The sequence below is a fragment of the Legionella anisa genome, assembly GCF_001467525.1.
Taxonomy (GTDB): Bacteria; Pseudomonadota; Gammaproteobacteria; order Legionellales; family Legionellaceae; genus Legionella; species Legionella anisa.
Map to the genome: position 1 here is coordinate 362,672 of NZ_LNXS01000019.1, position 57,671 is coordinate 420,342.

The following is a 57,671-nucleotide window of genomic DNA, read 5'->3' on the forward strand; positions in this document are numbered from 1 at the left end:
CTGCCCCTGAATTGATCGATACCCTGGGCTCGGGTGAAACACTTGATGAAATTAGGGTCATTCAAAACCGCACGTGCGCACTGACAGTGATCGCAACTGAAGCCACCGTTGTATTACAAACCTCTATAAGTAGATTACATGCATTGGAAAATCATCAATGTCATGATGCTATTGTCGAATCAGTAATTAAAATAATAAGCGACCGCTTGTTTCACAGCAACGAAACCATTCTAAATAAAATACATGAAAAAAAGAGGAAAAATAAACAATTTATTTGTATCCTCTTTGGTATGCTCGTCCTTGTCGTTTTCTTATGTGAAGTGGGTTTAGGGCTTTATTACACGTTGAACCCCACTGATTTTTGCAACAATTTGACTTCACTTCCCGCAGAAAATACTAAAGTCGCACTCTAAGGAAGTTATTTTATATCCAGAAACCCGGGTTACGGCTTCGCCTAACCCAGGCTACGAAATTGCCTTCTAGCTCGCATCAATCATTAAACTTTTAGAAACTACTTCGGCCAAATCACGCGATAACTCCAGCTTGGCTAATTGCTCTAATTGGTTTCGCATCAAAACTTGTCTGGATTTGTCATAACGTTTCCAGCGAGTAAATGGACTCGCTAAACGAGCAGCAATTTGTGGATTTATTTTATCCAGACTTACTAACATTTCAGTTAAAAATTGATAACCACTTCCATCTAGAGCATGAAAATTGCGTGGATTTCCCATACAAAATGCACCGATCAGTGCACGGACCTTATTGGGGTTTTTAATACTAAAAGCAGAATGTTTTAATAATACTTTTACATGAGTCAAAGTGTCCGGTAATTCACTGGTCGCTTGAATTGCAAACCATTTATCTAAAACCAAATCATCTTTAGACCATTGTTTATAAAAATCATCAATCGCTTGCTCTCGCAATCCCTGATTCGTGCAATTGACCAATAAAGAAAAACTGGCGATTTGATCTGTCATGGTCTGTGCCGCTATAAACTGTTGTTCACATACACCTAAAGCAGTTACTTCTTTAGCTTTCATCATAAGCCAGAGACAAACATTACGTAATTTTCTACGACCGTAAGCGGGTCCATTCATACGGTGATCTTCGATTTGCCATAGCTTTTGATAAAGTGACTGGGCCGCCTCATACAAGTGCCATCCTAATTGCTGGTGGAAAAAATCCCGAGCGTTTTCTACAGCGCTTACGTCCACAATATCCAGCCTTGTAGCAATATCCTCAAAACCTGGGGGAGTCAGTAATTCTGCACGCAAATCGGCATCGAGTGAATCATCAAGCAGTACATGCTTCAAAGCAAAAATTAAAGCAGAAGGAATTTGCCATGCGCTGGATGGTTGATTTAAGCATTCTTTAATGCAATTCAGAACAAGATTTTGCGCTGCATCCCATTTGGCATAACCATCCGCCTCATGCCGCAATAAAAAAAGCAACTCCTCTTGAGTCAAATCATATTTTAATTTAATCGGAGCAGAAAACTCACGTAATAATGAAACAACAGGTTTTTCACTCAAACCGGTAAAAGTAAAACTCTGCTCTGTTTCTTTTAACTCCAAAATGTCCTGATCAATCGACATCTGATGTCCATGCGTATCAAATAATGCGACACGAATAGGTATATGAAATGGCTTTTTATCCTGACATTCAGGGGTTGGTGGACACTTTTGCTGCATTTTTAAGGTCAGCTTACCCTGCGCATACTCACTGGTAACTGTTACCTCTGGAGTACCTGCTTGGCTGTACCATCGCTTAAATTGCGTGAGATCAACATGATTGGCATCTTCCATCGCAGCAACGAAATCATCAATAGTGACTGCCTGACCATCGTGTCGTTTAAAATATAAATCCATACCTCGTCTAAAACCCGCTTTACCTAAGAGCGTATGTTGCATGCGGATTACTTCAGCTCCCTTATTATACACTGTAGCTGTATAAAAATTATTTATTTCCTGATAAGACTCTGGCCTCACGGGATGGGCCATTGCTCCAGCATCCTCAGGAAATTGAGCACTTCGCAATACCCTGACATCCATAATTCGGTTTACATCTCGCGAATTCATATCACGGGAAAACTCCTGATCGCGAAAAACAGTTAAGCCTTCTTTCAAACTTAACTGGAACCAATCACGGCAAGTAATTCGATTACCAGTCCAATTGTGAAAATATTCATGGCCAACCACACCTTCGACATCGGCAAAATCTTGATCCGTTGCTGTATCAGGACGTGCAAGAATGTATTTGGAGTTAAAAATATTTAATCCTTTATTCTCCATAGCCCCCATATTGAAGTCGCTCACTGCTACAATCATGAAAATATCCAGATCATATTCCCTGCCATAGACTTCTTCGTCCCAGCGCATGGATTTTTTCAAAGACTCCATCGCATGGGCACACTTATCTTCATTTCCTGGTTCAACATAAATACGTAGATCAATTGTACGACCAGAACAGGTAACAAACTTATCGTGAATGCACGCTAAATCTCCAGCAACTAATGCGAATAAATACGAGGGCTTTTTAAACGGATCATTCCAAACGACCCAATGACGTCCATCATCAGTCGCGCCTGATTCGAGCAAATTTCCATTGGATAATAAAATAGGGTATTGCTTTTTATCCGCTGAGATTCGTGTAGTATAAGTGGCTAAAACATCAGGCCGGTCTAGAAAATAAGTAATGCGTCGAAAACCCTCTGCCTCACATTGGGTACAAAACAGATGATTTGAGCGATAAAGCCCAGATAATTGCGTATTATCTTGCGGATAAATGCGCGTTACTACATTGAGTGTAAGTTCATCGGGACAATTTTCGATAACAAGCGCATCCGCTTGCAAGGTATAGGCGGATGGTTCCAGTTTTTGCCCGTTCATGTGAACACTAACCAATTCCAACTCATCACCATACAAATGTAAAGGACCTTCATGTTGACGGATTAATTTCAGCTCACTCAGTACCAAAGCATGATCATCATAGAGGTCAAAATTTAAATTCACAGTCTCTACTGTAAAAAAAGGAGGCTGGTAGTTTTTTAAATAAACGGTTGTGTCAGGCATGATCATTACATCCTATGAAAAATGCGATTAAGTTTATTGAGTTATATAAAAATTTTCTTAGTTTAGCCTATAATGATTATAAAGGGGTAACTTCTTAGGTCAATCTTTATCAGTATTACGAAGTTAGCTGAAAATTCATTTATTGCTTTTACCAATAAAATGCAATAAATGTAAAGAAACACAATATATCCTTCACAAGGATAAAGGGGATGGCATATGAATACTCAAGATTTTTTAACCAGCTATACCAAACGCTTTGTAGACAACAAAGAAGAAGAGATAAGTTTGGAAGAATACCTGGAATTGTGTAAAAATGACCCTTCAGCTTATGCCAATCCAGCGGAGCGCTTGTTAATGGCCATAGGCGAGCCTGAAATGATCGATACGCGTCATGATCCTGTTTTATCAAGGATTTTTTCCAATAAAATCATCCCAAGATATACTGTATTTCAAGATTTTTATGGCATGGAAGAGCCAATTGAGCAAATCGTTGGTTTTCTAAAACATGCAGCCCAAGGCTTGGAAGAAACCAAACAAGTCCTTTATCTCTTAGGACCTGTAGGAGGTGGTAAATCTTCTATTGCTGAGAAATTAAAAGATTTAATGGAAAAAATACCCTTTTACGCCATTAAAGGCTCACCAGTATTTGAATCCCCTTTATCCTTGTTTAATCCAATTGAAGATGCTGAGTTACTCCGAGAGCGTTTCGGGATCCCATCTCGATACCTACGTTATTTGATGTCCCCATGGGCAGTTAAACGTCTGCATGAATATAATGGGGATATTAGTCAATTTAGAGTAGTTAAAGTCAGACCTTCACGTTTAAAACAAATTGCCATTGCCAAAACAGAGCCAGGCGATGAAAACAATCAGGATATTTCTTCATTGGTAGGTAAAGTAGATATTCGTAAATTAGAAGAACATTCTCAAGATGATCCTGATGCATACAGTTATTCTGGCGGGTTATGCCGAGCAAACCGCGGTCTTTTAGAGTTTGTCGAAATGTTTAAAGCACCAATTAAGGTATTACATCCCTTGTTAACAGCCACCCAAGAAGGTAATTACAATGCGACTGAAGGTTTATCCTCCATTCCATTTGAGGGAATTATTTTAGCGCATTCGAATGAATCCGAATGGCAATCATTCAGAAATAATAAAAACAATGAAGCATTTATAGACCGTATTAACATAGTCAAAGTGCCTTATTGTCTGCGTGTTTCCGAAGAAATTAAAATTTACCAAAAACTCATTGATAACAGCTCATTGACGCATGCTCAATGTGCCCCGGGTACTTTGGATATGTTAGCGCAATTTTCAGTCTTAACTCGTTTAAAAGAACCGCAAAACTCCAGTATTTATTCCAAAATGCGGGTATATAATGGAGAAAGTTTAAAAGACACTGATCCCAAAGCAAAATCATATCAGGAGTACCGCGACTTTGCCGGTGTCGATGAAGGAATGAGCGGTGTATCAACGCGCTTTGCTTTCAAAATCCTTTCTAAAGTCTTTAATTTTGATCATAGTGAAGTAGCTGCAAACCCCGTACATTTAATGTATGTGTTGGAGCGTCAAATTGAACAAGAACAATTCCCACAAGAGGTGCAGGAATCCTATTTGGGCTTTATCAAAGAATATCTCGCACCCAAGTATGTTGAATTTATTGGCAAAGAAATTCAAACAGCCTATTTGGAATCGTATTCTGAGTATGGCCAAAATATCTTTGACCGCTACATCACCTATGCCGACTTCTGGATTCAAGATCAGGATTATCGTGATCCAGATACCGGTGAGATTTTTGACCGTGCCTTATTAAACCAAGAGCTTGAAAAAATAGAAAAACCGGCAGGTATATCGAATCCAAAAGATTTTCGTAATGAGGTGGTGAATTTTGTTTTACGTGCTCGTGCGAATAATCGCGGCAAAAATCCAGTGTGGAATAGTTATGAAAAATTAAGATCAGTAATTGAGAAAAAGATGTTCACTAATACTGAAGACTTGTTACCCGTTATCTCCTTCAATGCCAAAGCATCTGAAGATGATAAGAAAAAACACGAAGAGTTTATTTCGCGAATGGTTGATAAAGGATATACACGCAAACAAGTACGCTTGCTTTGTGAATGGTATTTGCGAGTGCGTAAGTCACAATAATAAAAATCTTTCTCTTGCACCTATGAGAGAAAGTTAAAATACTGGCTATTTTGTAGTTTGGGCAAATGCGCAATTCATAGCCCGGAAGCTACGATAAATACTTCCTGAGTTAAGGTTTTTTTAGCTCAAACTACAAATAGGTGCGGAATAAAAGTTTTTATGTGGGGCTAAATTATGTCGCAATTGATTGATAGACGACAAAACGCAGGGAAAAAAAGCACGGTTAATCGTCAACGTTTTCTTCGTCGTTACAAAAATCAGATCAAACGTGCTGTCTCCGATGCTGTTGGAAAGCGAAGTATTACCGAAATTGACCAAGGCGAACAAATCACAATTCCCGCCAAAGACATTTCTGAACCGATGTTTCATCGAGGACAAGGTGGACATATAGAACGTGTATTACCAGGAAATGATAATTTTATTGCTGGCGATAGAATAAGAAGGCCCAGTGGAGGCTCGGGTGGCGGAGGGGATGGCTCAGAGGCCAGCGATAGCGGCGAAGGTGAAGATAATTTTGTTTTTGAATTATCTCGGGAAGAGTTTTTGGATCTGTACTTTGAAGATCTGGAATTACCGGATTTGGTGAAAAAAGAATTGGCGCGTATTAGCACCTTCAAAACGGTAAGAGCTGGCGTGACAACAAGCGGCATTCCTAATAATATTAATGTTCTTCGCTCAATGAAACAAGCAACCGGACGCCGAGTTGCTTTGGCGTCGCCCTACAAAAGACGATTAAAAGAAGCTGAAGAAGAATTAGAGCAACTGCAAGCTCAACCTGTTCCAGATACCGAAGTCCTAAAAAGCCTGCAAAAGAAGATTGAGCATCTAAAGAAGAAAATACAAACTGTTCCATTTATTGACACCATTGATCTACGTTATAACTTTCGTGTTCGTGTTCCTTCACCTTCGACTCAAGCAGTCATGTTCTGTGTTATGGACGTCTCAGGTTCAATGGATGAGGCTAAAAAAGACATTGCAAAACGTTTCTTTATCTTGCTTTATATGTTTCTCACCAAAAATTATGAAAAAATTGATCTGGTATTTATCCGGCACCATACTTCTGCTAAGGAAGTGAATGAAGAAGAGTTTTTTTACTCTCGCGAAACCGGAGGTACCGTAGTTTCCAGTGCCTTGGAACTCCTAAGTACCATTATCGAAAACCGCTATCCACCAGAAGCATGGAATATCTATGTGGCACAAGCGTCAGATGGGGATAACTGGAATGCTGATTCACCTTATTGTCAGGAGTTGCTGCAAGATAAGATTATGCCTTTATTACAATATTTTGCTTACATTGAAATCATGCCGCGCCATCATCAAAGTTTATGGGAAGTCTATCAACTGGTAAAAGAACGCTATCCTAATTTTGCTATGGAAAATATTGATACAGTGGCGGATATATATCCCGTTTTTCATGAGCTATTTAAAAGGAAAACTGCATGAAAAAGAAGAAGCCATTATCCACGGGTGCAGAATGGACCTTTGAATTAATTCAGGACTATGATCGTGAAATTGCACGCATCGCCAAAGATTTTAAGTTAGATACTTATCCGAACCAAATAGAGGTCATTACCGCAGAGCAAATGATGGATGCTTATGCTTCAGTAGGTATGCCTATAGGTTATCATCATTGGTCTTTCGGCAAACATTTTGTCGGTGTTGAAAAAAGTTATAAACGTGGACAAATGGGCTTAGCTTATGAATTAGTTATTAATTCAAACCCGTGCATCTCCTATCTCATGGAAGAAAATACCATAGCCATGCAAGCCTTAGTGATTGCTCATGCCTGTTATGGTCATAACTCATTTTTTAAAAATAATTATTTATTTAAAATGTGGACTTCTGCTGATGCGATCATTGACTATTTAGTATTTGCACGAAAATACATCAGTGATTGCGAACAACGCTATGGCATTAATGAAGTAGAAGCTGTCTTGGACGCTTGTCATGCATTGATGAACTATGGCGTGGATCGCTATAAACATCCTACTCCTTTATCCATACAGGAAGAAAAAATTCGCCAACAAAACCGCGAAATTTATATGCAATCTCAAGTTAATGAATTATGGCGGACCATTCCACAAAGTAGACAAGTTACTGAAGAAGCCAAGAAGAAACGTTTCCCGGATGAACCACAAGAAAATATTTTATATTTTATTGAGAAAAATGCACCTTTATTAGAACCTTGGCAGCGAGAAATCGTACGGATCGTACGTAAAATGGCTCAATATTTTTATCCTCAAGGCCAAACTAAGGTAATGAATGAGGGATGGGCGTGTTTTTGGCACTATACCCTTTTACATGCACTGTACGATGAGGGCTTGGTTACCGATGAATTTATGCTGGAAATCTTGCAAAGCCATACCAACGTCATCATGCAGCCACCTTATAATAGTCCATATTATAGTGGTATTAATCCCTATACATTGGGATATCATATGATGCAAGACATCAAGAGGATTTGCGAAAATCCTACCGAAGAAGATAAAACCTGGTTTCCTTATTTGGCCAATACAGATTGGTTAAGCAGTCTGGATAATGCAATGCGTCATTTCAAAGATGAAAGTTTTATTGCCCAATACTTATCTCCTAAATTAATTCGTGATTTAAAATTATTTCATATCGTAGACGACGATCGCAGCCCCGATCTTTACATCAATGCAATTCATAATGAATCAGGATATCAAAAAATAAGAGAAGCATTGTCAAGACAATATAATCTAGGTTACTTGGAACCTGATATTCAAATTTATTCGGTTGACTTACAAGGTGATCGCTCAATGACGTTACGGTACACCCAGCAAAATAGAGTACCTTTGGGTCAAACCACAGTCGATGTTTTGAAACATCTCTATTTTTTATGGAAATTTCCTATCGTTTTGCAAGCAGTAAACTCCGAAAATGAGACCACTGAAGAATATCATTGTCCGCCATTAGCTCACGGCCAAAATTAAATTCATGTATTTTCCACTTGCATACAGTTAAACAGAAGCGGAACCCGGGTTACGGCTTCGCCTGAACCCAGGCTACGTTATTGTCAATGTTTACTCGAATGGTTGGATTTGAGTGCATCTGCTTACATTATTTTATTGGCTTATCTTCTTTAATAATGGCAGTACTTGCATACACTTTAATAGCGCCTTCCACATAGGGATCCAGATGAAGCACTGTAGCAAAAACTTTGGCTGCTACCTCGTTGGTATTGAGGTACCAATCACTAATATCGTCAGAGTAATATTGAATAATCATAGGCTTAAACAGTGCATATGCCGCACCAGCCTGCTGTCTTGTGCCAAGTCGTGCTTTCACAAAATATTTGTTCCCTTTAAGCGCCAGATTCATTAGCTCCACCGTTTCTTTGAGGGTAATGGGAGTAACTGCTTCGACTGGAATCGAATCACTTGAATAAACTTTTACTGTAACAGCAAGCTTATCACCGAAATCATGAACCCGATTAATAAAAGAGGCCAATGCGCGGGCTTTATCCTCATCACACACCGTAATTTTGATTTCCATTTCAAGCCCATCACCGGTCAAATCCCCTACATGCACGCAAGGATCAGCGTTTAAGGCAGCACTCAACTGGTTTTTCAATAGATACCAGGGAGGAAGAAGCATCTTATTTCCTGCATGTGCCATTGAAGTCACGCTGCTTAACATAAAACAAATAAATAAACTTAGAAATAACCCGGTTTTTCGATTCATAATGATGTTCCGTATTATTTAAAAAAAGCCTCTATTGGGTCTGTAAATAAACCCAATAGAAGGTGCTTGGAAATTACTCTAACGCCATTTCCATAGCAAAGGCCAACGCCAGTTTAGAGAAGTTAGTCATATGTTCCAGACTCAACCTGTCCATAGTATCCTTGGAGCTATGAATGTAAGGATTATGCTCTTCAAAATTAGACTCGCATGGGAATGCTGCAGGAATACCTACTTCATCCCATGAAGCATGGTCACTGCAACCATAGCCACATTCTGAATACGCAACCGGAACTTGTACATAATTGCTGATTAATTCCGCTACGAAATTACTTAAACTCTCGTCTGTATAATCGGTAAATACCCACATTGTTGGATCTTTGGGATTCACGCGATAACCTGTCATATCAAACTGAATAGCGGCTTTTACCGGAATCGAGTTGTCCATAAAATGCTCTACAACGTACTGAGAGCCTACTAAACCTCGCTCCTCAGCGGCATACCAAATAATATAAATCGGACGTTTAAACGTTGTTTTGGAAGATAACAAAATGCGCGCCATTTCCATAATTGATGAAGAACCGCTTCCATCATCTCCAGCACCTGGCATACGTCCATCCAGCGTGTCCATATGCGCTCCAATCACTACCGCAGGCGCATTGATGTCTTTGCCAATGACCGTTACTAACGAAGGTTGCTTATAATAACTCCCTGTTTTTACGAAAAAGGTTGCAGTATCAGTACGACCACTCGCAGCAGCCATGTCATCAAACGTTTTTTTCAACCATTTTGCCGCATCCACGCCGGTATCTTTGGTAGCTGAACGATTCTGGAATGAAGTAAGTTTCGTCAAAGTATTCCAAATATTATCTGGAGTTACATTCTGTAATGCTTCATTGACTTCATCTGGGTGTTTCAACTCATATACTGTGCTTTTGGGTTGCGCTACTTTAATTGTTCTTTTCAGCAGGACTCTCTGAGCAGATTGCTTTTTTGCTGGTAGCAAAGAACCGAGTATATGATGGCTAACATTCACAAAACGACCGCAATTTACTTGATCTGCCAGATGGCTCAGAGCATCCACATCTGCTGCAGGAATATCAATAATTTTAAATTGTTTATTTTCTGCCAAAACCTCATACGGAGTAGCAATTTTTGCTGCAAGACATTGAGGCACTTGCAACTGTTCATGAACAGGGGCGCTTTCCGCCAAAACATGAGTACTAGCAAGCACTGAGCCCACTGCGATAGAGGTCATCCATTGATTCAAACGCATTTCTACTCCTATGTTAAATTAAATTCGAAACGTATTCACATCGTAAAAACTCACTTTACCTAAATTCTGCAGTTGGATCTACTGTTTAATTTAAGTTTTATTCAATAAAAAAATAACCACATGACTTTTTTTTGGTCTTTTTGCTATTGATAATCATTTTCATTTACGCTACAGTTTGAACCCCAATCCATTAGTTGAGCAAATAAATGGCAGCAAATAAGAAAAGATTCAAAAAAATTCCTCGTTATATTGCTCTAGGGTCTCTTACTGTAGGCGCTAGCTTAATTCTTGGCTTTCTAAGTTTTGGTGGGATGTATGCATTGTATCCTATCTTACCTTTAGCATTTGCTGCTTTTGGTCTCTCTGTAGCCTATGAGGGTGAAGTTTATTTACAAAATATTAAAGGAGCTTTTAAAAAAATATTTAAAAGCAACTACTTAGAGAATCATCTGGCTAAAGAATATTTGCTGGAGCATTTTCCCAAAAATACTGATTCTGAAGAGTGCCCTCAGTTTTTCAAAGATTATGAAGCGCAACTTAATCTTCTGAAGGACTTTAATCATAAACAACTTAATAAAGAAAGTAGAAAGCGCAAAAAGCAAATAGAAAAAACGCTGACGGACATGGAAAAATGGTTCGCTTTGCAATTATTTGCAACCAAAAAAAAGAAACAAGGTGAGGAAGAAGAACTATCCAAATATACAAAATCCTTAAGAGATTGGCTTGATGCTCATGGCCAAAAGGAGTGGCAAGAACGCTTAGAAAAACGTCAATCCACATTTAATTTTGTTAAAGGCTTCAGCCTGGTTGCTGGACTGTTCATGGGGCTTGGTAGTACCTACCTCATTGTGGAAGCGTTTAGCGTCATTCCCCTAATGGCCGCCATTCCCTTTGCTTTTTGGCCAATCCTCATTGTTCCCATGGCAGTAGTTGCTGGAGCTGCTTATGGCATGTTAACTTACAATACAATCACCGATCTCATTAACAATGACACCATCAAAAGATGGTATACCAAGCTCAAAAATGACTTAAGTCAAGGTATAACAGCGCGTAATATATTGATGACGCTCACTGCCGTATTTTTAGTCGGCTTAGCAATCGCGCTTACTGTGTGTACTGCAGGTACTTGGTGGACTGTGGCAACCAGTGCCCGTCCTTTATTCGAATGGATGAAAAAAATACCCAGTTTTGTGATGGGAATTATCAATCCCATCATCACGGGATTATCCGCGATATCGTTTAACATCCAAAACTCTTCTGAATCTCTGGAAATGGTCTATGAGGCTACTGATCCCAAGACCAATAACGAGAATATATTTCAACGTACCTACAAAGCCATTGCCGATGGACTCACCCATGTATGGGATACTGAAAATTGGTTACAGATGATTAACCCCTTCCGTATCCTATTAAAATTAACGGTTACCCCATTACGTATCCTGCTTTTTTTTGGTCACTTAGTGAGCGTTGCCCTGACTTCGGATCGCATGCCAGGGGTTCCCCAAATAGTAGCTGCTCTTGTAGCAATTATCAGCGAAGGATTCGAAGACGCGCACTATTTCATTGGATCCAGTAGTAAAACAAAAACATTATTGGAGGAACGTTTGGGTTCTGAAGAAGAGCATAATGAAGATATTCCATCCAAGCTTCTCAAATGGATCGCCTCACCTTTATATTTCCTTGCAGCCGCTTGGGATTGCTTGGCAAGTAAAAAGAATGCGGTCCCTAGTGATGAAGCCACTGTTCAACCCAAAAGACTGACTTTAAAACAAGCATGGAATAAACAGCGAAGTGTACCTGAAGAAGAGGATGTAGCATTACCTGAAGACGCAAAACGCCCATCAAAAGGATGGAACGTTGAGCATGCAGTTTCTCTGATTGAAAAATATGAAAGAAAGCACCTTGATAAGGTATGGTTTGGTGACGAAATAGCTGATGATAAAAAGAAAGCACTTCGGCAATTAAAAACTAAAGTTCGCGAAACTACCTCTAATGGTTCTTCAGTGGATGAGGTACTTACAGATGCAAGAAATAATGCTGTCTATAATCGACATCGTTTATTTGCCATGCAAGATGATGAACCAACTACTACCCAAGAGTTCATTGAAGCATTACCTGAACGCGTTAATGCAATTTAATAAAGTACTTTATTGATAAGCAACAATCCAGCACAAACCATCCCTATCTTCTCAGAAGAAGGGATGGAATCACTCGAAAAAATTATTCTCATTTTCCTGAAAAATTTTCGGTACAATATAGAGCGTGTCAACATGCCCTAATATCTTAGGTTTATTTTTTATTTGACCATCTCATGGATGCCGCGAACAAGTCCTGAGAGTTCCTCACAAAATTTAAACAGGAAACCTATTCTATAGTTTACGGTGATGCTTAAAAGGCTGTCATCCCTGAGTAGGCAGGGATCCATTTACAATGTACGCGGGAAAAACAAATTAAAAAAGGAAAAAATTGAGTAAAACAATCCTCCATGGCTTAATTTGTGCGATGAACTATTTTTGATGGATGGATCCCTGCCTACGCACACTACTGTCCGGTAAAAATTTTGCTCTCCTGCAATAGGTAATGTGCCTAGATGAATGCTGAGGAGTCTACAAAAAAATTAGATTTTAATGGTTCTTGAAAAACGCTATCTTTCACAGTACATCTTTGATCTAAATAGGGATTTAGGACACCATTCTTGGTGTTTTATCAAGGACGTGCAACTATTCCTTTTGCTTTTACCGGACAGTAGTGTGCCTACGCAGGGATGACGGACAACAAATGACATTCTACCCTCTCAGGAACAAGTCGCGGCACGTAGGCGGGGGGATGAATTGTCAACATGCCCTAAAACTTCAGGAATTTTCTGAGCATAAGACTTTGTGCATATACCTCTTATGAAATATGATTATAGAGATATTGACTCAATGTAAGTTCTTGGAGGAATAATTGAAAAAAATTCTGCTCTATGCTGTCGCTTTATTTTTTCTGCTTATTAGTATCTGCAGTGCGCAACAACGCGATATTTCGATTACAATTGATGACTTACCTCTTGTTGATCTTCCCAATGAAATGTTTGAAAATATCGTTCACAGCTTCGTGAAACATCAAGTTCCTGCAATTGGTTTTATCATTGGTAGTCGAGTCAATAATGAAGCCATAAAACAGCTTATGCTCTTTAAGCAAAATGGACTTGAGTTAGGAAACCATACTTTTTCTCATTTGAATTTAAACCGTGTATCGTGTAAAGAATACATCAATGATCTGATTAAGGCAGATACAATTCTTGTGCCGTTTATGACTCAGCCAAAATATTTTCGTTACCCTTATCTTGCTGAAGGAAAATTATGGAGAAAAAGTATTATTCGCCAGTATTTGAGTAATAACAACTACATTGTTGCTCCAGTCACCATTGATAGTAGGGATTTTGAATTTAATACAGAATTAATAAAACAAATAGTACACAATCCAACTGCACCATTAACTGACTTAAAGAAGCGTTATCTCGAATATGTTTGGCAACGCACATTAACTGCTGAAAAAAATACCCCTGGAAAACAAATCTTACTTCTACATGTCAATTTGCTGAATGCTTATTTTTTAGATGATTTGCTGCAAATGTTTGAAGCCCGTGGCTATCATTTTATTTCACTTGCTGAGGCATTAAAGACATAGTGAATAGTCGTAGCCTGGGTGGAGCGCGCAGCGAAACCCGGGAAACATGTCATATATCTAGTTAAAATCTGAGAGCTTATATGAAAAACAAACCCGGGTTCCGCTACGCTCCACCCAGGCTACGATTTTTTTAACAAATTGGAAGCTTTTATTCACATTTCGCTAGCTTGAGCCAAAATGGCCTGATCACTTTGCAACAATAATTCCCTAGCATGAGAGCGCGTTTGCTCAGTTATTGTTAATCCTCCAAGCATGCGTGCTATTTCATCAATTTTTTCAGTAGATTGCAGTAAGGAAATATGAGTAAAAGTCTCTTGATTGTTGCTTCGCTTTTCTACCATAAAATGGTTATTGGCGGCGGCAGCAACCTGAGGTTGGTGCGTTACACAAAATACCTGCAAACGCTCTCCCAATTTACGAAGCATTTGCCCTACGAGGGCTGCGGTAGCCCCACCAATTCCTACATCCACTTCATCGAACAATAGAGTAGGTGTTGTACCTTGTTGGGCAGTAATCATTTGAATGGACAAGCTAATTCGCGAAAGCTCTCCGCCTGATGCCACTTTACTTAATGAATCAAGCTCCATACCTGGGTTGGTACATACCTTATATTCTACTTTATCCATTCCATGGAGGTGCATTTTTTCTAGATGAGATATCTCAATTTCCACCCATCCTTTAGGCATACCCAGTTGTTGGATACTTGCTGTAATTTCTTTCGCCAGTTTTTTTGCCTGTATTTTTCGTATCTCTCGCAGTTTAAGAGCAGCTTTTTCATAGATCGCAATCAATTGACCATGCTGTACTTTTAATTGGGCTAATCGGCTTTCACTGTCCTGCAGATTGTCTCGTTCTTTTTGCAAATTTTGCGCATGCTCATGAAGTTTGCTGCTATCAATATGATATTTTCGAGCAAGTTGATGTATTGCACTCATACGCGTTTCTATTTCATGCAAACGCTCCGGATCCAAATGAATACGCTCTGCAAATTGCTGCATTTCATCAATTGCTTCGTCACATTGAATCAGGGCACCATTGATCAATTCAAAAGCATTTTTAATTTGGGATTGTTCCTGCGGTAATTGACCCAGTAAATGCAAAATCTGATTTAAGCTGGTACAAATATTGGACTCATCCTCAGAATTTAATAAGCCATGTATTTGTTGGCATTTTTGCAAATACTCTCTAGCATGATGTAACATTTGATGTTCTTGATACAAAGTTTCAATTTCATTTTCATGCAGATTTAGCGCAGATAATTCTTCAATTTGAAATTGCAATAGTGCAATTCTGTCTTCTTGTTGTTCCTGGCTCTGTAATACATCGATTTCCTGCTGAATTTTCTGGCATTGTTTATAGGCCCGAGCAACCTCATCAAGTAACGCATGATTCTTGCCATATTGATCCAATTGTTGACGATGCGTTACATGCTGCATCAGTGTTTGATGTTGATGCTGTCCGTGAATATGGACTAGTTTTTCGCTTAATTCTTTTACTTTTTGCAATGGGAATGGTTGGCCATTAATGTATGATTTGGAACGACCTTCTGCATAAATCACCCGTCGCAAATAGATCTCGCCATCATCACAAGGAATATCGTGTTCTGCTAACCATTGCGCAGGTTCAGATCCCTGACCTACAAAAAATCCGGCAGTGATGTCACATTTTTCTTGACCAGGCCGGATAACCGAACCATCTGCTCTATCACCTAAAGCCAGCATCAAGGCATCGATCATAATCGATTTACCCGCCCCCGTTTCACCAGTGAAAGCAGTCATTCCCTGAGTAAAATCTAACTCCAAGTGTTGCACAATCGCAAACTGTTCAATGCACAAAGTTGTGAGCATGTTCTATCCTATCCTTGATGTTTGGATTCCCAACCCAGTTTTGATCGTAATGTATCATAATAATGATAATCAAGAGGATGTAACAGACGTAATTGATGACCATTTTTTTGAACCGTAACTTTTTGTCCCGGTTTAACCATTCTGGATTCATGACCATCACAACTTACTCGTAAATCCGCTTCATTAAACTGACTGATATGCAGTTCAATTTTAGCTTCTCCATCAATAACCAATGGACGGGAGCTTAAGCTATGCGAAAACATAGGTACAAGAACGATTGCATTTAACTGAGGATGCATGATAGGACCACCCGCAGATAAAGCATAGGCAGTAGATCCGGTAGGAGTCGATAAAATCATGCCATCAGAGCGATAATGACTCACCAATTGTCGATTGACATATACTGAAAATTCAATAAGATGTGTTTCCTTCCCGCGTCCTAAAACCACATCATTGAGCGCATCACCTTCAAAATAAGTATGATCTTCATCGTAAATGCGAGTATGTAAAAGGAAACGCTTTTCTTCTTCATAATCGCCGCGTAGTACAGCGCTCAATTGCGTTTCCAGTTCATGAGGTAAAATGTCGGTGAGGAATCCCAAACGCCCCCGGTTAATCCCAATGACCGGGGTATCTACTTTAATCGCCATGCGTGCAGCTGAGAGCAAACTCCCATCACCGCCAACCACAATGATCAAATCATTTTTTTTACCCATATCTTCTCTGGCTAATATGGGAATTTTTACATCAAATCCTGTAGATGTATCTACATCTTGATAGATTTGTACTTCTTGTTTTTCAAGAAAATCAACCAAACGGTATAAACTTTCATTTACCCCTTGATTTGCCCTGTGCTGGCGCGCATACAAGATGATCCGTTTGAATTTAACTTTACTCTTCAATGTTTGCTGTTCTTGATGCTTTTTTTCGTTCATGTTCTTTCAATGATTTTTTTCTTAATCGAATCGAATTAGGAGTTACTTCAACTAACTCATCATCATCAATAAACTCCAATGCCTGCTCCAAAGTGAGTTTTACAGCAGGAGTTAATATAATGTTTTCGTCAGAACCTGAAGCACGGATATTGGTTAATTGCTTTTCTTTAGTCACATTCACAACTAAATCATTATCGCGAGCGTGAATTCCAACAATCATCCCTTCATAACACACTGTCTGCGGCTCAACAAATAACCTACCACGATCTTGTAAGTTAAATAAAGCAAACGCGCGAGCCATACCTTGGCAATTGGCAATCAATACCCCGTTTGCCCGCTTTCCTATTCGTCCTTTAATTGCCGGACCATAATGATCATAAACATGATACATTAAACCGGTACCTGAGGTAGAGGACAAAAATTCATTATGAAAACCAATAAGGCCTCGGGTAGGAATCATATAGTCAAGACGTACTCTTCCTTTGCCATCAGGAACCATATTTTGCATTTCCCCGCGACGCTCACCCAATTTTTCCATAATAGTGCCCTGGTGATTTTCTTCCACATCGACAGTCAAATGCTCATAAGGCTCTTGTTGCTCACCATCGACTTCGCGAATAATCACCTCAGGTTTGCTGATCGCTAATTCATAGCCTTCTCGACGCATGGTTTCAATTAAAATGGATAAATGGAGTTCCCCGCGACCAGAAACTCTAAATTTATCGGGATCATCACAATCCTCAACACGTAAAGCAACATTATGTAATAATTCTGTTTCTAAACGTTCACGAATTTTTCGTGAAGTAACAAACTTTCCTTCCTGACCGGCAAAAGGCGAGTCATTGACCTGGAAGGTCATACTGATTGTAGGCTCATCAACCGAAAGAACCGGTAAGCCTTCAACCATATTAGGGTCACAAATCGTATCGGAAATTTTGAGGCCTTCAATACCGGTAATCGCAATAATATTGCCTGCGCTTGCTCCTTCAACTTCAATGCGCTCAAGACCTTTAAAACCTAATAATTGCAAGAGTCGACCGGTGCGAATATTGCCATCTTTGTCGATGATTTTTACTGCAGATTTTGCTTTAATTTGTCCTCGGGTAATACGACCGATTCCAATAGTACCAACATAGGATGAGTAGTCCAAAGAACTGATTTGCATTTGGAAAGGACCGTTCTCATCGACTTTGGGTGCTTCAACCTCATCAATAATTGTTTGTAATAAAGCACTCATATCTGTAGCTTCATCTTCCAAATTCAGCTTAGCATAGCCATTTAATGCAGAAGTATAGACAACAGGAAAATCCAATTGCGCATCGGTTGCACCCAAATTATCAAAAAGATCAAATACTTGATCCATAACCCAATGAGGTCTTGCTCCTGGGCGATCAATTTTATTAATCACAACAATAGGATGTAATCCACGAGCAAATGCCTTTTGGGTTACAAAACGTGTTTGTGGCATAGGTCCATCCACTGCATCCACCAGCAGCAATACACTATCAACCATCGATAAAATACGCTCTACTTCGCCACCAAAATCAGCATGTCCTGGAGTATCAACAATATTAATTTGATGATTTTTCCAATAAACACAGGTATTTTTGGCGAGAATAGTGATGCCCCGTTCTTTTTCTAAAGCATTGGAATCCATCACGCGTTCAACTTTGGGCGCCCTCTCATTTAATGTGCCTGTTTGTTGCAGTAATTTATCCACTAACGTGGTTTTACCATGGTCGACGTGGGCGATAATGGCGATATTGCGAATCTGATCAATCATAAATAACCTTTGAAGGAAAAAGCAGAGTATTTGTACATAGATTTGACATTATACATCAATAAACAGCTAAAACCTATCTGCTTCATGTATTTTAGTATAGCAAACTTCAATTGCTGCAGCTCCCATTGAGGGTAGAGCAGCTTTGTAGCCTGGGTGCAGCGCAGCGGAACCCGGGGATACCGTATTTTTACCGTGCCCGGGTTTCGCTGCGCTGCACCCAGGCTACCAATTTTTTTTTAGCTGCTAAAATAATAGTGAGGGGTTAAAAATAGGGAGTAACGATGAAACAACTAATTTTACATCCCACTGACATTAGCCAATGGCATGCATTAGTTAATGAGGCACAAGCTGCGACACAGCTGATGTTAACGGAGAATACCGAAAGTTATTTAGTCTTTTTATTAATGCGCTTTTCCCAAGGACCTAAACTCATTGAATCGGTTGTTGCACTTGATTTTCTTGAATCAATGCATAGGCCAAAAACATTGCAAATGGAATTATTGCGCGATGTAGGGGATAAAAGCTTACTCTTTTGTGGACTATTTCCAGGAATTGCCAAGAGACGCCATGTCAGCCTTGATTATTTTTCTGAAATGGGACAAGCCGCTTATTTAACAATCGGGGAGTTAGAAGGAAGGCATACAGCGGATCTGTACATTCAACTCAGCGAACAATTTCTTACATTAAGGCAAGTATTACAAGCAATGCGTGGGGAATGTGTCGAACTCATTCAATCAAACCAGGAAATCTTATCTTCTATAAAATTTACTTTGCAATAAATAACTTATTGTAGTTGTAGCCTGGGTGAAGGCAAAGCCGTAACCTGGGAAATCTGAATACAAATCATAGAACCCGGGTTCCGCTAAGCTACACTTGTCTCTTAGTCACAAGTTAAAAATCTTGGGGAAAAGTCAGATTTGAGAACGACTTTCACCCAAGATGTGCCAAATGTGGCTTTTCGGTGAATTGTGTATAAGATTCAGACGCTACACCCAGGCTACTGTACTCATTTCAACCCTTATGAAATAGCATCGTTACATCAATAGGATCAAAAGTATATTTCTTATTGCAAAAATCACAGCGAATAGCCACTTCACCTTGCTCCTTTAATAATTCTTTGGCTTCTTCCTCACCTAAAACAGCTAACACTTGCTTCATTTTCTCTAAACTACAGCGGCACTTAAATTGGGTTTTACGACTATCAAATATTCTGAGTTCTGTTTCATGATAAAGGCGGTAAAGTAATGTTTCATTATCTAAAGTGAGTAACTCGTGACCACTTACCGTTTGTCCTAGTTGTACGGCATATTCCCAAAATTGCTCTCTTTGTACCGTATCTTGACCAGGCATTAACTGTAATAACATCCCGGCTGCAGCATAATCATTCACAGCCAACCAAACTTGGGTGGCTACTTGCTCAGATTGAGCAAAATAGTCCATTAAATTCTCACTCATGGATGTTGATTGAATCGGAACCATACTTTGATATGAGTTTGTTTGATTGTATTGGTTAATGGTAATAACCATCTGTCCTTTAAGAAAAGCAGAGGCATATTCTTCGGTTTCCAGATTTTCAATAAATTGGGCAAAACCTCTTACATTAAACTCATGATCACATTGGACTAATAATAAAGGAAGTCGTTTATCGCCTTGAAATTGTAAATTTAAACTGCCTTGAAATTTAATACTGGATGCTAAAAGCAGACAAGAAACTATAGCTTCTCCCAACAAATTTTTAACCATTGGCGGATAGTTCCGTTGGCTCATAATGGCTTGGTACGTATTTTCAATATGAACAATTTCACCACGAATGTTGGCGTGTTCAAAAATAAAGCGTTGAAGGGTATCAGATTCTTTCATAATGGACTCAAAATAAAATTACAGCAAAACCAGGGGCATGTTTCCATTTCACGTGGCGCGCAAAGTATAACATAATTTTTTTGTAATTTTCCTGGAGAAAAAATTATCTTGAACTATGCTTTTAAAACATCCCTCTGATAAATTTAAGGACTAGATCATGATAGATAAAAACATCCTTGCACCTTTATTCAAAACAATTGACAAAGTCGTTTTTGGTATTGAAGAACAAAAAGAGCCAGAAACCAAACCTGACTTTATTGAAATAGATACAGAAGAAGAATTTGATGTTGAACGGTCTATTAATTAGTAGTTGATTCACAATACCAAGCACGCAATAATCGCTCTTTTTCGAGTGAGAAATCTTTAAGATGTTAAATGGCCAACAAATGGCAGCAGTACGTTATATAGACGGACCTTTATTAGTTCTTGCTGGGGCTGGAAGCGGTAAAACACGGGTAATAACGCAAAAAATAGGCTATTTAATTAATACGTGCGGCTATGCCGCCAATACAGTATGTGCAGTAACATTTACTAACAAAGCAGCCAATGAAATGCGTACTCGCGTTGCCGCCGTTCTGCCGGCAGCCAGTCGCCGGGGTTTAAAAGTAGCAACCTTTCATACCTTAGGCTTAAGCATTATTAAACGTAATTATAACTTATGTGATCTGAAAAAAGGTTTTTCTATTTTTGACAGTGAAGATTGTTTGCAAATCTTACGTGGCTTTTTACCTGCAAATAAAGCAACTGAACGTGAGTTTATTTTCCAAATTCAACAACAAATTTCGCGCTGGAAAAATGATCTTCTTACCCCTGATGACGTCATTAAAAATCAATCAGACACTCCTTTTTATGAAGAAGCCGCACTCTTGTATCCACGTTATCAGCAAGCACTTAAGGCATATAATGCGATTGATTTTGATGATTTAATTCGTCTTCCGGTCAGTCTTTTGAATGAACATCCTTCTGTATTAGAGTATTGGCAAAACAAAATTCGCCATTTATTGGTAGATGAATATCAAGATTCGAATACCAGCCAATACCTCTTGGTAAAAAAATTAACTGGAATCCAAGCTCGCTTTACTGTCGTGGGGGATGATGATCAATCCATTTACGCCTGGCGAGGTGCAAAGCCTGAAAATTTACAACAATTACAGCATGATTACCCCCAATTAAAAATAATCAAGTTAGAGCAAAATTACCGCTCGACCAACATTATTTTACACACTGCCAATCACCTTATTGCAAACAATCAGCATCTGTTTGAAAAAAAATTATGGAGTGAGTTCGGTCAAGGAGAACTCTTACGTGTTATTCGTTGCAAAGATGAAAATGACGAAGCGGAACAAGTAGTTGCTGATTTAATCAGCCATAAATTGCGCTTAAGAACTCAATATGGCGATTATGCAATTTTATACCGTGGCAATCATCAGTCGCGCGTATTTGAAAAAGTACTCCGTCATTATAGTATTCCCTATACAATCAGTGGTGGCCAGTCGTGGTTTGCCAAAGCAGAAGTTAAAGATGTATTTGCCTATCTGAAACTACTGTGCAATGAAGCAGATGATGCTGCTTTTTTAAGAGTGATCAACACCCCCAAACGTGGCATTGGCGAGGCCAGCCTTGATGCATTAGGTCATTATGCTCAAAATAGAGGAGTCAGCCTTTATACGGCAGCCGATCACCTGGCACTTAGTGAATGTATTGCAGAAAAACCACGTTCAGCATTGCTTGTTTTTAAATCCTGGATAGAAGAAATAAAAAAACGATTAACTGCTGGATCGATTATTGAGCATTTGAAACAAATGGTAGAAGACAGTGGTTATGAAGCCTACATTTATGAACAATGCGATACTCCAGCAAAGGCGCAAAAAAAGATGGACAATGTCTGGGAATTGTTAGAATGGGTTGGACGTTTATTAGCAAAGAATCCAGAGCAGACCTTAGCAGAAGTGATTAATAAATTAATTTTGATCGATATTCTTGAACAAGCAGATGAACACGATAATGAGACTTTACAACTCATGACATTGCATGCATCAAAGGGGTTGGAGTTTCCTTACGTATATTTAGTGGGTATGGAAGAAGAATTATTGCCACATCGTGTAAGCATTGATGAAGAGCAAATTGAAGAAGAAAGACGCTTGGCGTATGTTGGAATTACCCGAGCACAAAAAGGATTATGTTTTACCTTAGCCAAGCAAAGACGCCGCGCGGGTGAGTTGCAAGATTGTTTGCCAAGCAGATTTTTAGATGAATTGCCCACAGAACATTTAGAATGGTTTGGTAAAAACATCGAACGGTCCGAAGAGCAATCAAAAAAGTTGGCTAAATCACATTTGGCAGGATTGAAAAGTTTGTTGAGTGAATCCTGATTTGAGCATGAATGTATCCTGGGCTACACTGCGCACCCAGGATACATCAGAAATTCAACCCTATGCAGAAGCGCTTCCCGATTGCTATACTGAATCTATGAAAAAAAATATCATTTTGTTCATTGTTTCTTTTGCCATGTTTATGGAGGCAGTTGATACGACTATTATTAACACTGCTATTCCTGTTATGGCACAGAGTTTAAACGTCAATCCGGTTGATTTGAAATTAGCACTGATCAGCTATCTTATGAGCTTGGCAATTTTTATTCCAATTAGCGGGTGGATCGCTGATAAGTTTGGCATGAAAATCGTTTTTATTACGGCGATCTCTGTTTTTACCTTAAGTTCGGTTTGGTGTGGATTCACTAATAGCCTGGAAGAATTAATTTGTGCGCGCATCATGCAGGGCTTGGGAGGTTCCCTCACCATGCCTATTGGTCGCCTCATTATTTTACGGACTTGTGAACGACATGAATTAGTCGCAAAAATGAGTATCGTAGTCATGGTTGCCTCTTTGGGATTAATGCTTGGGCCATTACTAGGCGGAATTATTACCTATCGTTTTTCCTGGCGTTGGATCTTTTGGGTCAATATTCCTGTTGGGATATTTGCTGTAATTTTATCAAGCAAATTATTACCTTACATGCCTCCTCGTCCGGTTCCTCCTCTTGATAAATTAGGCTTTGTTCTTTTTGGCAGTGGATTAGCTACCTTAACTTTTAGTTTATCTATGGTCAGCGAATCAAATGTTACGATGTTACAAATCGTCACCGTTTTTTTTATTGCCCTTCTTCTATTAGGCGCCTATACCAAACACTCCTATAAAAGAAAACACCCTATTGTTAAAGTGGAACTTTTACACACACGTACATTTTGTGTCTCAATTTTGGGTAATTTATTAGCCCGTCTAGGTTTTGGGGGAGTCCCATTTTTATTACCTTTACTGTTGCAAATCGGGTTAGGCTATTCACCACAGCTCTCTGGTCTGTTGCTCGCTCCGATTGCCTTGGGTGTTTTTTTAGTTAAACCTTTATCAGTCTACATATTGCGCTGGTTTGGTTATAAAAATTTATTAATTTTAAATACAATGTTAGTCAGTATTTCGCTCTGGTCTTTTTTTTCCATTAACCAACATTCCTCCGTATATGGAATTGCATTTTTGACTTTTGCATACGGATTTCTAATTGCACTTCAGTACACGGGAATGAATTCTTTAGCTTATGCCAATATTACAGAAAACAATATGAGTGCAGCAACCAGCATTATGAGTACAACGCAACAATTGGCCCAAAGCTTTGGGGTTGCAGTATCAGCGATTTTGCTGAGTCTTTTCACATATATGTATTCTGAAGATCACGTTTCATCCATCCAAATATTCCATGATACGTTTCTAATGCTTGGAATACTTACTTTTTTTTCAGGGATCATTTTTATTTTTCTAAAGAAAGAAGATGGTCTTGAGTTAATTGAAATCCCTGAGCATTGATTTTTATAATTTCTTTTAGCCCCCTTAAGGCACGCCCTGTCTGCTTTTATAGGAAAAAACGGCTAAAAGATTGCAAAATATTAGAATTTTTACACAAAATGCTCTATGATGTGTGGGCATTATTTTGCTGTTTTCATATTAATTGTAAAAAAACTTTAAAATATTTAATAAAAAAACAGCACAATTAATAAAATAATGCTACAATGTCCTGGTAACAATTTAGGAAATTAACATGTCAGATAAAATTCGTGGTACAGTAAAGTGGTTCAATGAGTCCAAAGGTTTCGGTTTTTTAGAAAGTGGCGGTAAAGATTATTTTGTGCATTTCAGTGCAATTTTAGGCACCGGGTTTAAAACTCTTGCTGAAGGTGCAACAGTAATGTTCAAGCCAAGCAACGGACAAAAAGGTCCTCAAGCTGAAGAAGTTGAAGTAGTCTAAATCAATTTACTGAAACTCCTTATTCGCTTAAATATGACAGTATTTAAGCGGATAAGGAGTTTTTTACTTTAATTTTTATAAAAAATAAGTCCTCCAAAAAATTACCCCCACCGCTATTCATTAAAATTTTGATTTTTTTCTCATTCACTAACATCTTGTGAACCCAGATACGTACACCGATTGATATACACCAAGTAAACCATGCTTTTCTCGAAATTATGTTGCCTAAGTGACTGGAATAATTAATAAAATAAGTAATAATAAAATGACATACATTGATGTCGCTATTAGGGTCTGTTTACATTTCGCTAGTTTGGCCAAGATAGTAGAAATGTAAACAGACCCTAGTTGAAATTAAAAACAATCAAGTTAGTCAGGCATGATAACTCATTGTATGCTCAAAGTAATAAGCTATCCCAGAAGAGTCTTCTTGTTTCAAAAGATCTTAGGGATGTTTTGGATAAGGAATTGGGTCAATGAAGGTCTTAAAATACAAGGAGTCGTAATATGAGTAAAAAAATCGCGGTTATTGTTGGAAGCCTGCGCAAGGAGTCTTACAACAGAAAAATGGCAAAAGTGCTGATTTCCCTAGCCCCTAAGTCATTAAATCCGCACATTGTTGAAATTGGTGATTTGCCACTATATAACCAAGATCTGGATGATGAAAATAGACCTCCAGCTGCTTGGCTGCACTTTCGTGAGCAAATGAAAACATATCAAGGTGTATTGTTTGTTACTCCGGAATACAATCGCTCAGTTCCGGGAGTACTTAAAAACGCAATTGATGTAGGCTCTCGTCCTTATGGTAAAAGTATTTGGAGCAAGTTGCCTGGTGCAGTGATAAGCGTTTCTCCTGGAGCTATTGGAGGATTTGGAGCAAACAATCATTTAAGACAATCATTTGTTTTTTTAGACATTCCAACCCTTCAGCAACCCGAAACCTACATAGGCATGGCAGCAGACTTGTTTGACGAACAGGGAAACATCAAAAAAGAAGACACAAAAAAGTTCTTGCAAAAATTTATGGATGCTTATGCTGATTGGGTTGAACTAAATACTAAGGGTTAATTCTCAACAAAACATAATGGAACTTTTTGTAAGCATGCTAAATTGAGGAATCTCAAAAGGATATAGCTCTTTTTTTGCATGCCATCACGAATAATTATTTTGGTTTGAGTGAATTGCCAAAGGTTCCGAAAATTTCGATTTTTGGCGGAAGCCACTTATAATATAGTTTGAAATATGAGAATTAAAAAGCCATAATGTATGTTAATAGAACCTTGGATTAAATGAGGTACTATTTTAAATCCATAATGTATGTTAGTAGACCTTCAATGTAATGAGGTGCTTTATGAAAAAATTATTATTGGCTTCCTGTCTCCTAGTTACTTCGACCGTTTTTGCAGATACATGCACTTTCAATTTAAAATTTAATACGAAATGGGCTAATTTCAAAAATTGGATTATTATCATTACCGATGTCTCCAATCCTGATGTTAAAGAAGTGGTAGGAGGGCCAACACTATTTTATGGGAAATACCCAGAAAACGATACATTAAAAATAGATGTACCAAATTGCACAAAAAGCACACAAATAGGTCTTTTTGCCCATGCCCCTGGTAAGAGCTCCACCGCTTCTGTCAATGAAGCATCTAGTACCAGTAACACCGGCTTTAAAGTTCAAGCCTTTGCTCCCAATAGCTTCTTGGAAGGAATGGCTCGTTGCGTGGGTGATATAAGTCCACAAAGTAATTCAAATATAGAATTGGTTGTGGGAAGTATTGGCGACCCTGGTGACTTCGCATTTACTTCCAAATCTTCGAGTAGTGAACAAGATTCCTGGACAAAAGCTCAGTTAGGAGTCGTTTGCCAAAACCCTCATTTAGCCGCTACTGAGTCAGATGATACCGGGGACTAGCTAGTTTGCTCAGGTTTGTTGACATTTCATATACTAGGAAGCCAACACAGTAGAAATGTCAACATAACCTAATAGTTCATGATTTATTTACAGATCAATTCTTTATTATGTTAGTTTAATCATTAGACCCGCTCCCATTTTCATTTTTTTCCAGGATCCATTATGATGCAAATACCAATTAATCATACGAAAAAAAATAGGGAATAACAGAAAAAGAATTCATTTATGAAACAAATTAACTACCCTACTTTAATTGGTATTTTCTTAATTAGCTTCTCCATATTGGTGTTGGAAATCACCTTAACAAAGATATTTTCTGTTACCTTATGGTACCACTATTCTTATTTTGTTATCTCTTTAGCGATGTTTGGTATGGGATTTGGAGGAATGTTAGTCTATCATTTCGAAGAACAATTTAAATACTCCGTTAGAAAAAATTTATACATCCTCAGTATTATTCTTGCCTTGAGTATCATCTTAAGCTTGTATGCAGTCATCGCTTATCATTTACCTAAGGCGATCAATTGGCAAAGCATAGTGCAATTTACAGGCGTGTATTTATTATGCACCGCACCTTTTGTCTTCAGCAGTATAATTCTTTCTCTATTGTTTTTAAATTTTTCCGATAAAGCAAACATAATTTACAGTTTTGATTTACAAGGCGCAGCAATTGGTTGCATTGCTTGTGTGTTATTGATTAGTTATTTTACAGCGCCACAGGTCTTATTAATTGCCAGCTTAACCAGTGTTGTTGCAGCCATTTTATTTGAATTGCCAAAAATTCGTATTTATTCATTAGTGCTTCTGGTAGCCAGCTTTTTACTTGTTCTTATCGGCAACTCTTTGTTTAAAGTGACACAAACTAAAAATTATTCGGAATTGCAATACGTAAATCTTTATGAAAAGTGGTCCCCACTGTCACGCATTACGGTCTCGTCTGAAATATATTTTAGAGGATTACATGATGAGTCTCCATTCGGTTGGGGCTTAAGCAGTATCTATAAACCCAAGCATGAATTTAAACAATTGTGGATTCAGCAAGATGCGAGCGCATGTACGCCAATCGTTCCCTTTCATGGTGATTACAGGGAGGTAGATTTTTTAAAATATGATATTACTTCCATGCCTTATTATTTAAGAAAAAATGCGGATGTATTTATCCTGGGTGTGGGAGGTGGCCGTGATGTATTAACCGCATTAGCTTTTGATAGCAAACAAATAACAGGGGTGGATATTCATCCAGTAATGATTGATTTGATTAAAAATAAATATGCTCAATATGCTGGAAACATTTATAACAATGATAAGGTTCACGTTGCTGTTTCTGAAGGCCGCAGTTATCTCGAAGTTGAGAAAAAAACCTATGATATTATCCAAATTCCTTTAATTGATAGTTGGGCTGCAACTGTAGCAGGTGCTTTTGCTATGGCAGAAAATAGCATTTACACGGTTGAAGCATTTCAAACCTATTTAAAATTTTTAAATCCTTCTGGCATATTAAGCGTTACCCGCTTCTATTTTAATCCGGACAATCAAACAATCAAAATCGTTTTGCTTGCTCGGGCTGCCCTTGAACAAAGCGGTATTACTTCTCCAGAAAGAAATATAGTTATCGTTAAAAATAAAGGAAACAATAATATTGATGTAGCAACAGTATTGGTTAAAAAAGAGCCTTTCTCTGCACGGGAAATAAATGAGATTAAAGAAATAGCCCGTAAATTAGCATTTGATATTGTTTATCTTCCTTCTGGGAATAACAATGAAACACTCTTCCAAACGGCACTAACCACTAAAAATCTTAATCAGTTTATAGAGAATTATTACTATGACATTAGGCCAACTACCGATGATAGACCGTTTTTCTTTCAGATGTTTTATTTTTCCAAGGTAAAAGACTTATTGTCAGGTAAAAAAATCACCGGCCAAATATTTAACTATTATGGGGTAAGCATAGTATTTGTTTTACTCATTACCTCTACCATATTAGTTCTATTATTCTATTTTTTACCGCTATTATTATCCAATACTTCAACTAAGCCACCTCTCTCATGGGGATTGTATTTTTCCGCATTAGGCTTAGGCTTTATGTTAATAGAAATGCCCATCCTACAAGTTGGATCAGTTTATTTAGGAGGACCAACCTATGGGTTGGCCGTAGGCTTGTTTTGTTTGCTATTTTTTGGCGGCCTAGGCAGTATTTTATTTAATTATCCTCAACCCGAACAGACTGAACGCGTTTTAAAAAGAGGCTTAATTATGGTGGTACTCTTGGCTATAGTTTTGCCTTTTTACCTGCATTGGTTAATGCAGGTTACTTTTGGGTACAACTGGTATTTAAAACTGACCCTATTTGTTCTCATTCTTTTGCCTTTAGGGCTATGCATGGGAATTGCCTTACCTTCTGGGATGCGCTTAGCCCGTTATCAAAACACAAAAAGCATTCCCTGGTTTTGGGCGTTGAATTGTGCCTTTTCGGTTTTGGGGTCCATCATTGCAATGGCAACATCCATGATGTTTGGTTACAGCATCACCTTGATTTTAGCTTCAGTTATCTATCTGCTTGCCTGGATTCTCACTATACCTCTTTCTCGTACTTTACTGAGAAGGTGAATTGCTTCATCGATGCGGTGCTCGAATCCCCATATACTGTGTATAAACTCCGGTCTCCGCTCCATGTCTCCTCGCCCTTCATTCTTCTCAGCAGGTTTGGAAAAGAGACCAATTTTACACATGAGATAACCAAATAACCCATTTATTTAGTGGCTCGCGAAAAATCATAACCACGATTAAAGAAACAAGGATCGCATAGCGATCCATGTAATAGACAACTCCAGAACTTACTTCAGGAATAATTGGTTGTAAATTACAAAGCCAACGCTTTAACGCGATACATACCGGTAGGTAGAGTAATAACACAATTTCCCCAAACAATCGTATCTCAGGAAAATTACCTATCATGAGTAAGGCCATAAAATACAACAATAATACATAGCGTAAGGGCCTGAATTGAAGAGGTATATAATCATAAAAAGCAAACCAAAACAAAGGCAGCCCTGCAAAACAAAACATAAACAATAAAATATGTTGCAAGTTTAATAACCAAAACAAATTTACTTGAAAATGGGTATAATGTGACGATCTAAAGTACCATTCTAACAGTACTCCTGGAGTACCATGCAAAAAGGACAAGACGAGCCAACGAGCGAGAACATAAGCTATAACAGCAAAAATCAATTGCTTATAAATCAAATGCAGGTTTTTCCAATACAGGGCTGGAATAATGAGTACTAACAAAAGACTGCTTTCACGATTAATAGTGGCTATAAATATTAAAGGAATAAAATAAAACCAATTCGAACGAAGACACAGATATAAACCCATAGTGAGAAAAAAAAGAGTGGGGGTATCGTAATAAAAGAAAAATGTCGCGGGACCATCCGTAGTATATCGATAATTAACCACTGTGGTCAGAGGTAATAAAAGAAGAAATAACCAGCTAAGCACTTGTGATTGCCGCTTACTAAATTCATATTGCAATAACCTTAACAGGGCAAGATATAATAAACTGGTAAACATCCACTCGATTAAGAAAAATAATTTTTCCAGCTCAATAGGGAGAAAATAGGCTATAAAATTAGCCAAAAGTGGAACAAGTAACCGTTGCCCAAAAGGCATGGGGGCTAAAAAATTAACTACCTTGTCCAATTCGACCTTATAAAAAACTCCAGTCAGCTTAACATGCATATAGGCATAGCCAAGAAGTAAAACAAACGTGATAAATCGCGTTTTATACCGAAAAATATCCTCATTCATGCTGCATTCCCTCATGCCCTGAGTATTAGCTTGAATACTGAAATCATCATAAATATTACTCAATAATATTTTTCAACCCCCTGAAGTGCAATAGGATATTCTAAAAACTGCCTATCATAAAAGCGGTACTAGCAGGTTATCAAGAACTAGTTTCTCTTGGTTTAGAACAAGAAATAATTGATGAAATAAGCGAGAACACCCGCTTCAATCATTATGTTCTCTCTAGATTTAGCCATCCTAAAATAGTTCCTTTGATATAAAAAGGTTTATCTAAGTAACAAAAAGAGTTAAAATCTTCAACTAAATTTTTTCAGAATTACATCTTTATGTTTTTTTTCGATACAGTTACTCAGAAATACAATCAAGCAAAATTATTCGCTAATCAATTTTATGAAAATTTAGTTCAAGGGATGCCGGACTTTAGTACTTTTCATGGCGAAATCGCTTTGATGTATACAAAAGCGATAATAGCTCACCTTAAAAAGAACTATATACAATTTGCCACAGTTGGTGCTATGGAATTGCTAGGTTATGCAATCGATTTAAATTTTCCAGAAGGTACCACTTTGTCCACAATGCTTCACTTTACAAGTCGTGTTGGTGCCCAGGCTCTAATACTTTCTGCTTTCATTGAAATAAATAGACCTGTAGAAATTTCTTTCCCTGAAATAAATAGACCTGTAGACATTGATACAACAGACGACAATGGAATTCCATTAACCTCATACCGATCGACCGCAGCCTAATATGTCATTTAAGAATAATTGGCTATGATTTTTAAATCAAAAAATATCAATGAAGAACATACAAAGGTATGTTCTTTGAGAAAACACCCAGAGGGTCAGGCCTTGAATTGACGACAAGATCAATCAATTTAATTGATCTTAGGTCTAGTCTTAATTAAACAAAATCTATGGAAAGTGAACGAGTTTTTATGGCTCGCCAACCACGATTTGTTCTACCGTGACAGCCTCAACACATCATTCAGCGCGGAAATAATCGCCAAGCTATTTTTCGTAGTCAAAATGATTATGAATATTACTTAGAAAAACTTTTAATCGCCCCAAAGGAATATGGATGTCAGATACATGCTTATGTACTAATGAAAAACCATGTCCACCTATTTCTCACACAAGGTCCGAAGATAGTATCAGTAAAGTGATACAGATATTTGGAAGATATTATGTTCATATCATAATTATCGTCGAACAGGGCACCTTGTGGGAAAACCGATATAAAGCATCATTGATCGATTCGGAGCAAAATAGGTGGAAAATGGAAACATAAAGAGGTAAATTGCACTAATTGCCGCTATAAGTAAGAAACAAGAGAGAGAAATTATGCAAAATACAGAGATCGTAGAGGATACATCCATTGTAAGTTCTTTTCCCATTGCGATCATCACCAGTGTTTTTAATCGACAGGTTACAAAAGCTTTGCAAGAAGGAGCAGTATCCCAACTCCTAAAACGTGGTTTTAATGAAAGAGACATCAAGTCATTTGACGTTCCAGGAGCGGTAGAAATTCCATTAGTTGCAAAACGCCTTGCCATGCAAAGAACGGTACAATCAATTATTACTTTAGGTGCCGTGATTCGTGGCGAAACCAGCCATTATGATCTGGTGTGTGATATGGTAAGCCAGGGATGCTTGCAAGTCTCATTGGAATATAATATTCCCGTTCTTTTTGGCGTACTGACCACAGATAATGAAGAGCAGGCATGGGACCGATTAGGAGGAAAAGGTGGGCATAAAGGCATAGATGTAGCTAACGCCGCTATTTCATTGCACCAAACATTAAGTCAATTGTAAAACAGGCATAGAACCGATGACGAATAACTATGAGCAGTTTGAGCAACGCAAACAAGATCACATTAAATTGGCCTTAATGCCTGAAAATCAAACAACTGAGCTCAGTACATTTGATAGCATCAATCTGATTCATGATGCCTTGCCTGATTTAAATTTTGATGAAATCAGCATCAAAGCCTCACGATTTGGTCAAGTAGTTGAGAAACCGTTCCTCATTAGCTCCATGACTGCAGGTCATCGCCGTGCGAAACATATCAATCATAACCTGATTGAGGCGTGTGCACGAAATGGCTGGGCAATGGGGGTAGGCTCTCAAAGACGCGAACTTACCGACCGTAAAGCTGCATTTGAGTGGCAGGACTTACGTCGTAACTTCCCTCAAGTCAGCTTGTACAGCAATTTAGGAATAGCCCAATTAATCACGACCTCATTAAGTGAAATCCAACGTTTAACAGACGCCTTGCGCGCTGATGCATTAATTATCCACTGTAATCCCCTGCAAGAATGTATGCAACCCGAAGGCACCACAACCTATAAAGGGTGCTGGCACGCTTTAGCAGACTTAGTTAAAAAACTACCCATACCGGTCATCGTTAAAGAAACAGGTTGTGGTTTTTCTCATGCAACAATGGTGCGCTTAAATGAGATTGGTATTGCCGCGATTGATGTAGGTGGTCTGGGAGGAACTCACTGGGGGCGAATTGAAGGACGAAGGGCAGCTCATGACCCAATTCGTCAACAGGCAGCAATTACCTTTCGCAACTGGGGAATTGATACCGTAACTTCAGTAAAACAAGCTGCAGCACTAAAACCTTCTTTCGAAATTTGGGGTTCAGGCGGTGTCGTAAATGGCTTAAACGCCGCTAAGCTTTTTGCGCTTGGTGCAACAAGCGTTGGCTATGCACGGCCCTTGCTCGAAGCTGCTCTAGAATCTTCCGAACAAGTGAGTCAATGCATGCAAACAATTGAGTATGAATTAAAAGTCGCTATGTTTTGTACCGGGAGCCGCGTTTTAAGTGATTTGCCCCAAAAACTGGGGTGATACAAAATTATTCATCCTCGCTTGTGATAAATATGCCCTTGATAATCATTAATTTCTATTGCAAATAATCAAGTAGCTACGTTTTGGGTGACAACCCAGGTAGGTTGGGTCATTTTGACCCAACAATTTAAACACAGTCATCATGTTAAATCCGAAGCATCGATGAATTGAACAGGTGAATGAGATGTTAAAATCATCAATGCAATGAGTGATTATGAGTTTGTTGGGTCAAACGACCCAACAAACATTGCTATCAACAGCTATTTTGTGCCTCAATTTTTAGTCTTCCTTGCCGCATCACTGTGGAGATTGGAAACAAGACACGATACTTATGAATGAGCAATAACACCAATGATGCTAAAATAAATTCAGAGAAGTTAATTACACCTAAATAAGGGATATTTAACTCTGTCAGAAAAAATGCCAGTAAAAAACCTTGCTGTGATAAGAAATAAATATTTAATCCCAATCGATAATAGAAAAACTGTATAAAACACATCAGTAAACCAATAATAAAAGTACCTGTACACACCATCAGGTAGCTATCGGAGTAATTTAAAAGACCTATCAAGCCAGGTAAAGAAGAAAACTTCGTTCCTTTCTTTAAATCCAGATAACTCTGAGATACTTTTGAATAAAGACTGACTTTTTGCGTCGGTTTTTGAAAAATTGCCTTTTTAAACAAATCCCATCCAGTATGCGGATAGGCAGTTGTTGCTAAAATACCTTCTATTCCTATCCATCGGCTAATAGGCAGTGATTTCAGTTGTTGCAATTGAAATTTCAGATTTGATTTATTATGTACTATTAACTTTTTCAGCGTTAATCCATCCGATTTTTTCTCAGACTTGCTCGACTTCTTATTTCTCTCAGACTTATTTGACTTTTTCTCAGTGGACTCAGTCTTGTGCGAACTGTTGGGGCTATAAAAATAATAGCTACGTAACATACTCACAGCACCCAATGAGATAATTGCGAGAACAACATAAGTGATTACCAGTTTTTTATACTGAGTTACCAGGGAATAAAAACTCTCTTTGAATAAGATAAAAAAGCAAGGAATTATCCACATGATTAAAATAGAGCGACTTAAAGTGGCTATTGAGATTAAACATGCAATAATTATTGCATAATGCCAATTTTTGTAATTCTGCGCTAAAGCATCCAAACCCATTAAATAGGCAATTAGTAAGGGTAAGAAAAATATCCAGATCCACGAGAGCAGAAAATTAATATGGAAGGGAAAAATAACTGCAGGTGAAAGACCTATCATATAAAAATGGGTTTTGAAATTAATACAACTTATTACTAAACTAATAAAAAGCAATGAAGTCCAAATTTTTTTAGGATTCTTTAGATACCACTGAGGTACTTCTGTTTGGTTTTTTAATGGCATAACCCCATTATTGCTATAACCTAAGCGGCGATAGAGATAAAATAAAATATCAGCGGCTAAAATACCTAAAGCGGCATAACTTGCAACCATTAAAGCATTGTCCCAATACATTCCCAAGTTGTGCACATCGTTCCAAAAACCGGTAGGCTCTACAAATTCCACTCTGAGCACTAAATAAAACATTAATTTCAGCCAAACGCCCAAAAATAACATGATTTTTAAGTAGAAAAATATATAGGTTTGCGAAAGGGATAAACTTGAAATTAATACTGTTAGCCAGATGACGTCAAACACGAAAAAATAAAAGTCAGATCCTTTATAACTTGCAACACCAAATAAAGAGAAAAAAAACAAACCCATCATTAAAATGATGGAATACTTCATTGGTATTAATTTGCTTTGCATTGTTTTCTCCATCTCACTTCGTGAAGTGCGTCAGTGAAACTAGGAAATAAACCTTAAATGATTTTATAGTCGTCTTGCTCACTCGAACTATCTTCAGACTATCCATGTAAGTCATATCCTGTTATGGGCGCTCTATTCCTCAGTTTTCAGTTTTTTTGCTACCAGCAGTTTCCCTATGCCTTGATCGAATATAGTTCTTATTACCCTAAAACATCGATGCAAACTTTTATTAAAAAGTGCATTAAAAATGATATGGTATGTATTTATTTTTGTAAGTTTCTGAGGCGCAAGTTTCATCGCATGGAAAAAATATTTTATTCCTAATTTATATCTCCCTGAGCGCCAGTGTGTTCTCCCAGAAATTAAATACGCTTGACTTAGAATTAATGGGGCTAATTCTAACAATCTATTATCCGTAGTGTCATTTAAAATAGTTGACATTAATTTTACAAACTCATTGGCGCGATCAAGCGAGGTACTTGCAAAACTTGCTGATTGTTCATGTACTCGATGGCAACCAAGAACTACAGGCAGCCTTTTAAAAGTTCCTAGCTTCGCCAGTCTTGTATGATATTCAAAGTCACCAATCAAAGAGTAACTACTATCCCATCCACCAATTTGATTAAATGCAGATTTCAGAAAAAAAGATCCAACAGCAATAGGTGTTCCACCGCGAATCAGCATTTGATAATAATCGTAATCAGGTGTCGTAAGTTTTCTTATAACCTTAGATTGATTATCAATCAAAAGATTATCCACGTAGGTTAATACTATGTTTGAATTTTTATTGAACTCAAGCACTGAAAGACTTACTGCGTTCGCCTCCAACGTATCATCGGCACTCAAATACCCAATAATGGAACCTTTACTCATTGCCCATCCTTTATTCAAAGTTCGGGCTTGCCCCATGTTTTCATGGGTTTCATAAAAGAAACGGCCTTGATATTTTTTTAAAAAATCAGCTGTTCCATCTGTAGAACCATCATCCAAAACAATCAGTTCTATATTAGGATAATCTTGAGCTAAAACACTTTCTATAGCCGCTTCAAGATAAGGGAGGGCATTGTATGCAGGTATAACTATTGAAACTAACTGTTCTGCATTATCACCCATGATTTCTCCCTACCCTTAAAATAAAACAAAGAAATACTCATCATAAAAAACCAATAAATAAAATAGGTTAGAGCAAAAGCATAAGTCACTCCAACTAATCCAAATTGTCTTAAAAAAATATGGCTAAGAAGTACAAATATTAACCCAATGATGCATTCACCAGCAATGTACTCTTTAGTCTTAGATTTTGCAAGAAATAAGTAAGTATATGTCCACCCTGCTATTTTAAAAAAATCACCAATTAGTTGATACAAAAATAAATTCTCAGCAGGCATAAATGTATTGTCATAAAATATTAAGAGAATGACTTTGCGTGAAATATAAATAACAGACAGCATGAGTACAATTAAGGAAAGCAGTATCTTTTGAACTCGCCTCATTTCTTCTTTTATAACAATACTGTCTTCTAATTGAGATAACCTAGGTAAATAGTACGTAGTGAGAATCGTTGTAACAAACAATAAATAAGCATCAGATAATCTGAGCACGGATTGCCAAATTCCAACGGCATCCCACCCATATAAGGCATGAATATCGTTACGAACAAATACTTGTGATAATGGGACAGTTAGCGTACTCACAATGGTCATTAGCGAATAATTCAATAATTTAACCAACTGTTCTTTTTCAATGCGAAATGAAAATAAATAGCGAAACCACTGTTCACGATAAACAAAACCATAGGCAATAAGAAAAGTGATTCCCTGAGATAAAACAAAAGCACCAAGTGCCCCTTTTAACTTATAATAGTGTGTAAAGAAAGCAATTAGAATGAGACTCACAATACTGCTTAACACATTGACACAAACTAATAATTTTATTTTGCCTAACCCATTAATAACGGACGTCATCAAGAGATAAATTGCAGTAAAAGCCTGCGCTACCAATAACCATTGAAACACATAGAGATAATTTGTTTCCCCTAAAAATATATGCGCAAGTGAAGAGCCGAAAAGAAGGGTGGAGCCGATTACCAGGCAGGAACAAAGTAGCGTATAACAAAAAGCTGTAGATAAAAATGGATAAAATTTTTCTGGTAAATTAGTATACTCCGCAACGTATTTAATGACTCCTAATGTAACCCCACCTCCAGCAATTACTGAAATAACATTAGCAATAGCCATAAACTGCCCTAATACACCCACTCCTTTTGGACCAGTATAAAGAGCCACTATTTTCAAAGATAGAACACCGATGAGAACTTTAATAAATGTAGAAGCACCCGATAAAAGTGATGTTTGAACTAATTTACCCTTCATCTTACAATCTCTTGGAATCTATCATGAGCATCTTCTGTAGTGGTTTACAAAGAAATCCTTCTTTTAAACACAGTTATTTTCAAGGGAATTATCCTGCTTTTTTCCCCAAAATAACATCTCTTCAATAACTTCATCCCAAGTTTTTAAATGGCGAGCAGAAATATTGTCTTTTTTAATATGAAGCATTGTTCTTTGCATATTTTCAATAGACAGCGTCTCAAAACTCATTCCTTTTAATAATTCTCTATGAGGACCTATATCTGAAATATAGGATTCATCAGCAAGAAAGACACCTTCTGATACGCCATTAGAAGAGTTCTCAATGTGGGTAGTTGAAATGTAATACTTTGTTTTCAAGAGACTATTGAGTACCTCTTCTCTTGGTAAAAAACCCTTGATGATAATATTCTTATTCGATTTCAGGCTTGCAGGAATAGACTTTTCATCACCAATTATTATCAATTTCAATTCAGGATTATTTTTTCTAAGGCTTTCATATACATGAAAAGAATCTTCCACCGCTTTATAGCGATAGGTTCCAATAACCGTTGCAATGTTATCTCTATCTTTTGGTTGTTCTTTTAAATTTAAAAATGATAACTCTTTATCACTTCCATTCATTGACAAAAACTTTCTTGATAAATATTTATCATCAATAAAACTTAAAGAAAAATTTGATTCTGCAGAAATTACATCCGCATTTTCGAAATTTTTTTTAATTCTTGAGCCTAGACAGGTAAATTTCAATTTGTCAAATAAGGATAATGGAATATTACGAGTGCACAGAGGTAAAATATTACTTAAATGAAACCAATTTATTTTCCCAAACTTATAATATATAGGAATACCATATGAATAATAAAATTCCGGGATCCCTATTTGCTTTTGAAAATCTTTTAAATAAAAGCAATCATTGAATAACCTTTGTAACTTTGATTGTTTCACAATGATGTACTGATTATTAGGGAATTGTTTTACTAAATACTGACAAAACGGATGAATGATAAAGTAAGCGCCTCCATTTTGGTTAAACCACTTTGCATAAGCAACAAGCCTGTTTACCCCTCCGCCAAGATATGAGACTGAAAAATTAAAAAGGAACTTATTTTTTAGCATAGACTAACCTTACTTAACAGATGCTGTTCCAAATATGAAAAAGCTGAGATGTAATGATGTTGTCCAAGACATTTTTCCGCTAACTGAATATTCGCTATTGAAACACTTATTTCGTTGACATTATCTGCATAATCCACTTGCAAAGAAATGCCTTTGCTTTGTAATGTTGTAATGAGTGCACTTGTTGAAATACCTTGTCCGCTGGCAATATTTAAAATAGGAACATCCGTTACGGTAACTAATCGTTCATAAGCCCAAGCGATATCATCAACATGAATATAATCACGTATAGCTTGTCCTCTATTAAATAATGTGATTCTTTTCCCTGAAGAGTGGGCATCGATTAAACGGAAAATCATTGAAAACGTATCATTTTGCCCACCGAATATATTGAAAATTCGAGCAATGGTGTATTCAATTTTATACTTGTTACAATAAAATGAAATTAATTGCTCGCAAGCAACTTTTAAAGCGCCATGCATATTCATAGGCGATACAAGCATTGTTTCAAGGCAATTTTCATTGGAATTAGCGCCATAGACGGAACTACTGCTTGTATAAATTATTTTATTAATTTTTGTTGCGTTGCCACCAAGAATGTCCAAGATAATTGCTAGATTCATAATGGAATTTTTTACTATTGTTTCAGAATTTACCGTGAACAGCTCTTTCGACTTTTGAAAACAATTTAAAATGACATTACAACGATCCGAGTTGTTAATAAGATCAATTAATAATAATGGTGTCGTTACAATATCTGCTGAAGAAAGCACGACACAATGAGTCTTACCCAATTTTTTGAGTAATGCATTTGAAAGATTGCCCCGGCCAATAATGATTGTTTTCATTATCGTGCTCCGAAACCAGTAAATATAACTCTTATGGTTTTTAAAATAATTTGGATGTCCAATAAAAGCGATAAATTCCTCACGTACTCTAAATCGTAAGATACTTTAACTTTTGTGGTATCTTCAGAATCCGCATACCCCATTTTAACTTGGGCATAGCCAGTTATTCCGGGTTTAACGAGGTGTCGTACATTATAATCTGTAATGGTTTCAGTGTATTTTTCTGCAAGCTGCATGGGCTCAGGTCTAGGGCCAATCAAGCTCATATTGCCTATTAATATATTTAAAAATTGGGGTAACTCATCAAGACGACGTTTTCGAATAATTTGACCAAACTTGGTTACCCTAGGGTCATTTTCTGAGGCATAAACAACTTTTTGATTGTCATGACGCATCGTTCTAAATTTATACATTCTAAAGGCTTGATTGCCTCTACCCATTCGGTCTTGTATAAAGAAAATAGGACGACCCATGGTAATTAAAATAATAAAGGAAATAATGAGAAAAACAGGGCTTAATAGAATTAAGATGCACAAAGAAAGAACTCTTTCTAGAAAAGAACGAAAAAAAAGATAAAATTTAGTGCGTCCTTTTAAACGGTCCATATATCAAAAATCTCTTTACCCGGAAAACAGGAGGATAGGGTATACTGAGTGACTCCATAGTTCAAGTAAGTAGTTCCTTTAAAACGTATCTTTGGTTCATTTCGATGAGTAAAAAGCCTTGTAAGCAGATAAGTAAAGAATCCACGATGAATTCACTATGCCCAGAAAATTAAAGATCGTGTTATGTTTCCTTGATTATTATTGGTTCAAAAAATAGTATGCTTCCATCTGCTTCTATTTTAATTGTTAGGGCTTGTTTTTTGCTGGTTTTATTTCTAGTATGTGCCTACTTAATTGAGCTCTATTTGGCTTCTTTTTATTAAATTTGGATAAGTGATTTAATGAGGATATTATTAATTTCACAATATTTTTGGCCTGAAACATTTATTATCAATGAGTTAGTGGAAACTTTGACTCAGCAAGGTCATACAATAAAGGTATTAACGGGCAAGCCCAATTATCCTAATGGAGAAATCTTTGAGGGGTATACGAAAAAAGGAATTGTTTCTGAACGTTTTATACCCGGTGTAACCGTATTCAGAGCACCTCTACGAAGCCGCGGTAAAGGCGGGGCAAAAAATCTTATTTTAAATTACCTGTCTTTTGTTATTAATGGATTGCGTTTTTTTCCTTCTGCGGTAAAAGGCGAATCATACGATGTTGTTTTCGCTTTTGGTTTATCCCCTATCACATCGATAATACCCGCCATTTTCCTAAAATGGCGTTTGAAAAGTCACCTTGCTGTATGGATACAAGATTTATGGCCAGAGAGTTTAAAAGCCACTGGTTTTATTCGAAATCCATTTTTACTTTGGCTGGTTGGGCAATTAGTGCGCGCAATTTATTTTTGTTCTGATACGATTTTAGCTCAGTCACACGCATTCAAAGCACCTATTTCACGCTATGCAAAAGAAAACAAAATAGTTTATTATCCTAACTCGTATAATGATTCCAGTAGTACAACACAGGATGTATCACAAATACCAGAAAATCTGTTGAACGAACTGAACTCCAAATTTTGTGTTGTTTTTGCGGGAAATTTGGGAATCGCCCAGTCCCTGCCTACTTTAGTAGATGCAGCAGAGCAATTGCAGGACTTACCCGATTTTCGTTTGGTTTTTGTAGGTAGCGGTAGTATGTCTGAATGGCTCAGTCAGCAAAAAAAGGAAAAAAAGCTGGATAACATTATCATAGCAGGTAGATTTCCTGCCCTGGAAATGCCGCATATATTGAGTCGTGCAGCAGCATTGCTTGTAAGTTTAAAAAAGGATGAAATCTTTTCTTATACTATCCCAAGTAAAATTCAAGCTTATTTGGCAGCAGGAAAGCCAATTATTGCAGCTCTGGATGGGGAGGCTGCGCGTGTTATTGAACAAGCAGAAGCTGGCGTGACGTGTTCTTCTGAAGACTCCCAAGGACTCGCTCGATGTATTCGAACAGTTTATAATCTGAATTCAACAGAACGTAATAAAATGGGAGAATCAGGAAGAGCTTATTTTCTCGAGAACTTTAATATGCCAACTCAAGCAAATAAGTTAATTGAGATTTTAAATGAGAGGATAAAAACAGCAAAATGATGAACAAAAAGATTTTAGTTTTAGGCGCTACAGGAATGCTGGGAAATGCTGTATTTAGATTTTTAAGCGCGAATCAACAGTTTCAGGTATTCGCAACAATGCGTAATACTCGTGACAAACGATTTTTTGAAACTGGATTACACGATCACATCATCACTAATGTGGATGTACTTAATAATGATGCGTTGATGGATGTATTTGCGGAAGTTAATCCTGATGTTGTCATTAATTGCATTGGCTTAATTAAACAACATGCTATTTCAAAGGATCCATTAATATCGCTCCCTATTAATGCGATATTGCCACATCGTCTTGTGAAATTATGTACTTTATCCTCTGCGCGCTTAATCCATATAAGTACTGATTGTGTTTTCTCTGGACAAAAAGGGATGTATAAAGAAACCGATTTGTCTGATGCTGAAGATTTATATGGAAAATCTAAATTTATTGGCGAATTAAGTGATTTTTCGAATGCCATTACGCTTAGGACATCAATCATTGGCCATGAATTAAATAGCAATTACGCATTAATTGATTGGTTTTTATCGCAACAGGGAAGTATAAAAGGCTATAAAAAGGCAATTTTTTCTGGTTTACCAACAATCGAGTTAGCTCGAGTGATTGCTGAATTTGTTCTTCCTAATAACACCCTTTCAGGTTTATACCATGTATCAGCAGATCCAATTGATAAATTTACCTTACTTAAATTAGTAGCCGAGACCTACGGAAAAGTAATTGATATTATTCCTGACGAGCAGTTATGTATTGATCGTTCACTTGATTCAACGCGCTTTAAAGAGGCTAGTGGCTACATTCCTCCTTCTTGGCCGGATTTAATTTTGAAAATGAAGGCTTTTAACAGTTTAAATTTGGATAATAAATCTCATGTTTGACAATAAAATATTAATGATTACAGGGGGAACGGGTTCGTTTGGGCATACTGTACTGAAGCGTTTCCTGGATACACATGTAAAAGAAATTCGCGTTTTTAGCCGAGATGAAAAAAAACAAGAAGATATGCGTATTGCTTTAGCCAACGATAAAGTCAAATTTTATCTGGGTGATGTACGTGATTATGAAAGTTTGCGGCATGCGACAGCAGGGGTAGATTATATATTTCATGCTGCAGCACTCAAACAGGTTCCTTCTTGTGAATTTTACCCCATGGAAGCAGTTAAAACGAATGTCATTGGAACTGAGAATGTTCTAAATTCAGCGATTGCAAATGGCGTAAAACGTGTGGTGGTTTTGAGTACAGATAAAGCAGTTTATCCCATTAATGCAATGGGAATGTCCAAGGCGATTGCAGAAAAAATTATGATTGCGAAATCGCGAATGATACCTGACTCAGGCCCGCTCATTTGCGCGACCCGCTATGGCAATGTAATGGCGTCCAGAGGTTCTGTCATCCCTCTTTTTATTAATCAGATAAAATCCAGAGAACCTTTAACCATTACCGATGCGAATATGACTCGTTTTCTGATGTCACTTGAAGACTCTGTGGATTTAGTATTGTATGCATTTCAATATGCCCAACAAGGCGATATTTTTGTACAAAAATCACCCGCTTCCACAATCGGCGATCTCGCTCAGGCTTTAAAAGAGTTATTTAATTACGATAAGCCGATAAAGATTATTGGTACACGTCATGGCGAAAAACTTTACGAATCATTAGTTTCGCGAGAAGAAATGGCCAAAGCAGAAGATTTACAGCGTTATTATCGCATCCCTGCTGATAATCGCGATTTGAATTACAAAAAATACTTTGTTGAAGGTGAAGAACATATTTCTGAATCGGATGATTACACGTCTCATAATACTGCGAGATTGGATGTAGAAGGTATAAAGAAACTGCTATTACAGCTCGATTATGTTAGGAATGAACTTCAATGATAAAGGTAATGAGTATAGTAGGTACACGACCTGAATTAATCAAAATGAGCCGGGTTATTGCGGAATTAGATAATCAAGTTCATCACATATTAGTTCATTCTGGTCAAAATTATGATTATGAATTAAATCAAATATTTTTTGATGATCTTGAAATACGTAAGCCAGATTATTTCTTGGGTGTTACTGGTGAAACTGCGGCAAAAGCAATTGCGGATGTCATATCTAAAGCAGATGATGTGTTAGCGGCGGAAAATCCGGATGCCGTATTGTTTTATGGGGATACCAATACCTGCTTGGCAGTAATTGCTGCCAAACGAAAAAAAATACCCGTCTTTCATATGGAAGCAGGTAATCGTTGTTTTGATCAGCGAGTTCCCGAGGAATTAAATCGAAAAGTTCTTGACCATTTAAGTGATATCAATATGGTCTTGACTGAACATGCCCGTCGTTATCTGATTTCTGAAGGTATCAGGCCAGAAACCATAATTAAAACAGGCTCTCATATGCACGAGGTATTGGAGCATTATAAGTCCAAAATTCTGGCTTCAAATGTTCTAGTTCGTGAGCGTTTAACAGAAAATAAATATTTTATTGTGAGCGCGCATCGAGAGGAAAATGTTGATACTCCTGAAAACTTACACGATCTACTCGAAACCCTAAGAACACTTGCTGAGACCTATGGCTATCCAATTATTGTTTCCACCCATCCACGAACGCAGAAACGCTTGGAAGCTTTTAGTGACTATAGGGATCATGAATTAATTCGTTTTGTTAAACCCTTCGGCTTTCTTGATTACATTAAGCTACAAATGAATGCTTTTTGTATTCTTTCAGATAGTGGCACGATTACTGAGGAATCCTCCATATTGAACTTACCCGCCGTGATGATTCGTTATGCCCATGAACGACCTGAAGGAATGGATGTTGGAACGTTGATTATGAGTGGATTAAAAAAAGACAAGGTTTTAGATGCAGTACGTGTCGTCACCAGTCAAAGTGTTTCTACACAGCGCGTAATACCCATAGTTTCTGACTATCAGGATAGAGGAACCGTATCGAAGCAGGTCGTCAGGATTGTACTTAGCTATATCGATTACATAAATCGTACCGTATGGTCTAAAAATTAAACTTGTGTGATCATAAGATTGACAGGTAGTACGCTGGAATAAAAATCATTCTTTGTGTGTTATTGCTGCTTTTAAGTGATACAACACCTTGCGCCAGTTCAATGGGTTATTTGATATTTACGGCACAAGGTGAAGGCATTTTTTTATTTTATCGATTGCAGTTACCATGAAGATTACTTACTTAAGACTGATACTGAAGTGAATCAAAATAATGTTAGGAAGAATTATAGTGCCGAATATTGGGCTTGTGCTGATGGGATAAGAGGTTTTGCTTGCCTCATCGTCTTAATCGCCCATGCTGTGACACTGTTCTTTAAAGAGAGCGCACCTTATTTGGCTGGGAGCGGAAAAATTGGCGTGTGGTTGTTTTTTGTCTTAAGCGCATTTTTGTTAACTCGAAAATTCATCCATATTAAATTGAGTCTCTCGAGTCTTTTAGACTATATAGTCAGTCGATTTATACGAATTATTCCTCTTTATATTATTGCAGTTCTGGTTTATAAACTTTTAGGGACTACAGAAATTGTCTCCTGGAAAGATGTTGACGATGCAATTTTTCTGCGACAAGGTTTTTCACACTTATGGACCGTAGCTGTTGAATTTAAGTTTTATTTATACCTTCCTTTTTTTGCCTTTCTCTTTATAAACTTATCATCTAATTGGATACTGTCCGTTATTTCTTTTATTTGTTTGGTATTAATAGAACAAATCTCACATCCTTACTGGTTAACCTCTATTAATTCGATTAATGTATATGATTATCTCACCCCGTTTACCATAGGGGTTTTTTCTGCAACTTTTTATGAAAAAATAAGACCTTATGTCACTGCAGTCAGCGCAACATGGGTCGGTGTCGGTACAATGATATTCTGTATTATGCTCCTCCCAGGAGTAAAAAATTTCTTTTTAGGACTTCCTTTAGATCTGAGCCTTGCAAACAAATTTGTACATTTTGGTTTTTTATGGGCAGCTTTTATTATTTACACTATTGATGGTATGGGTCTTTTCGGAAAAATATTGCGGACCCGAATGTTTCGATCTATCGGTAATTGGAGCTATTCCATTTACCTTTTTCATTGGCTTGTATTTATGAAATACATTACCCTGTGGCCTCATCATTTTTTCGCTATGCTTTGCGCTATTGTATCAGCTGTTTTTTTAGGTGGATTAGCCTACTACGTTTTGGAGAAAAACTTACAACAGTTACGACACTATATGCAATCTCAGTTTATAAAAACAAAACTGGGACAGGTCGTTTTTGCTCGACAATGAAACAATTTTCTCCACTTATTGCAAATCCAGATATCGAAAATTAAAGATTTATAATGGATTTGATGTTACCATTTCGTTATTTTAAGATTTATTAGAGGTGCATAGTATGCAATTGATTTTAGCATTCTCATTTTTCATCTGGTTTACTGATGCCTATGCATATTTAGATCCAGGGACAGGTAGTTTATTTATCCAGTCAACCATCGCTGCAATTGCTGGAGGAATTTTTATACTAAAAACATATTGGCATAAGCTGAAAGCAAAGTTATTTTCAAAAAGGGAAAAAGCTAAAGATGCACATGATGGTGAATAATTGCAGTGAGCAGGTTTGTAAAAAAAATGCACATAAATCATCGTTCCGCGATCCTGGCAGTCAAGTTTATAAAATAAACCATGAGATTTATCGCCAAATTAATCAGTCAGGATACTCTGATTACCAACAATTAATGCAATCAGGACTTTACGATAAACTTCAGTCATTGAACTATCTTATTCCGCACCGAGAAGTTTCAGTTGATTTTGCATTAAATGATCAGGCATTAGTTGTTTTAAAACCCGAAAAAATTGCATTCGTTTCTTATTGTTATGAATGGTCTTTTTCACAGTTTAAAGATGCGGCCTTGTTGACGCTTGCCATTGCAAAAATCGCCATTCAATATGGGATGATTCTAAAGGATGCGAGCGCTTATAATATTCAGTTTCATCAGGGTAAGCCTATTTTCATTGATACAGGTTCTTTTACACTCTATGAGGAAGGAACTCCTTGGAGCGCTTACAACCAATTTTGTAAGCATTTTTTAGCTCCCTTGCTGCTCATGGCAAAAGTAGATATTCGTCTTGGCATCTCAATGAAACAGTATATTGATGGCATCCCCCTTGACTTCGCTAGCCAGATGCTGCCTTTTAAAAGTAAGTTTTCTCCTTCTATATTTGCTCATATCCATGCACATGCAAAATTACAGCAGAAATATGGCGATATTAATACTGTTAAAATCAACAAACGTAAAGTAACTAAGCTCGGTTTATTAGGATTATTGGACAATCTAAACTCATTAATTAAACGATTGGAATGGTCCCCTATTAAAACAGAATGGGGAGACTACTATAATCAGACGAATTACTCTGATGCTGCAACGAAGCATAAGGCAGAGATTATCGAACGATTTATTGCAAGAACTCAGGCAAAATTAGTTTGGGATATGGGCGGTAATAATGGTTATTACAGCCGAATCGTCTCAAACCTTGGCGCACATGCGATATGCTTTGATATCGATCCTGTGGCAGTGGAAACGAATTATCAAAAAGTAAAAAAAGATAAGGGTGGACTTATCTTACCACTCCTACAAGATTTAACTAATCCAAGCCCTGCATTAGGCTGGGAACAAAATGAGCGATGTGGGTTACAAGAAAGAGCAAATGCTGATTTAGTAATGGCATTAGCTCTGATACATCACCTAGCGATATCCAATAATGTACCTCTGGAGCGTATTGCAGAGTATTTCTCTAATTTAGGCGAGTATTTAATTATTGAGTTTGTCCCTAAAGAGGATTCTCAGGTCCATCGTCTTTTGGCGAGTAGAGAAGACATTTTTCCACAATATGAGATTAACTCATTTAAAAAATATTTTTCACGTCATTACCTTATCCTGGAAGAGTGTCCTGTTTTAGAAACTTGCCGGACTATTTTTTTAATGAAGAAGATAAAGTAGAGTAGAAAAATGTTTAATAGACTTCGCAGTAACTGGCATTATCTTTTGCTTACTCCATTATTGTTCACTGCTTTAGAAACAGCATTTATTAAACATAATGGAATAAGTATATTGAGTTCTGAAGCACTATTTACTTATCTTATATTAATCTTTTTAGGTTTAATTCCTGGTCTTTTAATGGTATTTGGAGGAGTTTTCTTTAGAGTCATCATTGCCTCCATCCTACTTATATTATTGATACTCAGCCAAATTAATACCCTACCAGTATTGCCTTGGGGATTTAAATACCGTTATGTCTTCCCTCTATTTATAATGTCCACATCAGTACTTTTCTATACTATTCGCTTACATCTAGGCAAATTGTTTTTTGTTATCTTTGGGGTCTTTTGGGTAGGTGCTTTTTTTACTTCAAAAACTCCAATGGTAGACCTGCAGCAGGTTGCAACTATTAAAGCAGCGAATCAGGAACTACCACCTTATATTGAAATTATTCTTGATGAACATATAGGCATAGATGGCCTTGCACGTTTGGAGAATAGTGACCATGAGTTTTCTAAAAAATTAGTCAATGATTACATCGAAAAAGGTTTTAGAGTTTATGGTGACGCATATAGTCGTGACTACCAAACACTGTCTTCATTTGCCAGCTTTTTAAATTTTCACCCCCTCAAACAAGTGAAGACTTATATAGGAAAAGAAAAAGGAATAAATAGCATTATTACCAATAAACTTTTTGAAGAAATTACAAAAAGTGGTTATCAGATTAATGTATTGCAAAGCACTTTTTTAAGTTTATGTGTGAAAAAAGATAATATAAATTTAAAAACATGCAGAACATACAATCATGCTGCTCCTGTTCCATATCCTTATGCAAAGCTTACAGAAAAATCGGCAGTGATCCTAAATAATGTATTTTCATTCATACCGCCAATTGATTTTTTCTTAAAATATAAAAATAAAATTTGGTCAATGCTCCATTTACCTACAAGTAATACCCAAGGGCTTGTGGAAGCGTCTACTGCTACATATGTAATTTCTTATCCAGAACTAATGGATTTGGCTAAAAATGTAGAGCAAGGAAATGCATATTTTGTCCACTTATTAATGCCCCATTATCCTTATGTTTTTGATGAAAACTGCCAGTATGTTGGCAATAGAGGAAAAAAAGCGAGCACTTATATTGAACAGGTAAAATGTACGCAGAAAATGATGGACGAGTTCTTGCGCGTCCTTGCTAAGAATCCTAATGCTAAAAAGAGCATTGTTGTCATTCATGGCGATCATGGTACACGAATGCCAACACCACGCGATAATAAGAAGTATTCTTTTACTACCGAAAATATTATAAAAACGTATAACACATTTTTTGTCGTCAAGGCACCTTCATACAATGCGGGTTATGATCAAAATAAATATCCTTTAGATTATTTATTGAAAACTATTGTGTTAGGGAAGAAATTGGTGCCCTATGACCCTGCAAAACAGTTTGTTTATCTTCGTAGTGATTCTCTTACGGATAAACCTTTTGATTTGGGTAAAGAGTTGATGCCGGCTAGTGAAGACAGTCCCAAGGCATAGCTTAAGTTATTTAATCCTGGATTCAAAATCTATCTTTTGCCCAATGCGTGGGCTGGGCTTTTCAGCCCAGCCTACTTTTTTGAACTTCCTTAAGTTGACTCATTGCCTGAACACTTACATAAAATGAGCGATTCCCTCTGGTCAAACAAAATTCTTAAGAGATAGGGTAAATTTTTAAATCATCGACTTATAATAGAAACTAAATGTCTCGTATCGCAATACTTAAACATACTCACTGATCCAGCAACCGCAAAAAGTATCGGAATAAAAAAGCTAAAATTGATTCCTGTAAATTCAATGATCAAAACAATTGCGGTGATTGGCATTTTTTGAGCTGCAGCAAGAAATGCAGCTCCTCCAATAATGGCAAAAGCAGATATAGATACAGAAATACCTGGCAGCAAATAACTCCAAAGAATACCCAAAACGACAGCCATTAAAGCTCCGTTTGCAAGAGAAGGAGTCAGAAGTCCGCCTGCCGCACCAGCTTGTACACTAGTGCAGACAATTAAAATTCTAAGTATAAGGACGGCTATAGCAACTCCAAGTCCTAACATATTCCCATCAAATCCTAACTGAGCCGCAGAGCGTCCATTTCCCAATATCTCCGGAAAATAAATCGCTAATAAACCAATGATGAAAAAATTAAATAAACACGATACGATTATTTTCCAATTTCGCGGCGCTCGGCTTTGGGCCCTATTCGTAATCACCTTAAACCAATAAGCAGAAAAACCAAAAATGGGGCCAGAAAGAATAGCCCAAATGACTACTGGGGAATCAAGTCTTAAAACAGGTATATGATATAAGGGCTGATTACCAAGGCCAATCCAGGAGATAACCACTGCGATAGCGGAAGTAGTAACCGCTGGAATTACCGCAAACCAATGAAAGGAGCTGAGTAGAACTTCTAAAGTAAACAAAGCACCACCAAAAGGAACATTATAGACTGCAGCCAAACCCGCTCCTGCAGCACACGCTACAAGTATTTGACTTTCCTTAGGGTGCAGCTTCATTTTATTAGTCAACCAACAGGCAAAAGTAGCGCCAAACTCACGAGGAGCCACTTCTCGTCCCATAGGAGAACCCAAGGCAACAGTAATAATCTGGAGTAGTACATGCACTAAAGTAGTTTTTATTGGCATGTATGGTCTAGGTGATTTAATTGCATTAGCAATACTTACCAAAGGACTACCATAACGAAAAACTGCCCACCATCCAAAACCAGCAATGAAACCACACAAAAGAAGAGCTACTACTCTTCTTGGTGCAGTTGAACCAGTAACCACCTCAAGAAAATGCTCATGTCCCACAATAGGAAGTACAGTATGTTCATAGGCTAAGTGTTGAATAAAATGCAATAATATGGCTAAAAACATCCCTCCAAAACCAGAAACAATCCCGATAAAAATTGTGGCAATAAAAAGAAGATGCCATCGAGATGTTAAATGTTTTGTCATGAACTACTCCTTAAGTATCTATTCATCACAAATTTAAAACCCTGGTGAAAAGACAAATTTGAGTTCAGGTTGAGCCGAATATGGCTTTTCGGTGAACTGTGCTGAATAGTTTACCTCCTTAATTCATAACGGGATTTGACTGTTTAGCTTTCCAGCAACTTGCAATTGATGGACAACAATACGTGTTAGATAATCAAATTCAATATTCACCTTTTGCCCATGTTTTAAAAAGCTCAGGGTCGTATTAAGTAATGTGTGTGGAACAAGCATTAATTTAATGCTTTGATTCACAACTGAATTAATCGTTAAGCTTACACCTTCAACAGTAATACTACCTTTAGGTATTAAATACAACATCGCGTTTGCATCGAAACCACTTAACTCTACTTCAACAAATTCATTAATGTGTTTTATAGAATGAATTTGAGCAATCGCATCTACATGTCCACTTACATAATGACCACCAAAACGCGTCGATGCAAGCATGGCCCGTTCTAAGTTCACTTCTTCTCCTGCTCTTAGCTCACCCAAAGTAGTCCTGCTCAGAGTTTCGGGGGAAACATCAAAACTTAATTTTGTGTCTTCCAAAGGTAATAAAGTTAAACACACTCCATTTACAGCGATACTTTCCCCTACATGTAATTGTTTAAAAGGAGATGAAATAACCAACCGATTTGCACCATCATGGTTACTGTTATTCATCACAGTACCTTTTTTTTCAATAATTCCGGTAAACATGGCTTCTTTCACTCCTGACTCAAATGGGTTCGCCTCTCATGCATGGTTTCTACACTATTAATTACCGTTTGCCGACATATTTCTTGCATCACAGGAATCTCTTTCAGAGGCACACCTTCATGAATGGTATAAGCAATTAGAAAACTATCGCGCCACATTTTTTCATTTCGTTTTTCCTTGGCTTTCATCCATAGAGAAACCCATAAAAAATGAAATTGCCATTTGTCACGATGCAATTCCATTTCTTCGGAAAATACAGCGTCCATGGCTTCCTCCATACGACATACCCTAATCCCGTCGACAAAACTGCTGTTATGGTTAACGATTTTATCAATTAAAGGATTTTCCAAATACCAAGATTCAGTAAATGATTTAGTTTTGAGCCAGGATTTTGTACGTCGCAAAGATTCGGAAATCACTTCTTGAGTAAATGGTGTAACTTGTATGCTTAGTTGTTCAAAGAGATAATCTATATCCAGCGTTACAGGCCGCAAACGTATCCCCAGTAGTTCCTGGATTTCTAAAAACTGCACATTGGGAATCTCACCTTTCTCTATTGTAACTGTCAAGAAATGCTCTACCATCATTGTAAAATAAGAGAGATCCACTTCACGCAAAGTCACATTTTCATCAAAAGCCTGAGTGTAATAATTCTTGACATCCTTTGCTGAAACTGAAGGTGTTATCCATGCATCTTTAAGACCTAACTCATACTTTAATAACAAGCCACAAAGTCTATTTTTCCTATGTTTACGCACATGAAGAAAAACCCCTTGCGATCCCGTGCCATCTACTTCTGTAGCGCGAATGATTGCTTTAGCTACTTCAGGTTCTGGTGCAAACACAACTCCTCGTTTGCGTTGGATTTTTATCCATGAATCAAACAGCTCATGAGAATGCTTTGGATACCAATACTTGATCGTCTGCAATCGTGAAAGGGAGATAGAAGAAAGCGTAACTACTCGTATAATTTGATCCAGCGTGTGAACAGCAATTTCACGAACCTCGGCTTTGGGATGCAATAAAATAAGTAAGGCAATATCTGCACCTTCTTCAATGTTGTATAAATCCGCCATAAGATCGACAAAGAAATCAGCTGGCATTGCATAACTTTGAGCGAAAAAATTTTCAGCGATTTCAAAAACATTAAGATCAGATAATTCATGGATTAAATCCCGAATTGCATCTAAATGCGATATAGGTTCGCCTTCAGGAATCAGCTCTTCTTCATCACTGGCGAGTTCGTAATAAGCATTTTTTAGATCCTCAGTCAATTCAACATGCGACTCATAAAAGGAATTTAATACGGGCAGCCAAAAGCTCAGTGTATGTTTGCGCAAATTGATCATTGCAGCTAAGTGATCCATCAATTGAACTAATGTTTTTGCAGTAATTTTATTATTGGATTCGGCCGCACCTTGCAATTGAGCAACACAAATATCTAAAGCAAAAACACAAGCAGAATAAACTGAAAGACCTTCATCCAGGTTTTCTTCTAAGTTACCGATGATCTCGGTTAATTTAAAAGCAAGTTCTGGTTGCTGGAAAAATAAAGTATATAACTGGGGATCTGGCTCCGCATTTTGTTCAATCAGGGCAGCCATTTCAGTAAGTAAGCGATACAGTTCTGGCGAATTACTGGTCATATCTTTTTAGGAACCTGTCTTGGCCTGCCTTCATCATCAATGGCAACAAAAATAAAAACGCCCTCAGTAACTTGATACGCTTCATTTTGGGTGGCAGGATGTGCCCATACCTCAACAGTGAATGTCATGGATGTGTTACCTTGTTTTATCAAAGTGACATAACAACTAACAAGATCACCTACATGGACTGCTTTTAAAAAACTCATGGAGTGTATAGCCACTGTGGCCACTCGTCCCATTGCTAATTTTTTTGCCAATATTCCTGCAGCCAAATCCATTTGCGACACTATCCAGCCACCAAATATATCGCCATTGGCATTAGTGTCTGCCGGCATTGCCAAAGTCTGGATAGTGAGTTCTCCTTTTGGAGTATTGGTCATGATCCACCATTCGTATTTTAAATTTTTATGTAGCCTGGGTGCAGCGAAGCGAAACCCGGGTTGAGAAGCTTATTCATAATCGGAAAAAACTGGGTTACGCTTCGCTGCACCCAGGCTACAATGCTATGTTAAAAATTATTAATTACGTTTTAACTTAGCTAATGCATCTGCCATTGCTGTATTAAATACCGTTTTTTTAACCGGCTCAACTTTTTTGGCCTCGGGTTTTTTCTTATGCTCCGTTTTTTTAACCTGAGGTGGCTTTTTCATTTCAGATGTTTTTGCTGGTTTTTTTATTGGTTGATTCGCAGGCTCATCTTCTAATTTCATACTTAAACCAATACGCTTTCTTTCCTTATCTACTTCAATAACCTTGACCGTCACAATATCACCAGCCTTTACGATTGTACGTGGATCAGAAATAAATTTGTTAGTCATTGCTGAAATATGTACCAATCCATCCTGATGCACTCCAATATCCACAAAAGCACCAAAATTGGTCACATTACTGACGACACCTTCAAGGATCATTCCTTCATGTAAATGTTGGATGTCTTCAACACCTTCCTTGAATTGTGCTGTTTTAAATTCCGGTCTGGGATCACGGCCTGGTTTTTCCAATTCACGCAACACATCTCTTATAGTAGGCAAACCAAATTGTTCATCAATAAAAGCTTCTGCATTCACACTATGCAATATTTCTTTATTGCCGATCAGTTTCTTAATATCAATTTTCTTATCCGCAATAATCTTTTCAACTAAAGGATAAGCTTCAGGATGAACACAAGAAGCATCCAAAGGATTGTCTCCATTCATGATACGTAAAAAACCTGCTGCCTGTTGAAAGGCTTTTTCACCCATGCGATTTACACTTTTTAATTCCATCCGGTTTTTGAATGCACCATGTTCATCGCGATAAAGCACAATGTTTTTGGCCAAAGCTTCATTAAGACCAGAGATATGTGATAACAATGCAGCTGAAGCGGTATTTACATCAACACCTACTGCATTCACACAATCTTCTACAACACCATCAAGACAACGAGCTAGGCGAGCTTGATTCACATCATGCTGATATTGTCCTACGCCTATGGATTTGGCTTCGATTTTGACTAATTCGGCAAGCGGATCTTGGAGACGGCGTGCGATAGAAACAGCACCTCTTAAAGTAACATCCAAATCAGGAAATTCCTGAGAAGCAATTTCAGAAGCAGAATAAACAGACGCGCCTGCTTCACTCACAATGACTTTAGTCAGTTTTAAATCAGGATACATTTTTATTAAATCAGTAACCAAGCGTTCTGTTTCGCGAGAGCCTGTTCCATTACCAATACTGAACAAATTAACCTGGTATTTTGCTGCCAATTTAGCCAAATCAGTCATCGCTTGATGCCATTCGTTTTGTGGCGCGAATGGAAAAATAACCGTGTAATCCAGCAACTTGCCTGTTGCATCAACTACCACCACTTTAACCCCAGTTCTAATTCCTGGATCGAGTCCAATGGTAATTTGTGGGCCTGCAGGTGCGGCAAGTAATAAGTCGCGTAAATTTCTGGAAAATACTTTTATTGCTTCTTCGTCTGCAATTTCACGTAAACGAGTAAGTAATTCCAGCTCCAACTTTGTAAATAATTTTATTTTCCAGGTCAGACGTACTGTTTCAAGTAACCAATTGTCCGCTTTTCTTTGTTTATCAATAATATTGAAATGGGTAGCTAATTTATTTTCACCATACGATAAATCATGCTCAGGTAAAGTAAGGCTCACTTGCAAAACACTTTCTCGACGTCCGCGGAACAAAGCCAAAGCACGATGTGAAGGAATTTTCTTAATTGCTTCAGAATAATCAAAGTAATCTGAAAACTTATTCACGGTTTCTTTTTTCTTGGAGCTGCCTGTTGATTTAACGATACCGTGCTGCCACAAGTATTCCCGTAATTCATTAATCAAATCTGCATCTTCAGCAAAATGCTCCATTAATATATGGCGCGCACCTTCTAAAGCTGTTTTTGCATCCTCAACACCTGCATCAGGATTAATAAATTGAACCGCTTGCTCTTCAGGATCCAGCTCAGGATTGCTCCAAAGTGCCTGGGCTAATGGATCTAAACCTGCTTCTATCGCAATTTGCGCCTTGGTACGACGCTTTGGTCTGAAGGGTAAATATAAATCTTCAAGACGAGTTTTGGTGTCTGCTGCTAAAATACTCTTTTCAAGCTCAGGGGTGAGTTTCTCTTGCTCACGGATAGACTGCAAAACGACAACACGACGCTCATCCAATTCACGCAAATAAAGTACGCGTTCATCAATAAAACGTAGCTGTATATCATCTAGTCCTTCAGTAGCTTCCTTGCGATAACGAGCAATGAAAGGAACTGTTGCCCCTTCATTGAGCAGACGAATGGCTGCCTCTACCTGCGCTGGTTTAACTTTAAGCTCTTGCGCAATAATTGCAGCTAATCTCAACATCTCTTGAGTCATTTACATCCCCGTAAAACATAAATATATAACAATGGATTATCTCACCCTAAACCTTACAGGAATTGAAACCTGGTGAAGGCGAAACCATAACCCGGGAATAGAGCATATCATTGAACCCGAGTGATGCCTTCCCAGGCTGCATGTTTTTATCCTAAAATCGCTCCACTTCTGTACCGTGCGAAGGGTGAGTCGTTAAAAAACCGCCACATTATTACTCAACAGTCACTGATTTGGCAAGATTACGTGGCTGATCAACATCTGTACCTTTTACAACAGCAACATGATAAGCCAACAATTGTAAAGGAATCGTGTAAATGATTGGAGCAACCCACAAACCACAGTAAGGTACTTTAATCAAACGTGCTCCATTTGCGCGCCAACTTTGGGTATCATCAACAAAAACAAATAACTGCCCCCCGCGGGCACTTACTTCATGTAAATTAGATTTTAATTTATCCAATAATTCATCATTGGGAGCAACAGCAACAACAGGCATGTTTTCATCAACCAAGGCCAAAGGACCATGTTTCAATTCCCCAGAAGGATATGCTTCAGCATGAATATAGGAAATTTCCTTTAATTTCAAAGCGCCTTCCAGAGCGACTGGGTATTGTACACCTCGTCCTAAAAATAAAGCATGTGCTTTACTAACAAAAAGGGAAGCAAGGTCTTCGATTTCCTCGTTCATCTTTAACGCACGTTCACAACACGCTGGCAGCTCCTGCAATTGCTTTAAAACTTCATTTGCCCGATTATCATGACCAAGCGCGGCAGCTAACATTAAAAAAGCAGCCAGTTGCGTAGTAAATGCCTTAGTAGATGCCACACCAATTTCCACTCCAGCGCGTGTTAAAAAAACACAGTCTGCTTCTCTGACTAAAGTACTTGTTGCCACATTACAAATAGCCAAGCTGGCCAAATACTCCATATCTTTTGCTTTTTGCAAGGCAGCAAGAGTATCTGCTGTCTCACCTGATTGGGAAACAGTGATAAATAAAGTATCTTTAGGTACAACTACATCGCGATAACGATACTCGCTCGCGATTTCAACCTGGGTTGGCAATCCAGCCAATGATTCTAACCAATATTTAGCAATCATTCCGGCGTGATAACTGGTGCCGCAAGCAACAATGTGAATTTGCCTTACCTGAGGAAATATTTGGGAGGCACGCTCTCCAAAACTGGATTTAAGCACCTCGAGACTATTCACACGACCTTCCAAGGTATCCGTCAGCACTTTAGATTGTTCGAAAATTTCCTTAAGCATAAAATGTCGATAAGGACCTTTACTCACCGTTTCAGCATCGCTCGTTAAAGGATGGAGCGGACGCTCAACAAATGATTTGGATGAATCATAAATTGCTATATTTTCTGAGGTAATCGAAGCACTGTCGCCTTCTTCTAAATAAATCACTGATTGTGCAAAAGATTTTAATGCCAATCCATCAGAAGCGATAAAATTCTCACCTATACCTAAGCCAAGAACTAAAGGACTACCTTTACGAACAGCAACAAGTTCCTTTGGCCTTTGTTGATGGATAACGCCTAAAGCAAACGCGCCTTCTATTTTTGCAGCTGCGGTTTGTACTGCTTCGAGTAAGTTTTCACTCTGGAGATAATAGTGATGAATTAAATGGGCAGCGACTTCAGTATCTGTTTCAGAGGTAAACTGATACCCTTTCATTACTAAATCATGGCGCAAGGTTTCATGATTTTCAATAATTCCATTATGTACCAATGCAATTTGCCCATGGGATAGATGAGGATGTGCATTTTGCTCTGAAGGCTTGCCATGTGTTGCCCATCGCGTATGTGCAATGCCTGTATTTCCAGCAATAGCTGTTTCTTGCATGGCATCAGCTAAATTTTGTACCTTACCCTGGATTCGCACGC

The 57,671-nt window shown here is 37.7% G+C and carries 46 protein-coding genes (2 of these 46 running past the window's edge); 26 read left to right on the forward strand and 20 right to left on the reverse strand.

Annotated features, from left to right (window positions below):
- Positions 1-413: the 3' portion of a Crp/Fnr family transcriptional regulator gene (locus tag Lani_RS05920; protein ID WP_019232884.1), read on the forward strand. 214 nt of this gene lie to the left of the window's left edge; the window shows 413 of its 627 coding nt (coding positions 215-627); its start codon lies off the left edge, out of view; it ends in the stop codon at positions 411-413.
- A gap of 66 nt (positions 414-479) precedes the next feature.
- Here the strand turns inward: Lani_RS05920 and pepN are convergent, their stop codons facing one another.
- Positions 480-3,071 carry an aminopeptidase N gene (gene pepN, locus Lani_RS05925; protein WP_019232883.1) on the reverse strand — a complete coding sequence of 864 codons (2,592 nt, stop codon included), beginning with the start codon at positions 3,069-3,071 and terminating at the stop codon, positions 480-482.
- A gap of 216 nt (positions 3,072-3,287) precedes the next feature.
- On the opposite strand from pepN, the gene Lani_RS05930 reads away from it, so the two are divergent.
- From Lani_RS05930 to Lani_RS05940, 3 genes are all read left to right on the forward strand, one after another.
- The gene (locus tag Lani_RS05930; RefSeq protein WP_019232882.1) at positions 3,288-5,219 is read left to right on the forward strand and encodes a PrkA family serine protein kinase; all 1,932 of its coding nucleotides are present in this window, start codon (positions 3,288-3,290) and stop codon (positions 5,217-5,219) included.
- 174 nt (positions 5,220-5,393) lie between these two features.
- Positions 5,394-6,662 carry a YeaH/YhbH family protein gene (locus tag Lani_RS05935; RefSeq protein WP_019232881.1) on the forward strand — a complete coding sequence of 423 codons (1,269 nt, stop codon included), beginning with the start codon at positions 5,394-5,396 and terminating at the stop codon, positions 6,660-6,662.
- Positions 6,659-8,173 (forward strand): SpoVR family protein, encoded by a 1,515-nt coding sequence (locus Lani_RS05940; RefSeq protein ID WP_019232880.1) that lies wholly within the window; start codon positions 6,659-6,661, stop codon positions 8,171-8,173. The genes Lani_RS05935 and Lani_RS05940 overlap by 4 nt, the downstream gene beginning before the upstream one ends.
- Positions 8,174-8,300: 127 nt before the next feature.
- On the opposite strand, the gene Lani_RS05945 is transcribed toward Lani_RS05940, so the two are convergent.
- A complete protein-coding gene (locus Lani_RS05945) occupies positions 8,301-8,924 on the reverse strand; it encodes a hypothetical protein (RefSeq protein WP_019232879.1) in 624 nt (207 codons plus the stop codon).
- A gap of 73 nt (positions 8,925-8,997) precedes the next feature.
- The gene (gene lapA / locus Lani_RS05950) at positions 8,998-10,197 is read right to left on the reverse strand and encodes an aminopeptidase LapA (protein ID WP_019232878.1); all 1,200 of its coding nucleotides are present in this window, start codon (positions 10,195-10,197) and stop codon (positions 8,998-9,000) included.
- Positions 10,198-10,403: 206 nt separating this feature from the next.
- Here lapA and Lani_RS05955 point away from each other — a divergent pair, with 206 nt between their 5' ends.
- Together Lani_RS05955 and Lani_RS05960 are read left to right on the forward strand one after the other, a co-directional pair.
- Complete coding sequence (locus Lani_RS05955) at positions 10,404-12,335, forward strand: membrane protein (RefSeq protein WP_019232877.1); 1,932 nt, start codon at positions 10,404-10,406, stop codon at positions 12,333-12,335.
- A gap of 808 nt (positions 12,336-13,143) precedes the next feature.
- Positions 13,144-13,869 (forward strand): polysaccharide deacetylase family protein, encoded by a 726-nt coding sequence (locus Lani_RS05960; protein WP_019232876.1) that lies wholly within the window; start codon positions 13,144-13,146, stop codon positions 13,867-13,869.
- A gap of 152 nt (positions 13,870-14,021) precedes the next feature.
- Here Lani_RS05960 and recN read toward each other — a convergent pair whose 3' ends face one another.
- The 3 genes from recN to typA are packed head-to-tail and all read right to left on the reverse strand — an operon-like array spanning position 14,022 to position 18,434.
- Positions 14,022-15,716, reverse strand: coding sequence for a DNA repair protein RecN (gene recN / locus Lani_RS05965; protein ID WP_019232875.1), 1,695 nt, complete (start codon positions 15,714-15,716; stop codon positions 14,022-14,024).
- 8 nt (positions 15,717-15,724) lie between these two features.
- Positions 15,725-16,651 carry an NAD(+) kinase gene (locus Lani_RS05970; protein WP_019232874.1) on the reverse strand — a complete coding sequence of 309 codons (927 nt, stop codon included), beginning with the start codon at positions 16,649-16,651 and terminating at the stop codon, positions 15,725-15,727.
- Positions 16,608-18,434 carry a translational GTPase TypA gene (gene typA / locus Lani_RS05975; protein WP_019232873.1) on the reverse strand — a complete coding sequence of 609 codons (1,827 nt, stop codon included), beginning with the start codon at positions 18,432-18,434 and terminating at the stop codon, positions 16,608-16,610. The genes Lani_RS05970 and typA overlap by 44 nt, the downstream gene beginning before the upstream one ends.
- Before the next feature lie 281 nt (positions 18,435-18,715).
- Between typA and Lani_RS05980 the strand changes: the two genes are divergently transcribed.
- A complete protein-coding gene (locus Lani_RS05980; RefSeq protein ID WP_019232872.1) occupies positions 18,716-19,213 on the forward strand; it encodes a hypothetical protein in 498 nt (165 codons plus the stop codon).
- A 232-nt stretch (positions 19,214-19,445) separates the two neighbouring features.
- Here the strand turns inward: Lani_RS05980 and hslO are convergent, their stop codons facing one another.
- Positions 19,446-20,294, reverse strand: coding sequence for an Hsp33 family molecular chaperone HslO (gene hslO / locus Lani_RS05985; protein ID WP_019232871.1), 849 nt, complete (start codon positions 20,292-20,294; stop codon positions 19,446-19,448).
- 157 nt (positions 20,295-20,451) lie between these two features.
- On the opposite strand from hslO, the gene Lani_RS20455 reads away from it, so the two are divergent.
- From Lani_RS20455 to Lani_RS06015, 7 genes are all read left to right on the forward strand, one after another.
- Positions 20,452-20,601, forward strand: a complete 150-nt coding sequence (locus Lani_RS20455; protein WP_019232870.1) for a hypothetical protein — start codon at positions 20,452-20,454, stop codon at positions 20,599-20,601.
- A 61-nt stretch (positions 20,602-20,662) separates the two neighbouring features.
- Positions 20,663-22,666 (forward strand): UvrD-helicase domain-containing protein, encoded by a 2,004-nt coding sequence (locus tag Lani_RS05990; RefSeq protein WP_019232869.1) that lies wholly within the window; start codon positions 20,663-20,665, stop codon positions 22,664-22,666.
- Between the two features lie 97 nt (positions 22,667-22,763).
- Positions 22,764-24,152, forward strand: coding sequence for a DHA2 family efflux MFS transporter permease subunit (locus Lani_RS05995; protein ID WP_040522186.1), 1,389 nt, complete (start codon positions 22,764-22,766; stop codon positions 24,150-24,152).
- Positions 24,153-24,384: 232 nt separating this feature from the next.
- The gene (locus Lani_RS06000; RefSeq protein ID WP_010652353.1) at positions 24,385-24,591 is read left to right on the forward strand and encodes a cold-shock protein; all 207 of its coding nucleotides are present in this window, start codon (positions 24,385-24,387) and stop codon (positions 24,589-24,591) included.
- Positions 24,592-25,098: 507 nt separating this feature from the next.
- Positions 25,099-25,659 carry an NADPH-dependent FMN reductase gene (locus tag Lani_RS06005; RefSeq protein WP_019232866.1) on the forward strand — a complete coding sequence of 187 codons (561 nt, stop codon included), beginning with the start codon at positions 25,099-25,101 and terminating at the stop codon, positions 25,657-25,659.
- A gap of 283 nt (positions 25,660-25,942) precedes the next feature.
- Entirely contained in the window at positions 25,943-26,509 is a 567-nt protein-coding gene (locus Lani_RS06010; protein WP_019232865.1) for a hypothetical protein, read from the forward strand.
- A gap of 225 nt (positions 26,510-26,734) precedes the next feature.
- Entirely contained in the window at positions 26,735-29,119 is a 2,385-nt protein-coding gene (locus tag Lani_RS06015; RefSeq protein WP_019232864.1) for a spermine/spermidine synthase domain-containing protein, read from the forward strand.
- 114 nt (positions 29,120-29,233) lie between these two features.
- Here the strand turns inward: Lani_RS06015 and Lani_RS06020 are convergent, their stop codons facing one another.
- Complete coding sequence (locus tag Lani_RS06020; protein WP_019232863.1) at positions 29,234-30,322, reverse strand: hypothetical protein; 1,089 nt, start codon at positions 30,320-30,322, stop codon at positions 29,234-29,236.
- Between the two features lie 326 nt (positions 30,323-30,648).
- On the opposite strand from Lani_RS06020, the gene Lani_RS06025 reads away from it, so the two are divergent.
- From Lani_RS06025 to fni, 4 genes are all read left to right on the forward strand, one after another.
- Positions 30,649-31,068, forward strand: coding sequence for a hypothetical protein (locus Lani_RS06025; RefSeq protein WP_019232862.1), 420 nt, complete (start codon positions 30,649-30,651; stop codon positions 31,066-31,068).
- 236 nt (positions 31,069-31,304) lie between these two features.
- Complete coding sequence (locus Lani_RS21160) at positions 31,305-31,484, forward strand: transposase (protein WP_407657126.1); 180 nt, start codon at positions 31,305-31,307, stop codon at positions 31,482-31,484.
- A 178-nt stretch (positions 31,485-31,662) separates the two neighbouring features.
- A complete protein-coding gene (ribH, locus tag Lani_RS06035) occupies positions 31,663-32,133 on the forward strand; it encodes a 6,7-dimethyl-8-ribityllumazine synthase (protein ID WP_019232861.1) in 471 nt (156 codons plus the stop codon).
- Between the two features lie 16 nt (positions 32,134-32,149).
- Entirely contained in the window at positions 32,150-33,175 is a 1,026-nt protein-coding gene (gene fni / locus Lani_RS06040) for a type 2 isopentenyl-diphosphate Delta-isomerase (protein ID WP_019232860.1), read from the forward strand.
- 253 nt (positions 33,176-33,428) lie between these two features.
- Here fni and Lani_RS06045 read toward each other — a convergent pair whose 3' ends face one another.
- The 6 genes from Lani_RS06045 to Lani_RS06070 all read right to left on the reverse strand — a co-directional run bounded on the left by Lani_RS06045 (position 33,429) and on the right by Lani_RS06070 (position 39,917).
- Positions 33,429-34,976 (reverse strand): hypothetical protein, encoded by a 1,548-nt coding sequence (locus tag Lani_RS06045; RefSeq protein WP_058388459.1) that lies wholly within the window; start codon positions 34,974-34,976, stop codon positions 33,429-33,431.
- A 132-nt stretch (positions 34,977-35,108) separates the two neighbouring features.
- Positions 35,109-36,089 carry a glycosyltransferase gene (locus Lani_RS06050; RefSeq protein ID WP_065233472.1) on the reverse strand — a complete coding sequence of 327 codons (981 nt, stop codon included), beginning with the start codon at positions 36,087-36,089 and terminating at the stop codon, positions 35,109-35,111.
- A complete protein-coding gene (locus Lani_RS06055) occupies positions 36,065-37,348 on the reverse strand; it encodes an O-antigen translocase (protein ID WP_019232856.1) in 1,284 nt (427 codons plus the stop codon). Before Lani_RS06055 ends, Lani_RS06050 begins: the two co-directional genes overlap by 25 nt.
- A gap of 63 nt (positions 37,349-37,411) precedes the next feature.
- The gene (locus Lani_RS06060) at positions 37,412-38,464 is read right to left on the reverse strand and encodes a glycosyltransferase family protein (RefSeq protein WP_019232855.1); all 1,053 of its coding nucleotides are present in this window, start codon (positions 38,462-38,464) and stop codon (positions 37,412-37,414) included.
- Positions 38,458-39,312, reverse strand: coding sequence for an NAD-dependent epimerase/dehydratase family protein (locus Lani_RS06065; protein WP_019232854.1), 855 nt, complete (start codon positions 39,310-39,312; stop codon positions 38,458-38,460). Before Lani_RS06065 ends, Lani_RS06060 begins: the two co-directional genes overlap by 7 nt.
- Positions 39,312-39,917: a sugar transferase gene (locus Lani_RS06070; protein ID WP_019232853.1), complete on the reverse strand. Its 606-nt coding sequence runs from the start codon at positions 39,915-39,917 to the stop codon at positions 39,312-39,314. Before Lani_RS06070 ends, Lani_RS06065 begins: the two co-directional genes overlap by 1 nt.
- 341 nt (positions 39,918-40,258) lie before the next feature.
- On the opposite strand from Lani_RS06070, the gene Lani_RS06075 reads away from it, so the two are divergent.
- The 8 genes from Lani_RS06075 (at position 40,259) to Lani_RS06110 (ending at position 49,073) form a co-directional block, all read left to right on the forward strand.
- Positions 40,259-41,494, forward strand: a complete 1,236-nt coding sequence (locus Lani_RS06075) for a glycosyltransferase family 4 protein (protein ID WP_019232852.1) — start codon at positions 40,259-40,261, stop codon at positions 41,492-41,494.
- Complete coding sequence (locus Lani_RS06080) at positions 41,491-42,387, forward strand: dTDP-4-dehydrorhamnose reductase family protein (protein ID WP_223499357.1); 897 nt, start codon at positions 41,491-41,493, stop codon at positions 42,385-42,387. Before Lani_RS06075 ends, Lani_RS06080 begins: the two co-directional genes overlap by 4 nt.
- A complete protein-coding gene (locus Lani_RS06085; protein WP_019232850.1) occupies positions 42,380-43,387 on the forward strand; it encodes a polysaccharide biosynthesis protein in 1,008 nt (335 codons plus the stop codon). Before Lani_RS06080 ends, Lani_RS06085 begins: the two co-directional genes overlap by 8 nt.
- A gap of 8 nt (positions 43,388-43,395) precedes the next feature.
- Complete coding sequence (gene wecB / locus Lani_RS06090; protein ID WP_238585179.1) at positions 43,396-44,514, forward strand: non-hydrolyzing UDP-N-acetylglucosamine 2-epimerase; 1,119 nt, start codon at positions 43,396-43,398, stop codon at positions 44,512-44,514.
- Positions 44,515-44,643: 129 nt separating this feature from the next.
- Positions 44,644-45,786, forward strand: coding sequence for an acyltransferase family protein (locus Lani_RS06095; RefSeq protein WP_019232848.1), 1,143 nt, complete (start codon positions 44,644-44,646; stop codon positions 45,784-45,786).
- 106 nt (positions 45,787-45,892) lie between these two features.
- Complete coding sequence (locus tag Lani_RS06100; RefSeq protein WP_019232847.1) at positions 45,893-46,099, forward strand: hypothetical protein; 207 nt, start codon at positions 45,893-45,895, stop codon at positions 46,097-46,099.
- Complete coding sequence (locus tag Lani_RS06105) at positions 46,086-47,495, forward strand: class I SAM-dependent methyltransferase (RefSeq protein ID WP_202803965.1); 1,410 nt, start codon at positions 46,086-46,088, stop codon at positions 47,493-47,495. Before Lani_RS06100 ends, Lani_RS06105 begins: the two co-directional genes overlap by 14 nt.
- Positions 47,496-47,504: 9 nt before the next feature.
- The gene (locus Lani_RS06110; protein WP_019232845.1) at positions 47,505-49,073 is read left to right on the forward strand and encodes an alkaline phosphatase family protein; all 1,569 of its coding nucleotides are present in this window, start codon (positions 47,505-47,507) and stop codon (positions 49,071-49,073) included.
- A gap of 179 nt (positions 49,074-49,252) precedes the next feature.
- Here Lani_RS06110 and Lani_RS06115 read toward each other — a convergent pair whose 3' ends face one another.
- From Lani_RS06115 to glmS, 6 genes are all read right to left on the reverse strand, one after another.
- A complete protein-coding gene (locus Lani_RS06115) occupies positions 49,253-50,533 on the reverse strand; it encodes a chloride channel protein (protein ID WP_019232844.1) in 1,281 nt (426 codons plus the stop codon).
- Between the two features lie 123 nt (positions 50,534-50,656).
- Positions 50,657-51,271 carry a riboflavin synthase gene (ribE, locus tag Lani_RS06120; protein ID WP_040522181.1) on the reverse strand — a complete coding sequence of 205 codons (615 nt, stop codon included), beginning with the start codon at positions 51,269-51,271 and terminating at the stop codon, positions 50,657-50,659.
- Positions 51,272-51,279: 8 nt separating this feature from the next.
- On the reverse strand, positions 51,280-52,917 hold the full coding sequence (locus Lani_RS06125; protein WP_019232842.1) for a hypothetical protein: 1,638 nt from the start codon (positions 52,915-52,917) through the stop codon (positions 51,280-51,282).
- Positions 52,914-53,297: an acyl-CoA thioesterase gene (locus Lani_RS06130; RefSeq protein WP_019232841.1), complete on the reverse strand. Its 384-nt coding sequence runs from the start codon at positions 53,295-53,297 to the stop codon at positions 52,914-52,916. Before Lani_RS06130 ends, Lani_RS06125 begins: the two co-directional genes overlap by 4 nt.
- Positions 53,298-53,435: 138 nt before the next feature.
- The gene (locus Lani_RS06135; RefSeq protein WP_019232840.1) at positions 53,436-55,778 is read right to left on the reverse strand and encodes a Tex family protein; all 2,343 of its coding nucleotides are present in this window, start codon (positions 55,776-55,778) and stop codon (positions 53,436-53,438) included.
- 211 nt (positions 55,779-55,989) lie between these two features.
- Positions 55,990-57,671, reverse strand: the 3' portion of a protein-coding gene (gene glmS, locus Lani_RS06140; RefSeq protein WP_019232839.1) for a glutamine--fructose-6-phosphate transaminase (isomerizing). It continues 133 nt past the right edge of the window; only the last 1,682 of its 1,815 coding nucleotides appear in the window; its start codon lies off the right edge, out of view — the gene reads right to left on this strand; it ends in the stop codon at positions 55,990-55,992.

Excerpts from the sequence above, each read along its gene's own strand:
- Lani_RS06020 (WP_019232863.1), bottom strand. The coding sequence starts at position 30,322 with ATGAATGAGGATATTTTTCGGTATAAAACGCGATTTATCACGTTTGTT.
- Lani_RS05945 (WP_019232879.1), bottom strand. The coding sequence starts at position 8,924 with ATGAATCGAAAAACCGGGTTATTTCTAAGTTTATTTATTTGTTTTATG.
- Lani_RS06130 (WP_019232841.1), bottom strand. The coding sequence starts at position 53,297 with ATGACCAATACTCCAAAAGGAGAACTCACTATCCAGACTTTGGCAATG.
- Lani_RS06060 (WP_019232855.1), bottom strand. The coding sequence starts at position 38,464 with ATGCTAAAAAATAAGTTCCTTTTTAATTTTTCAGTCTCATATCTTGGC.
- hslO (WP_019232871.1), bottom strand. The coding sequence starts at position 20,294 with ATGAAAGAATCTGATACCCTTCAACGCTTTATTTTTGAACACGCCAAC.
- Lani_RS06015 (WP_019232864.1), top strand. The coding sequence starts at position 26,735 with ATGAAACAAATTAACTACCCTACTTTAATTGGTATTTTCTTAATTAGC.
- ribE (WP_040522181.1), bottom strand. The coding sequence starts at position 51,271 with ATGTTTACCGGAATTATTGAAAAAAAAGGTACTGTGATGAATAACAGT.
- Lani_RS05930 (WP_019232882.1), top strand. The coding sequence starts at position 3,288 with ATGAATACTCAAGATTTTTTAACCAGCTATACCAAACGCTTTGTAGAC.
- Lani_RS06115 (WP_019232844.1), bottom strand. The coding sequence starts at position 50,533 with ATGACAAAACATTTAACATCTCGATGGCATCTTCTTTTTATTGCCACA.
- Lani_RS06065 (WP_019232854.1), bottom strand. The coding sequence starts at position 39,312 with ATGAAAACAATCATTATTGGCCGGGGCAATCTTTCAAATGCATTACTC.
- Lani_RS06010 (WP_019232865.1), top strand. The coding sequence starts at position 25,943 with ATGAAAAAATTATTATTGGCTTCCTGTCTCCTAGTTACTTCGACCGTT.
- Lani_RS06070 (WP_019232853.1), bottom strand. The coding sequence starts at position 39,917 with ATGGACCGTTTAAAAGGACGCACTAAATTTTATCTTTTTTTTCGTTCT.
- lapA (WP_019232878.1), bottom strand. The coding sequence starts at position 10,197 with ATGCGTTTGAATCAATGGATGACCTCTATCGCAGTGGGCTCAGTGCTT.
- Lani_RS06125 (WP_019232842.1), bottom strand. The coding sequence starts at position 52,917 with ATGACCAGTAATTCGCCAGAACTGTATCGCTTACTTACTGAAATGGCT.
- Lani_RS06135 (WP_019232840.1), bottom strand. The coding sequence starts at position 55,778 with ATGACTCAAGAGATGTTGAGATTAGCTGCAATTATTGCGCAAGAGCTT.
- Lani_RS06075 (WP_019232852.1), top strand. The coding sequence starts at position 40,259 with ATGAGGATATTATTAATTTCACAATATTTTTGGCCTGAAACATTTATT.
- recN (WP_019232875.1), bottom strand. The coding sequence starts at position 15,716 with ATGCTCACAACTTTGTGCATTGAACAGTTTGCGATTGTGCAACACTTG.
- Lani_RS06080 (WP_223499357.1), top strand. The coding sequence starts at position 41,491 with ATGATGAACAAAAAGATTTTAGTTTTAGGCGCTACAGGAATGCTGGGA.
- Lani_RS05940 (WP_019232880.1), top strand. The coding sequence starts at position 6,659 with ATGAAAAAGAAGAAGCCATTATCCACGGGTGCAGAATGGACCTTTGAA.
- Lani_RS06085 (WP_019232850.1), top strand. The coding sequence starts at position 42,380 with ATGTTTGACAATAAAATATTAATGATTACAGGGGGAACGGGTTCGTTT.
- Lani_RS06110 (WP_019232845.1), top strand. The coding sequence starts at position 47,505 with ATGTTTAATAGACTTCGCAGTAACTGGCATTATCTTTTGCTTACTCCA.
- Lani_RS06005 (WP_019232866.1), top strand. The coding sequence starts at position 25,099 with ATGAGTAAAAAAATCGCGGTTATTGTTGGAAGCCTGCGCAAGGAGTCT.
- Lani_RS06050 (WP_065233472.1), bottom strand. The coding sequence starts at position 36,089 with ATGGGTGATAATGCAGAACAGTTAGTTTCAATAGTTATACCTGCATAC.
- Lani_RS06055 (WP_019232856.1), bottom strand. The coding sequence starts at position 37,348 with ATGAAGGGTAAATTAGTTCAAACATCACTTTTATCGGGTGCTTCTACA.
- ribH (WP_019232861.1), top strand. The coding sequence starts at position 31,663 with ATGCAAAATACAGAGATCGTAGAGGATACATCCATTGTAAGTTCTTTT.
- Lani_RS05990 (WP_019232869.1), top strand. The coding sequence starts at position 20,663 with ATGTTAAATGGCCAACAAATGGCAGCAGTACGTTATATAGACGGACCT.
- Lani_RS06045 (WP_058388459.1), bottom strand. The coding sequence starts at position 34,976 with ATGCAAAGCAAATTAATACCAATGAAGTATTCCATCATTTTAATGATG.
- Lani_RS06000 (WP_010652353.1), top strand. The coding sequence starts at position 24,385 with ATGTCAGATAAAATTCGTGGTACAGTAAAGTGGTTCAATGAGTCCAAA.
- Lani_RS05970 (WP_019232874.1), bottom strand. The coding sequence starts at position 16,651 with ATGAACGAAAAAAAGCATCAAGAACAGCAAACATTGAAGAGTAAAGTT.
- wecB (WP_238585179.1), top strand. The coding sequence starts at position 43,396 with ATGAGTATAGTAGGTACACGACCTGAATTAATCAAAATGAGCCGGGTT.
- Lani_RS05935 (WP_019232881.1), top strand. The coding sequence starts at position 5,394 with ATGTCGCAATTGATTGATAGACGACAAAACGCAGGGAAAAAAAGCACG.
- Lani_RS05980 (WP_019232872.1), top strand. The coding sequence starts at position 18,716 with ATGAAACAACTAATTTTACATCCCACTGACATTAGCCAATGGCATGCA.
- Lani_RS06100 (WP_019232847.1), top strand. The coding sequence starts at position 45,893 with ATGCAATTGATTTTAGCATTCTCATTTTTCATCTGGTTTACTGATGCC.
- Lani_RS06105 (WP_202803965.1), top strand. The coding sequence starts at position 46,086 with ATGATGGTGAATAATTGCAGTGAGCAGGTTTGTAAAAAAAATGCACAT.
- Lani_RS05955 (WP_019232877.1), top strand. The coding sequence starts at position 10,404 with ATGGCAGCAAATAAGAAAAGATTCAAAAAAATTCCTCGTTATATTGCT.
- Lani_RS06025 (WP_019232862.1), top strand. The coding sequence starts at position 30,649 with ATGTTTTTTTTCGATACAGTTACTCAGAAATACAATCAAGCAAAATTA.
- fni (WP_019232860.1), top strand. The coding sequence starts at position 32,150 with ATGACGAATAACTATGAGCAGTTTGAGCAACGCAAACAAGATCACATT.
- Lani_RS05995 (WP_040522186.1), top strand. The coding sequence starts at position 22,764 with ATGAAAAAAAATATCATTTTGTTCATTGTTTCTTTTGCCATGTTTATG.
- typA (WP_019232873.1), bottom strand. The coding sequence starts at position 18,434 with ATGATTGATCAGATTCGCAATATCGCCATTATCGCCCACGTCGACCAT.
- pepN (WP_019232883.1), bottom strand. The coding sequence starts at position 3,071 with ATGCCTGACACAACCGTTTATTTAAAAAACTACCAGCCTCCTTTTTTT.
- Lani_RS20455 (WP_019232870.1), top strand. The coding sequence starts at position 20,452 with ATGATAGATAAAAACATCCTTGCACCTTTATTCAAAACAATTGACAAA.